The sequence below is a fragment of the Pseudomonas putida genome (genome assembly GCF_022627325.1).
Taxonomy (GTDB): domain Bacteria; phylum Pseudomonadota; class Gammaproteobacteria; order Pseudomonadales; family Pseudomonadaceae; genus Aquipseudomonas; species Aquipseudomonas putida_X.
Window position 1 is genome coordinate 115,042 of the sequence record NZ_JAETZZ010000004.1, and the last position, 55,352, is coordinate 170,393.

The 55,352-nt window shown below is 62.8% G+C and carries 57 protein-coding genes (1 of these 57 running past the window's edge); 35 read left to right on the top strand and 22 right to left on the bottom strand.

Annotation, left to right across the window (positions count from 1 at the left end; translation table 11 throughout):
• The 4 genes from JNA92_RS08125 to JNA92_RS08140 all read left to right on the top strand — a co-directional run.
• Window positions 1-1,036 carry the 3' portion of an ATP-binding protein gene (locus JNA92_RS08125; RefSeq protein WP_241804215.1) on the top strand. 221 nt of this gene lie to the left of the window's left edge, so the window shows 1,036 of its 1,257 coding nt (coding positions 222-1,257); its start codon lies beyond the left edge, outside the window; it ends in the stop codon at window positions 1,034-1,036.
• Window positions 1,036-1,596, top strand: coding sequence for a response regulator transcription factor (locus tag JNA92_RS08130; protein WP_241804216.1), 561 nt, complete (start codon window positions 1,036-1,038; stop codon window positions 1,594-1,596). The genes JNA92_RS08125 and JNA92_RS08130 overlap by 1 nt, the downstream gene beginning before the upstream one ends.
• A gap of 255 nt (window positions 1,597-1,851) precedes the next feature.
• A complete protein-coding gene (locus JNA92_RS08135) occupies window positions 1,852-2,793 on the top strand; it encodes an AEC family transporter (protein WP_241804217.1) in 942 nt (313 codons plus the stop codon).
• Window positions 2,794-2,848: 55 nt separating this feature from the next.
• Window positions 2,849-4,204, top strand: a complete 1,356-nt coding sequence (locus JNA92_RS08140) for an amino acid permease (protein WP_241804218.1) — start codon at window positions 2,849-2,851, stop codon at window positions 4,202-4,204.
• A 75-nt stretch (window positions 4,205-4,279) separates the two neighbouring features.
• Here the strand turns inward: JNA92_RS08140 and JNA92_RS08145 are convergent, their stop codons facing one another.
• The 5 genes from JNA92_RS08145 to gatC form a co-directional block, all read right to left on the bottom strand.
• Window positions 4,280-5,323, bottom strand: coding sequence for a calcium/sodium antiporter (locus tag JNA92_RS08145; RefSeq protein ID WP_241804435.1), 1,044 nt, complete (start codon window positions 5,321-5,323; stop codon window positions 4,280-4,282).
• Window positions 5,324-5,383: 60 nt separating this feature from the next.
• Window positions 5,384-5,758: a septal ring lytic transglycosylase RlpA family protein gene (locus tag JNA92_RS08150; RefSeq protein WP_241804219.1), complete on the bottom strand. Its 375-nt coding sequence runs from the start codon at window positions 5,756-5,758 to the stop codon at window positions 5,384-5,386.
• 155 nt (window positions 5,759-5,913) lie between these two features.
• Window positions 5,914-7,359, bottom strand: a complete 1,446-nt coding sequence (gene gatB, locus JNA92_RS08155; protein ID WP_241804220.1) for an Asp-tRNA(Asn)/Glu-tRNA(Gln) amidotransferase subunit GatB — start codon at window positions 7,357-7,359, stop codon at window positions 5,914-5,916.
• An 11-nt stretch (window positions 7,360-7,370) separates the two neighbouring features.
• Window positions 7,371-8,822, bottom strand: a complete 1,452-nt coding sequence (gene gatA / locus JNA92_RS08160) for an Asp-tRNA(Asn)/Glu-tRNA(Gln) amidotransferase subunit GatA (RefSeq protein ID WP_241804221.1) — start codon at window positions 8,820-8,822, stop codon at window positions 7,371-7,373.
• Window positions 8,823-8,837: 15 nt separating this feature from the next.
• Window positions 8,838-9,125 carry an Asp-tRNA(Asn)/Glu-tRNA(Gln) amidotransferase subunit GatC gene (gene gatC / locus JNA92_RS08165; protein WP_241804222.1) on the bottom strand — a complete coding sequence of 96 codons (288 nt, stop codon included), beginning with the start codon at window positions 9,123-9,125 and terminating at the stop codon, window positions 8,838-8,840.
• 204 nt (window positions 9,126-9,329) lie between these two features.
• On the opposite strand from gatC, the gene mreB reads away from it, so the two are divergent.
• The 8 genes from mreB (at window position 9,330) to tldD (ending at window position 20,442) form a co-directional block, all read left to right on the top strand.
• Window positions 9,330-10,367: a rod shape-determining protein MreB gene (gene mreB, locus JNA92_RS08170; protein ID WP_003255163.1), complete on the top strand. Its 1,038-nt coding sequence runs from the start codon at window positions 9,330-9,332 to the stop codon at window positions 10,365-10,367.
• Window positions 10,368-10,565: 198 nt separating this feature from the next.
• Complete coding sequence (gene mreC, locus JNA92_RS08175; protein ID WP_241804223.1) at window positions 10,566-11,591, top strand: rod shape-determining protein MreC; 1,026 nt, start codon at window positions 10,566-10,568, stop codon at window positions 11,589-11,591.
• Window positions 11,591-12,079, top strand: coding sequence for a rod shape-determining protein MreD (mreD, locus tag JNA92_RS08180; protein WP_241804224.1), 489 nt, complete (start codon window positions 11,591-11,593; stop codon window positions 12,077-12,079). Before mreC ends, mreD begins: the two co-directional genes overlap by 1 nt.
• 33 nt (window positions 12,080-12,112) lie before the next feature.
• A complete protein-coding gene (locus JNA92_RS08185; protein WP_241804225.1) occupies window positions 12,113-12,724 on the top strand; it encodes a Maf family protein in 612 nt (203 codons plus the stop codon).
• Between the two features lie 54 nt (window positions 12,725-12,778).
• Window positions 12,779-14,236 (top strand): ribonuclease G, encoded by a 1,458-nt coding sequence (gene rng, locus JNA92_RS08190; RefSeq protein WP_241804226.1) that lies wholly within the window; start codon window positions 12,779-12,781, stop codon window positions 14,234-14,236.
• A gap of 82 nt (window positions 14,237-14,318) precedes the next feature.
• Entirely contained in the window at window positions 14,319-18,134 is a 3,816-nt protein-coding gene (locus JNA92_RS08195; RefSeq protein ID WP_241804227.1) for a YhdP family protein, read from the top strand.
• Between the two features lie 14 nt (window positions 18,135-18,148).
• Window positions 18,149-19,000 (top strand): carbon-nitrogen hydrolase family protein, encoded by an 852-nt coding sequence (locus JNA92_RS08200; RefSeq protein WP_241804228.1) that lies wholly within the window; start codon window positions 18,149-18,151, stop codon window positions 18,998-19,000.
• A 2-nt stretch (window positions 19,001-19,002) separates the two neighbouring features.
• A complete protein-coding gene (tldD, locus tag JNA92_RS08205; protein WP_241804229.1) occupies window positions 19,003-20,442 on the top strand; it encodes a metalloprotease TldD in 1,440 nt (479 codons plus the stop codon).
• A gap of 41 nt (window positions 20,443-20,483) precedes the next feature.
• Here the strand turns inward: tldD and yjgA are convergent, their stop codons facing one another.
• Complete coding sequence (gene yjgA, locus JNA92_RS08210) at window positions 20,484-21,005, bottom strand: ribosome biogenesis factor YjgA (protein ID WP_012316086.1); 522 nt, start codon at window positions 21,003-21,005, stop codon at window positions 20,484-20,486.
• Between the two features lie 156 nt (window positions 21,006-21,161).
• On the opposite strand from yjgA, the gene pmbA reads away from it, so the two are divergent.
• The 6 genes from pmbA (at window position 21,162) to JNA92_RS08240 (ending at window position 26,414) form a co-directional block, all read left to right on the top strand.
• Window positions 21,162-22,508 carry a metalloprotease PmbA gene (gene pmbA / locus JNA92_RS08215; protein WP_241804230.1) on the top strand — a complete coding sequence of 449 codons (1,347 nt, stop codon included), beginning with the start codon at window positions 21,162-21,164 and terminating at the stop codon, window positions 22,506-22,508.
• 128 nt (window positions 22,509-22,636) lie between these two features.
• The gene (locus JNA92_RS08220; RefSeq protein ID WP_241804231.1) at window positions 22,637-23,038 is read left to right on the top strand and encodes a FagA protein; all 402 of its coding nucleotides are present in this window, start codon (window positions 22,637-22,639) and stop codon (window positions 23,036-23,038) included.
• Window positions 23,031-24,407, top strand: coding sequence for a class II fumarate hydratase (locus JNA92_RS08225; RefSeq protein ID WP_241804232.1), 1,377 nt, complete (start codon window positions 23,031-23,033; stop codon window positions 24,405-24,407). The genes JNA92_RS08220 and JNA92_RS08225 overlap by 8 nt, the downstream gene beginning before the upstream one ends.
• A 27-nt stretch (window positions 24,408-24,434) precedes the next feature.
• A complete protein-coding gene (locus JNA92_RS08230) occupies window positions 24,435-24,896 on the top strand; it encodes a hypothetical protein (protein WP_241804233.1) in 462 nt (153 codons plus the stop codon).
• A 1-nt stretch (window position 24,897) separates the two neighbouring features.
• Window positions 24,898-25,509, top strand: coding sequence for a superoxide dismutase (locus JNA92_RS08235; protein WP_241804234.1), 612 nt, complete (start codon window positions 24,898-24,900; stop codon window positions 25,507-25,509).
• Window positions 25,510-25,520: 11 nt separating this feature from the next.
• A complete protein-coding gene (locus JNA92_RS08240) occupies window positions 25,521-26,414 on the top strand; it encodes a ZIP family metal transporter (RefSeq protein WP_241804235.1) in 894 nt (297 codons plus the stop codon).
• Between the two features lie 104 nt (window positions 26,415-26,518).
• Here the strand turns inward: JNA92_RS08240 and JNA92_RS08245 are convergent, their stop codons facing one another.
• From JNA92_RS08245 to JNA92_RS08290, 10 genes are all read right to left on the bottom strand, one after another.
• A complete protein-coding gene (locus JNA92_RS08245) occupies window positions 26,519-26,791 on the bottom strand; it encodes an HPr family phosphocarrier protein (protein WP_046784446.1) in 273 nt (90 codons plus the stop codon).
• A gap of 20 nt (window positions 26,792-26,811) precedes the next feature.
• Entirely contained in the window at window positions 26,812-27,666 is an 855-nt protein-coding gene (rapZ, locus tag JNA92_RS08250) for an RNase adapter RapZ (RefSeq protein WP_241804236.1), read from the bottom strand.
• Between the two features lie 2 nt (window positions 27,667-27,668).
• The gene (gene ptsN, locus JNA92_RS08255; protein ID WP_039602459.1) at window positions 27,669-28,133 is read right to left on the bottom strand and encodes a PTS IIA-like nitrogen regulatory protein PtsN; all 465 of its coding nucleotides are present in this window, start codon (window positions 28,131-28,133) and stop codon (window positions 27,669-27,671) included.
• 11 nt (window positions 28,134-28,144) lie between these two features.
• Window positions 28,145-28,453 (bottom strand): ribosome hibernation-promoting factor, HPF/YfiA family, encoded by a 309-nt coding sequence (gene hpf / locus JNA92_RS08260; protein ID WP_241804237.1) that lies wholly within the window; start codon window positions 28,451-28,453, stop codon window positions 28,145-28,147.
• Window positions 28,454-28,532: 79 nt separating this feature from the next.
• Window positions 28,533-30,026: an RNA polymerase factor sigma-54 gene (locus JNA92_RS08265; RefSeq protein ID WP_241804238.1), complete on the bottom strand. Its 1,494-nt coding sequence runs from the start codon at window positions 30,024-30,026 to the stop codon at window positions 28,533-28,535.
• Window positions 30,027-30,198: 172 nt separating this feature from the next.
• Complete coding sequence (lptB, locus tag JNA92_RS08270; protein ID WP_046784445.1) at window positions 30,199-30,924, bottom strand: LPS export ABC transporter ATP-binding protein; 726 nt, start codon at window positions 30,922-30,924, stop codon at window positions 30,199-30,201.
• Window positions 30,925-31,449 carry a lipopolysaccharide transport periplasmic protein LptA gene (gene lptA / locus JNA92_RS08275; protein ID WP_012316073.1) on the bottom strand — a complete coding sequence of 175 codons (525 nt, stop codon included), beginning with the start codon at window positions 31,447-31,449 and terminating at the stop codon, window positions 30,925-30,927.
• A complete protein-coding gene (gene lptC / locus JNA92_RS08280) occupies window positions 31,436-32,008 on the bottom strand; it encodes an LPS export ABC transporter periplasmic protein LptC (protein ID WP_039604820.1) in 573 nt (190 codons plus the stop codon). The genes lptA and lptC overlap by 14 nt, the downstream gene beginning before the upstream one ends.
• Before the next feature lie 7 nt (window positions 32,009-32,015).
• The gene (locus tag JNA92_RS08285) at window positions 32,016-32,540 is read right to left on the bottom strand and encodes a KdsC family phosphatase (protein WP_039604821.1); all 525 of its coding nucleotides are present in this window, start codon (window positions 32,538-32,540) and stop codon (window positions 32,016-32,018) included.
• 15 nt (window positions 32,541-32,555) lie between these two features.
• A complete protein-coding gene (locus JNA92_RS08290; RefSeq protein ID WP_241804239.1) occupies window positions 32,556-33,530 on the bottom strand; it encodes a KpsF/GutQ family sugar-phosphate isomerase in 975 nt (324 codons plus the stop codon).
• 247 nt (window positions 33,531-33,777) lie between these two features.
• On the opposite strand from JNA92_RS08290, the gene JNA92_RS08295 reads away from it, so the two are divergent.
• From JNA92_RS08295 to JNA92_RS08360, 14 genes are all read left to right on the top strand, one after another.
• A complete protein-coding gene (locus JNA92_RS08295) occupies window positions 33,778-34,587 on the top strand; it encodes an ATP-binding cassette domain-containing protein (RefSeq protein ID WP_241804240.1) in 810 nt (269 codons plus the stop codon).
• Complete coding sequence (mlaE, locus tag JNA92_RS08300) at window positions 34,587-35,384, top strand: lipid asymmetry maintenance ABC transporter permease subunit MlaE (protein WP_012316068.1); 798 nt, start codon at window positions 34,587-34,589, stop codon at window positions 35,382-35,384. Before JNA92_RS08295 ends, mlaE begins: the two co-directional genes overlap by 1 nt.
• Window positions 35,384-35,869 (top strand): outer membrane lipid asymmetry maintenance protein MlaD, encoded by a 486-nt coding sequence (gene mlaD / locus JNA92_RS08305; protein ID WP_241804241.1) that lies wholly within the window; start codon window positions 35,384-35,386, stop codon window positions 35,867-35,869. The genes mlaE and mlaD overlap by 1 nt, the downstream gene beginning before the upstream one ends.
• A gap of 9 nt (window positions 35,870-35,878) precedes the next feature.
• Complete coding sequence (locus JNA92_RS08310; protein ID WP_241804242.1) at window positions 35,879-36,532, top strand: MlaC/ttg2D family ABC transporter substrate-binding protein; 654 nt, start codon at window positions 35,879-35,881, stop codon at window positions 36,530-36,532.
• Window positions 36,529-36,831, top strand: coding sequence for an STAS domain-containing protein (locus JNA92_RS08315; RefSeq protein ID WP_241804243.1), 303 nt, complete (start codon window positions 36,529-36,531; stop codon window positions 36,829-36,831). The genes JNA92_RS08310 and JNA92_RS08315 overlap by 4 nt, the downstream gene beginning before the upstream one ends.
• A gap of 119 nt (window positions 36,832-36,950) precedes the next feature.
• Window positions 36,951-37,190: a BolA family protein gene (locus JNA92_RS08320; protein ID WP_003255121.1), complete on the top strand. Its 240-nt coding sequence runs from the start codon at window positions 36,951-36,953 to the stop codon at window positions 37,188-37,190.
• Window positions 37,191-37,213: 23 nt separating this feature from the next.
• A complete protein-coding gene (gene murA, locus JNA92_RS08325) occupies window positions 37,214-38,479 on the top strand; it encodes a UDP-N-acetylglucosamine 1-carboxyvinyltransferase (RefSeq protein WP_241804244.1) in 1,266 nt (421 codons plus the stop codon).
• A 91-nt stretch (window positions 38,480-38,570) separates the two neighbouring features.
• Window positions 38,571-39,206 (top strand): ATP phosphoribosyltransferase, encoded by a 636-nt coding sequence (gene hisG, locus JNA92_RS08330; protein ID WP_012316063.1) that lies wholly within the window; start codon window positions 38,571-38,573, stop codon window positions 39,204-39,206.
• Window positions 39,207-39,332: 126 nt separating this feature from the next.
• Window positions 39,333-40,658: a histidinol dehydrogenase gene (gene hisD, locus JNA92_RS08335; protein ID WP_241804245.1), complete on the top strand. Its 1,326-nt coding sequence runs from the start codon at window positions 39,333-39,335 to the stop codon at window positions 40,656-40,658.
• A gap of 2 nt (window positions 40,659-40,660) precedes the next feature.
• Window positions 40,661-41,707: a histidinol-phosphate transaminase gene (gene hisC / locus JNA92_RS08340; protein WP_241804246.1), complete on the top strand. Its 1,047-nt coding sequence runs from the start codon at window positions 40,661-40,663 to the stop codon at window positions 41,705-41,707.
• Between the two features lie 112 nt (window positions 41,708-41,819).
• Window positions 41,820-42,470, top strand: a complete 651-nt coding sequence (locus JNA92_RS08345; RefSeq protein ID WP_241804247.1) for a FadR/GntR family transcriptional regulator — start codon at window positions 41,820-41,822, stop codon at window positions 42,468-42,470.
• A 13-nt stretch (window positions 42,471-42,483) separates the two neighbouring features.
• Window positions 42,484-43,764 carry a CynX/NimT family MFS transporter gene (locus JNA92_RS08350; protein WP_241804248.1) on the top strand — a complete coding sequence of 427 codons (1,281 nt, stop codon included), beginning with the start codon at window positions 42,484-42,486 and terminating at the stop codon, window positions 43,762-43,764.
• Between the two features lie 102 nt (window positions 43,765-43,866).
• Entirely contained in the window at window positions 43,867-44,337 is a 471-nt protein-coding gene (locus tag JNA92_RS08355) for a nuclear transport factor 2 family protein (protein ID WP_241804249.1), read from the top strand.
• A gap of 36 nt (window positions 44,338-44,373) precedes the next feature.
• The gene (locus tag JNA92_RS08360) at window positions 44,374-44,661 is read left to right on the top strand and encodes a GIY-YIG nuclease family protein (protein ID WP_372490506.1); all 288 of its coding nucleotides are present in this window, start codon (window positions 44,374-44,376) and stop codon (window positions 44,659-44,661) included.
• Here JNA92_RS08360 and yejK read toward each other — a convergent pair whose 3' ends face one another.
• Entirely contained in the window at window positions 44,662-45,669 is a 1,008-nt protein-coding gene (yejK, locus tag JNA92_RS08365) for a nucleoid-associated protein YejK (protein ID WP_241804251.1), read from the bottom strand.
• Window positions 45,670-46,062: 393 nt separating this feature from the next.
• On the opposite strand from yejK, the gene JNA92_RS08370 reads away from it, so the two are divergent.
• Window positions 46,063-46,344, top strand: coding sequence for an HU family DNA-binding protein (locus JNA92_RS08370; RefSeq protein ID WP_012316055.1), 282 nt, complete (start codon window positions 46,063-46,065; stop codon window positions 46,342-46,344).
• Between the two features lie 51 nt (window positions 46,345-46,395).
• Here JNA92_RS08370 and rlmF read toward each other — a convergent pair whose 3' ends face one another.
• From rlmF to JNA92_RS08395, 5 genes are all read right to left on the bottom strand, one after another.
• The gene (gene rlmF, locus JNA92_RS08375) at window positions 46,396-47,346 is read right to left on the bottom strand and encodes a 23S rRNA (adenine(1618)-N(6))-methyltransferase RlmF (RefSeq protein WP_241804252.1); all 951 of its coding nucleotides are present in this window, start codon (window positions 47,344-47,346) and stop codon (window positions 46,396-46,398) included.
• 121 nt (window positions 47,347-47,467) lie between these two features.
• The gene (locus tag JNA92_RS08380) at window positions 47,468-50,314 is read right to left on the bottom strand and encodes a valine--tRNA ligase (RefSeq protein WP_241804253.1); all 2,847 of its coding nucleotides are present in this window, start codon (window positions 50,312-50,314) and stop codon (window positions 47,468-47,470) included.
• A gap of 138 nt (window positions 50,315-50,452) precedes the next feature.
• On the bottom strand, window positions 50,453-50,830 hold the full coding sequence (locus tag JNA92_RS08385; RefSeq protein ID WP_241804254.1) for a DNA polymerase III subunit chi: 378 nt from the start codon (window positions 50,828-50,830) through the stop codon (window positions 50,453-50,455).
• Between the two features lie 5 nt (window positions 50,831-50,835).
• Window positions 50,836-51,264 (bottom strand): DNA polymerase III subunit chi, encoded by a 429-nt coding sequence (locus JNA92_RS08390; protein ID WP_241804255.1) that lies wholly within the window; start codon window positions 51,262-51,264, stop codon window positions 50,836-50,838.
• A 51-nt stretch (window positions 51,265-51,315) separates the two neighbouring features.
• On the bottom strand, window positions 51,316-52,809 hold the full coding sequence (locus JNA92_RS08395) for a leucyl aminopeptidase (protein ID WP_241804256.1): 1,494 nt from the start codon (window positions 52,807-52,809) through the stop codon (window positions 51,316-51,318).
• A 289-nt stretch (window positions 52,810-53,098) separates the two neighbouring features.
• Between JNA92_RS08395 and lptF the strand changes: the two genes are divergently transcribed.
• Both lptF and lptG read left to right on the top strand, forming a co-directional pair.
• On the top strand, window positions 53,099-54,214 hold the full coding sequence (gene lptF / locus JNA92_RS08400; RefSeq protein WP_241804257.1) for an LPS export ABC transporter permease LptF: 1,116 nt from the start codon (window positions 53,099-53,101) through the stop codon (window positions 54,212-54,214).
• The gene (gene lptG, locus JNA92_RS08405; RefSeq protein ID WP_241804258.1) at window positions 54,207-55,268 is read left to right on the top strand and encodes an LPS export ABC transporter permease LptG; all 1,062 of its coding nucleotides are present in this window, start codon (window positions 54,207-54,209) and stop codon (window positions 55,266-55,268) included. Before lptF ends, lptG begins: the two co-directional genes overlap by 8 nt.
• Window positions 55,269-55,352: the final 84 nt, after the last annotated feature.

Consider the following 55,352-nt stretch of genomic DNA (forward strand, 5'->3'; position numbering starts at 1 on the left):
CGAACTGGAATACGCGCTGCAGCTGGCCTGCGACCTGCTGATCCACAGCGCGTTGCTGTATTACTCGGGCGGCTCGACCAACCCTTTCGTTTCCTATTACCTGGTGCCGCTGGCCATCGCCGCCGTGACCTTGCCCTGGCTCTACTCGCTGATTCTTTCGGGTATCGCCCTGACCGCCTACAGCCTGTTGCTGGTCCAGTTCTACCCGCTCGAGGGGCTGCCGATGGCGCGGGACAAGATGCAGGTCTACGGCATGTGGTTGAGCATCGCGCTGGCGGCTGCGGTGATCACCTTCTTTGCCGCGCGCATGGCCGAAGAGCTGCGCCGCCAGGAAAAACTGCGGTCTGAACGGCGCGAAGAAAGCCTGCGCGACGAACAACTGTTGGCCGTGGCCACCCAGGCCGCCGGTGCGGCCCACGAGCTGGGCACGCCGCTTGCGACCATGAGCGTGTTGCTCAACGAAATGCGCCAGGACCACGCCGACCCATTGTTGCAGGAGGACCTGCAGATCCTTCAGGACCAGGTCAAGCTGTGCAAGGAAACCCTGCAGCAGCTGGTGCGTGCCGCCGAAGCCAACCGCCGCCTTGCGGTGGTGGAGCAGGACGTGACCGAATGGCTGGATGAGGCGCTGAACCGTTGGCACCTGATGCGCCCCGAAGCCAGCTACCGCTTCCAGCGTCTGCGCGATGGCCAGGTACCGCGCCTGACCCCGCCACCGGACCTGACCCAGGCACTGCTGAACTTGTTGAACAATGCCGCCGATGCGTGCCCTGACGATCTGGAGGTGCGCCTGGACTGGGACGCCCAGGATATCGTCATCAGCATCCGCGACCATGGCCCCGGCGTGCCGCCGGCCATTGCCGAAGCGATCGGCAAACCCTTCATTACCACCAAAGGCAAAGGCTTCGGCCTGGGCCTGTTCTTGAGCAAAGCCAGCGTGACCCGTGCGGGCGGTTCGGTGAAACTCTATAGTCATGAGCAGGGTGGCACCCTGACCGAACTGCGCCTGCCCCGTGGCAAGCGAGGAGATGAATGATGAGCGAAGAAAACCAGGTCGAAAGCGAAGAGCTGCCGCACCTGCTGCTGGTGGATGACGATGCCACCTTCACGCGGGTCATGGCCCGTGCCATGAGCCGTCGCGGTTTCCGTGTGAGCACTGCAGGCTCCGCCGAGGAAGGCCTGGCCCTGGCGCAGAACGACCTGCCGGACTACGCCACGCTGGACTTGAAGATGGAAGGCGACTCCGGCCTGGTACTGCTGCCAAAGCTGCTGGAACTGGACCCTGAAATGCGCGTGGTGATCCTCACCGGCTATTCGAGCATTGCCACGGCGGTCGAGGCGGTCAAGCGCGGGGCGTGCAACTACCTGTGCAAACCCGCCGATGCCGATGATGTGTTGGCCGCACTGCTTTCGGAGCATACGGACCTGGACACGTTGGTGCCGGAAAACCCCATGTCGGTGGACCGCTTGCAGTGGGAGCACATCCAGCGCGTGCTCAGCGAGCACGAGGGCAATATCTCCGCGACCGCGCGGGCGCTGGGCATGCACCGGCGCACATTGCAGCGCAAACTGCAGAAGCGGCCTGTGCGGCGCTGAGCTTATTCCTGGCAGTGCCGGCCCTATCGCCGGCAAGCCTGCTCCCACAGGTGCGGGCGTAGGATTGGACATAGTGGGCTGCCCCAAGCTAGTGGATTGGTGTTCAACTTCCTGCGGGCAGTCCATGGTGTGGGCCGGCTTGCCGGCGATAGGGCCTTGCAGAAATTTCTTTATATTGCAGCTGATCCCCGCAACTCCTGGCCTGTTGGCGTATCATTAGCCCCCTAACGGCAACCTCCTCAGGATCGCTAGCGCATGCTCGCCCTTCTTATCCAGACGCTGAACATCACGGCGCCCGTCTTCGCCATGCTGTTCCTGGGCGTGCTGCTCAAACGCATTCACCTGATCGACGACAATTTCAACCGTGTTGCCTCGCAACTGGTGTTCAACGTCTGCATGCCTGCGCTGCTATTCCTCGGCATCTACCATGCCGACCTGGCAGCGGCGGTCAAACCGGGGGTCATCCTCTATTTCGTCGCTGCCACCCTGGTCGGTTTCGCCTTGGCCTGGGGCTTGGCCATCTGGCGCAGCCCGCTGGCCGACCGCGGCATCTACACCCAGGGGGCGTTCCGCGGCAACAATGGCGTGATCGGCCTGGCCCTGGCCGCGAGCCTTTACGGGGACTACGGTATCTCCCTGGGGGCAGTGCTCGCCGGCCTGGTGATCCTGCTGTACAACTCACTTTCAGCCATCGTGCTGGCGGTATACAGCCCGGACCTGAAATCCGACCCGTGGAGCATCTGCAAGAGCATTATCAGCAACCCGCTGATCATCAGCGTGCTGCTGGCCACGCCCATGGCCTACGGCCAGGTACCCCTGCCCAACTGGTTGCTCACCTCGGGTGACTACCTCGCGCAGATGACCCTGCCGCTGGCGCTGATCTGTATCGGTGGCACCTTGTCGCTCAATGCCCTGCGCGACAGCGGCAAGCTGGCCATCGACGTCAGCCTGGTGAAGATGCTCTGGTTGCCGCTGTTCGGCACGCTCGGTGCCTGGCTCTGCGGTTTTCGCGGGGCCGAGCTGGGCATTCTGTTCTTGTACATCGGCAGCCCAACGGCGGCGGCCAGTTATGTCATGGCACGGGCAGCCAACGGCAACCACGAACTGGCGGCCTCGATCATCGTGATTACTACGCTAATGGCGGCGATCACCACCAATATTGGTATTTTCATCTTGCAGTGGGGCGGATGGATCTAGATCCTTGACTGCATACATCACAAAAACACTGCCTCACTGAGCTTAAGGACACTTCATGCAAGACCAGAGCACGCCCGAGCGGTTGCAGCGCGGGCTGAAGAATCGCCATATCCAGCTGATCGCGCTGGGGGGTGCCATCGGTACCGGGTTGTTCCTGGGCATCGCCCAGACCATCCAGCTGGCGGGCCCCTCCGTTTTGCTGGGCTATGCCATCGCTGGCCTGATGGCTTTCTTCATCATGCGCCAGTTGGGCGAAATGGTGGTCGAAGAGCCGGTCGCCGGCAGCTTCAGCCACTTCGCACACCAGTACTGGAGTGAGTTCGCAGGCTTCGTCTCGGGCTGGAACTACTGGGTGGTCTATGTGCTCGTGGGCATGGCCGAGCTTACCGCCGTGGGCATCTACGTGCAGTACTGGTGGCCGGAGTTTCCGACCTGGGCCACGGCGGCGATCTTCTTCGTGGTGATCAACCTCATCAACCTGACCCAGGTGAAGGTCTATGGCGAGATGGAGTTCTGGTTCGCGCTGGTCAAGGTAGTGGCCATCGTCAGCATGATCGGCTTCGGCGCCTGGCTGCTGAGCAGCGGTCACGGCGGCCCGGACGCCAGTGTGGCCAACCTGTGGCAATACGGTGGGTTCTTCCCCAATGGCGTCACCGGGCTGGTGATGGCCCTGGCGGTGATCATGTTCTCCTTTGGTGGCCTGGAGCTGGTGGGTATCACGGCCGCCGAAGCGGACAACCCGCGCCAGAGCATTCCCAAGGCTACCAACCAGGTGGTTTACCGCATCCTGATTTTCTACATCGGCGCGCTGGCCGTGCTGTTGTCGCTGTACCCGTGGCAGAAGGTCGTTCAGGGTGGCAGCCCGTTCGTGATGATCTTCCACGAACTGGACAGCGATCTGGTGGCGACCATCCTCAATATCGTGGTGCTCACGGCTGCGCTGTCGGTCTACAACAGTTGCGTGTACGCCAACAGCCGCATGTTATTCGGCCTGGCAAGCCAGGGCGATGCACCACGCCAGTTGCTCAAGGTCAGCCGCAGCGGCGTGCCATTGACGGCGTTGGGCGTGTCGGCATTCGCTACGGGCATGTGCGTGGTGATCAACTACCTGATGCCGGGTGAGGCATTCGGCCTGCTGATGGCGCTGGCGGTGTCGGCCCTGGTGATCAACTGGGCGAGCATCAGCATCACCCACCTGAAGTTCCGCAAGGCCAAGCTGGCGGCAGGTATTACCCCGTTCTATCAAAGCTGGGGGCACCCGTTCACCAACTACCTGTGCCTGGCATTCATCGTGCTGATTCTGGTGGTGATGTACCTGACCCCGCCGATCCGTATTTCAGTGATGCTGATCCCCGGGTGGATTGCGCTGCTGTGGGTGGCGTTCCGCTTGAAGAAAGCTCGGCAGGCTTGAGTCATGGGGCATGTCGCGGGTGGCCAGGCGCGCTACCCGCAACATGCCCTTCGCCGCGCCACGACCTTGCCGCCATTAGTGCTGTCGCTGCCATGCCCTCACCGTGGTGTACAGCAGCACCAGGCCAAGCACTGGCAATACATAGAACAGCATCAGCCGTTCCAGGCGGCCGGCCAGCGGCATGCCGGTGGTGAACGCCACCACGTGCAGCCCGTAGGCAAGGTACAGGCAAAGGAATACCAACCCTTCGGCGCGGGTAATCCGATACCCGGAGTAGAACACCGGCAGGCTCAGCGCCGCGACGCCGAGCATCACCGGAAGGTCGAAGCCCAGTGCGTTTGGCGATATGGTCAGCGGCTCGGGTGCGGTCAGTGCGGTCAGGCCGAGCACTGCCAGCAGGTTGAACAGGTTGCTGCCGATCACCGTGCCCACAGCGATCTCCCGTTCTCCTCGCAGGGCGGCAATCAGCGCCGCAGCCAGCTCGGGCAGGGACGTGCACACCGCGACAACGGTCAGGCCGATGATGCGTTCAGACAAACCGAGGTCCGTCGCGACTTCGACCGCCGCTTCCAGCAGCAAGTGGCCGGCCAGGCTGAGCAGGCCGAAGCCGAACGCCACTTGCAGCAGCGTACCGGTCCAGAAGCGCCCGGCGCTGCTGGCCAGCGCACGTGGTGCCGGGTAGGTGCGGGCATAGTGGCGCGACTGGTGCCAGAGCATGACCAGATAGCCCACCAGGCCCGAGAGCAGCACCAACCCTTCCACCCGCCCCAGGTGGCCGTTCGCGGCCAGCGCGTAGACCAGTGCGCTGGCGACGATCATCAGGGGGATGTCCAGGCGCACCAGTTGGCGCGAGACGCGGAGCGGGATGATCAAAGCCGCCAGGCCAAGAATCACCAGAACATTGAAGATATTACTGCCGATCACGCTGCCGACGGCGACATCGGGCGCGCCCTGATAGGCAGCCTGCAGGCTGACGGTCAGCTGTGGCGCGGTACTACCGAATGCCACCAGGCTCAGGCCGATGATCAGCGGGCGTACGTGCACGCGCTGGGCCAGGCGAAGGGCGGCACGCACCAGGAGTTCGGCGCCGGCCACCAGCAACAGCAAGGCTATGCCCAGTTGCAGGAGGCTGAAGGTGGGGAGGGTGGCCAGGTCGAAAATGGTTGTAACTCCGTTGCGTCAGTCGCTTAGACCTTGTACCCGCACGCGCGCCGTTCCGCTACGGATCATGCCGATTTTTTCTGCTGCAGCGCGCGACAGGTCGATGAGCCGGCCGCGTGTGTGCGGGCCGCGGTCATTGATGCGGACCACCACGCTGCGTTGGTTGGCGAGGTTGGTGACCAGGACCCGGCTGCCGAAGGGCAGGCTGCGATGCGCGGCGGTCAAGCCGTGCTGGTTGAAGGCTTCGCCGCTGGCGGTGCGTTTGCCGTGGTGGCGGGCGCCGTAATAGGAGGCGGTGCCGGTCTGGTTGTAGCCTCGGGGATCGATGTCGTGGCTGGCACAGCCGGCCAACAGGGAAAACAGGGCCAGGGTGCCGAGGGATCGTTTTAGCAAATCAGGAGCTCCGGTGCTGCGAGTGGGGCCGCTGTGCGGCCCGTCGCCGGCAAGCCGGCTTCCACAGGCAAGACGCCGTCCCATGGGGCGGCGTTGAACAGATGGGCGCCGGCTTGTCGGCGATCGAGGGCAAAGCCCTCGCCGCTGGTTTCAGCTCACCCTTCGAGCTTGGCCTTGAGCAATTGGTTCACTTGCCCCGGGTTGGCCTTGCCCTTGGAGGCCTTCATCGCCTGGCCGACGAAGAAGCCGAACATCTTGCCGCGCTTGGCTTCGTCGGCAGCGCGGTACTGTTCGACCTGCTCGGCGTTGGCGGCAAGCACTTCATCGAGCATCTTGTCGATCGCGCCGGTGTCGGTGACCTGTTTCAGCCCTTTGCTCTCGATGATGCTGTCGGCATCGCCTTCACCGGCGGCCATGGCCTCGAACACGGTCTTGGCGATCTTGCCGCTGATGGTGTTGTCGCGGATACGCAGCAGCATGCCACCGAGTTGCTCGGCGCTGACCGGTGCCTGGTCGATCTCGATGCCCAGCTTGTTCAGCAGGCTGCCCAGTTCGACCATGACCCAGTTGGCTGCCAGCTTGGCGTCACCGCCAATCTTCACCACCTGCTCGAAGTAGTCTGCCTGTTCACGGCTGGAGGCCAGCACGTTGGCGTCGTAGGCCGACAGGCCATACTGGCTCTGGAAGCGCTCGACCTTCTGCGGTGGCAGCTCCGGCAAGCCGGCACGGATGGTCTCGAGGAAGCTGTCCTCGATCACCACCGGCAGCAGGTCCGGGTCGGGGAAGTAACGGTAGTCGTTGGCTTCCTCCTTGCTGCGCATGGAGCGAGTCTCGTCCTTGTTCGGGTCGTACAGGCGGGTTTCCTGAACCACCTTGCCGCCATCTTCGATCAGGTCGATCTGGCGCTGGATCTCACTGTTGATCGCACGCTCGATGAAGCGGAACGAGTTGACGTTCTTGATCTCGCAGCGTGTGCCGAACTCGGCCTGGCCCTTGGGCCGGATCGAGACGTTGCAGTCGCAGCGCAGCGAACCTTCGGCCATGTTGCCGTCGCAGATGCCCAGGTAGCGCACCAGCGCGTGGATCGCCTTGACGTACGCTACGGCCTCCTTGGCGCTGCGCATGTCCGGTTCGGAGACGATTTCCAGCAGCGGCGTGCCGGCCCGGTTCAGGTCGATGCCGGTAAAGCCGCTGAAATCTTCGTGCAGGCTCTTGCCAGCGTCTTCTTCCAGGTGCGCGCGGGTTACGCCGATGCGCTTGATGGTGCCGTCTTCCAGGGCGATGTCCAGGTGGCCCTTGCCGACGATCGGCAGGTCCATCTGGCTGATCTGGTAGCCCTTGGGCAGGTCGGGGTAGAAGTAGTTCTTGCGCGCGAACACGTTGCGCTTGCCGATCTGGGCATCGATCGCCAGGCCGAACATGCAGGCCATGCGCACGGCTTCCTGGTTCAGTACCGGCAATACCCCAGGCATGCCAAGGTCAACCAGGCTCGCCTGGGTGTTCGGCTCGGAGCCGAAGGTGGTGGCGCTGCCGGAAAAGATCTTCGACTGGGTGGCCAGCTGGGTGTGGATTTCCAGCCCGATCACAACTTCCCATTGCATGTGTGAATTCCTCAGAAGCCGTTGGGGGCGCGGGTGTGCCAGTCGGTGACCTGCTGGTAGCGGTGCGCGACATTGAGCAGGCGGCCTTCCTGGAAGTACGGAGCCAGCAGCTGCACGCCGACCGGCAGGCCATCGACGAAGCCGGCTGGCATCGACAGGCCCGGCAGGCCCGCCAGGTTGGCGGTGATGGTGTAGACGTCTTCAAGGTATGCCGCGACCGGGTCGCTGCTCTTGGCGCCGAGCTTCCAGGCCGGGTTCGGCGTGGTCGGGCCAAGGATCAGGTCGACGCCTTCGAAGGCGGTCATGAAGTCGTTCTTGATCAGGCGACGGATCTGCTGCGCCTTGACGTAGTAGGCGTCGTAGTAGCCTGCCGACAGGGCGTAGGTGCCGACCATGATGCGGCGCTGGACTTCGGCACCGAAGCCTTCGCCACGGGAACGCTTGTACAGGTCGGTCAGGTCTTTGGGCGCGTCGCAGCGGTAGCCGAAGCGCACGCCGTCGAAGCGTGACAGGTTGGAAGAGGCTTCGGCCGGCGCGATCACGTAGTACGCAGGGATTGCGTGCTGCATGTTCGGCAGGCTGATTTCCTTGACCACTGCGCCGAGCTTTTCCAGCTCCTTGACGCTGGCTTGTACCAATTCGGCGATGCGCGGGTCGAGGCCGGCGCCGAAGTATTCTTTTGGCAGGCCGATGCGCAGGCCTTGCAGCGAGGCATTGAGGTTGGCGCTGTAGTCCGGCACCGGCTCGTCGATGCTGGTGGAGTCCTTGGCGTCGAAACCGGCCATGCCCTGCAGCAGCAGCGCGCAGTCTTCAGCGGTGCGGGCCAGCGGGCCACCCTGGTCGAGGCTGGAGGCATAGGCGATCATGCCCCAGCGCGAAACACGACCGTACGTCGGTTTGAGGCCTGTGAGGTTGGTCAGTGCTGCCGGCTGTCGGATCGAACCGCCGGTATCGGTGCCGGTGGTCGCCGGCAGCAGGCGGGCGGCCACGGCCGCAGCGGAGCCACCGGACGAGCCGCCAGGCACGTGTTCGAGGTTCCAGGGGTTCTTCACCGCGCCGTAGTGGCTGGATTCGTTGGCAGACCCCATGGCGAATTCGTCCATGTTGGTCTTGCCCAGGGTGACCATGCCGGCCTCGGCCAGCTTGGCGACCACGGTGGCGTCGTACGGCGCTTTGAAGTTGTCGAGCATCTTCGAGCCGCAGCTGGTACGTACGCCGTGGGTGCAGAACAGGTCCTTGTGGGCGATGGGGGCGCCCAGCAGTGCGCCGGTCTCACCGGCGGCGCGACGGGCGTCGGCGGCACGGGCCTGGCCCAGGGCCAGCTCCTCGGTGACGCTGATGAAACTGTTGAGTTGCGGGTCGAGTTGCTGAATGCGCGCCAGCAGGGCGCCGGTCAGCTCTTCGGAAGAAAACGACTTGTCGGCGAGCCCGCGGGCGATCTCGGCCAGGGTCAATTGATGCATGGCAGGCACTATCCCTTACTCGATGACTTTGGGAACCAGGTACAGACCGCTTTCGGTCTTCGGTGCGATGGCTTGGTAGGCATCGCGCTGGTTGCTTTCGGTGACCTGGTCGGGACGCAGGCGCTGGCTGGCCTCCAGGGGGTGGGCCAGGGGTTCGATGCCGGTGGTGTCGACCGCTTGCATCTGGTCGACCAGCCCGAGAATGCTGTTCAGTGCATCGGTAGTGCGTGGCAGTTCGCCTTCATTCAGGCCCAGACGGGCCAGATGGGCGATCTTTTCCACGTCGCAGCGTTCAAGCGCCATGGGTATCTCCAGGGGAAACAAAGAACGGAATAAGGTCCGTGATGAGGAACATGTCGGCATTCTGGCGGTCATACGGCCGCGATCATCTGCTGGCGTGCTCGGAAAAACGACCAATTTAACATATTGGCTCCTTGCCCAAAATCCCTGCCATTGTTAGAGTTTGCCGCACTTTTTTACCCACGCTTTCCCCAGGGTCCCTTTCCCATGTTCAAGAAACTGCGTGGCATGTTTTCCAGCGATCTCTCCATCGACCTGGGTACTGCCAACACCCTTATCTACGTGCGTGAGCGCGGTATCGTCCTGAATGAGCCCTCGGTAGTTGCCATCCGTACCCACGGCAACCAGAAAAGCGTCGTCGCCGTCGGTACCGAAGCCAAGCGCATGCTGGGCCGTACGCCCGGCAACATTGCTGCCATTCGTCCGATGAAGGACGGCGTCATTGCCGACTTCAGCGTTTGTGAAAAAATGTTGCAGTACTTCATCAACAAGGTTCACGAGAACAGCTTCCTGCAGCCAAGCCCTCGTGTGCTGATCTGCGTGCCGTGCAAGTCGACCCAGGTAGAGCGCCGCGCCATTCGCGAGTCGGCGCTGGGTGCCGGTGCCCGTGAAGTGTTTCTGATCGAAGAACCCATGGCCGCGGCCATCGGTGCCGGCCTGCCGGTCGAAGAAGCCCGTGGTTCGATGGTCGTCGATATCGGGGGTGGTACCACTGAAATCGCCCTGATTTCGCTCAATGGCGTGGTCTACGCCGAGTCTGTCCGCGTTGGCGGCGACCGCTTCGACGAGGCCATCGTCACCTATGTGCGCCGCAACTACGGCAGCCTGATCGGCGAATCCACTGCCGAACGCATCAAGCAGGAAATCGGTACCGCCTACCCGGGCGGCGAAGTGCGTGAAGTCGACGTGCGCGGCCGCAACCTGGCCGAAGGCGTGCCACGTGCCTTCACCCTGAACTCCAATGAAGTGCTCGAAGCCCTGCAGGAGTCGCTGGCGACCATCGTTCAGGCCGTCAAGAGCGCCCTGGAGCAGTCTCCGCCGGAGCTGGCCTCTGACATCGCCGAGCGTGGCCTGGTGCTGACCGGTGGTGGCGCGCTGCTGCGTGACCTCGACAAGCTGCTGGCCCAGGAAACCGGCTTGCCGGTGATCGTTGCCGAGGACCCGCTGACCTGCGTGGCCCGTGGCGGCGGTCGCGCCCTGGAGATGATGGACAAGCACGCGATGGACCTGCTCTCCAGCGAGTGATCGAGCGCCCGGTTTACAGGTGGCGCGCGCAGTGCTACCTGTATGCGTTGGGCTGGCGTCCGTTGCGGCGCCGCTTCTGTCAACCCGCAACCAGGCTGGTGCGTTGTCCCATGTCCAATGACCTCCTGAGTCGTCCACGAGGAACGGCCCATTAAACCGCTTTTCTCCAAGGGCCCTTCGCTGGGCGTTCGCCTGCTCGTGTTAGTGGTGCTTTCGGTCGCGCTGATGGTGGTCGATGCACGCTTTGACCTGCTCAAGCCCGTGCGTAGTCAGATGGGCCTGGTTCTGATGGAATCGTACTGGATCACCGACTTGCCTCAGCGGATGTGGCAAGGTGTGGCGGGCCAGTTCGGCAGCCGTAACGAACTGATCGCGGAAAACGAGAAGCTCAAGACCGAAGCCCTGCTGTTGCAGGGGCGCTTGCAGAAGCTGGCGGCCCTGACCGAGCAGAACGTGCGCCTGCGCGAGTTGCTCAACTCCTCCGCACTGGTCAACGAGAAGGTCGAGGTGGCCGAGCTGATCGGTGTCGACCCCAACCCGTTCACCCACCGTATCCTGATCAACAAAGGCGAGCGCGATGGGGTGTTCCTTGGCCAGCCGGTACTCGACGCCCGCGGCCTGATGGGCCAGGTGGTCGAGCTGATGCCCTACACCTCACGGGTGCTGCTGCTGACCGATACCACCCATAGCATCCCGGTACAGGTCAATCGTAACGGCCTGCGCGCGATTGCCAGCGGTACAGGCAACCCTGAGCGCCTGGAGCTGCGCCATGTCGCCGACACGGCCGACATCAAGGAAGGCGACTTGCTGGTGAGCTCCGGCATGGGCCAGCGCTTCCCGGCCGGCTACCCGGTGGCCACGGTCAATGAAGTGATCCATGACTCCGGCCAGCCGTTCGCAATCGTTCGTGCCATTCCTACCGCCGCGCTCAACCGCAGCCGCTACATGCTGCTGGTGTTCAGCGACCGGCGTTCGCCGGAGCAGCGCGCCACCGATGCGGCGCTGGCCCAGGAAGAGGCAGACCGCAAGGGCGCAGCCGCCCCCGCAGAGGCTGGTGCCAATGGCGAACAGGCCACCCCCGGCACGCCTGCAACGGCAGCGCCTGCCCCGGCCGCGCCCGCCGCCCCAGCCGGTGCAGTACCGGCCCCGGCCGCTGCACCGGCTGCAGCCCCCGCCAGCCCTGCCGCAGCGCCTGCGGCACCTGCCCAGCCTCGGAGGCAATGATGGCCAAAACACGCCGTAACCACGGGTGGGTCATCTGGCTGACCTTCGCCATTGGCCTGCTACTCAGCGTCTCGCCCATGCCGCCGTTTCTCGAGGTGTTCCGGCCAATGTGGCTGGCGATGCTGGTATCGTTCTGGACGCTCATGGTCCCGAACAAGGTTGGCATGACCACTGCGTTCGTACTGGGCCTGGCCGAGGATGTGCTGTATGGCACGTTGCTCGGGCAGAACGCCCTGGTCCTGACCCTGATCACCTTCCTGGTGCTGTCGCTGCAGCAGCGTCTGCGCATGTTCCCGATGTGGCAGCAGAGCCTGGTAATCCTGGTGATCTTCGGTATCGCCCAACTGGTCCAGTTGTGGCTCAGCGCGCTCACCGGCAACCGGCTGCCCACGCTTGCGCTGGTCTGGTCGGCAGTCATCAGTGCCTTGCTCTGGCCGTGGATCAGCTTCGCCTTGCGTGATCTGCGCCGGCGTTTGCATATCAACTGACGGCACCGCCGTCACCGACAGGGAGATGTCTGCATGAAACCACTTTACCTGGCCTCAGGCTCGCCCCGTCGTCGTGAACTGCTGGCCCAGATCGGTGTGCCGTTCACCGTTATCAGCGCCCCCATCGATGAAAGCGCGCTGCCAGATGAAAGCGCTGTGGCTTATGTCGAACGCCTGGCCAGGAGCAAGGCTGAGGCTGGCCTTGCCAGTCTTGCCGGCCCGGCCGTAGTCCTTGGCGCAGACACTGCGGTGGTGCTCGACGGGCGAATTCTCGGCAAGCCGGAAAACCGTGAAGATGCCTTGGCCATGCTGGCGGACCTGGCAGGGCGCGAACATCAGGTGTTGACGGCAGTGGCACTGAGCGATGGCCAGTGCTGCCTGAGCGTCTGTGTCACCAGCACTGTGCGTTTTCGTGCCATCGGCCCGGAAGAAGCACAGCGCTATTGGGCCAGTGGCGAGCCGGTGGATAAAGCAGGCGGTTATGCCATCCAGGGCTTGGGGGCGGTATTCGTGACCGGCCTTCAGGGCAGCTATTCGGCGGTGGTCGGCCTGCCCCTGAGCGAGACGGCCGAACTGCTCGCCCAATTCGGTATCGCCTGCTGGCAGGTGCCGGCGCTTTCTCCAGAGGTAACAAAGCAGCAGTAGCCAGCCCGGCGCCCGCGATCCATGATGACCGAAGACCTTTGACGAGAGCCTGCCATGAGTGAAGAGATCCTGATCAACATCACCCCGATGGAGTCGCGTGTGGCGGTGGTGGAAAACGGGGTGCTGCAGGAAGTGCACGTCGAGCGCACCCAGCGTCGCGGCATCGTCGGTAATATCTACAAGGGCAAAGTCGTGCGGGTGCTGCCCGGCATGCAGGCCGCGTTCGTCGATATCGGCCTGGAGCGCGCCGCGTTCATTCATGCCTCGGAGATTTCCCAGCGCGAAGGTTCTGCCGTGGAGACCATCACCGCACTGGTACACGAGGGCCAGGCCCTGGTGGTGCAGGTGACCAAAGACCCCATCGGCAGCAAAGGCGCACGGCTGACCACTCAGCTGTCGATACCGTCGCGTTACCTGGTGTACATGCCGCGTAGCAGCCATGTCGGCATTTCGCTGAAGATCGAGGACGAAGCCGAACGTGATCGCCTCAAGCAGGTGGTCAGTGACTGCATGGACAGCGAAGACATCAAGAACGCCGGCGGTTTCATCCTGCGCACGGCCGCCGAGGGCGCGCGGGCCGAAGAGATCCTGCAGGACATCCGCTACCTGCGCCGCCTGTGGGAGCAGATTGGCAGCCAGATCCAGACCTGCGGTGCCCCGACGGTCATCTACGAGGATCTTGGCCTGGCCTTGCGCACACTGCGCGACCTGGTCAACCCGAAGATCGAGAAGATCCGCATCGACTCCCGGGAAACCTTCCAGAAGACCACACAGTTCGTTGCCGAACTGATGCCGGAGATCGCCGACCGCCTGGAGCACTACCCGGGCGAGCGGCCGATTTTCGACCTGTATGGCGTAGAGGACGAAATCCAGCGCGCACTCGATCGCAAGGTGCCGCTCAAGTCCGGCGGCTATCTTGTGGTCGACCCGGCCGAGGCAATGACTACCATCGATGTGAACACCGGCGCCTTCGTCGGCCACCGCAACCTTGAAGAAACCATCTTCAAGACCAACTTGGAAGCAGCCACGGCAATCGCCCGGCAACTGCGCCTGCGCAACATTGGCGGGATCATCATCATCGACTTCATCGACATGGAGGATGAGGACCATCAACGCCAGGTGCTGCGTACCCTGGAAAAGCAACTCGAACGGGATCATGCCAAGACCAACATCATCGGCATCACCGAGCTGGGCCTGGTACAGATGACCCGCAAGCGCACGCGCGAGAGCCTGGAGCAGGTGCTGTGCGAACCCTGCTCCGCCTGCCAGGGGCGTGGCAAGCTGAAAACCCCGGAAACTATCTGTTACGAAATTTTCCGCGAGATCCTTCGTGAAGCCCGCGCCTATCAGGCAGAAGGCTATCGGGTATTGGCCAATCAGAAAGTGGTCGACCGCCTGCTCGACGAAGAATCCGGCAACGTGGCCGAGCTGGAAACCTTCATCGGTCGAACCATTCGCTTCCAGGTCGAGTCGATGTACTCGCAGGAACAATACGATGTGGTGCTGCTCTGAGGCGTTCTGATACCCAGTCCAGGGTGCCCGGGCTGGCAAAACCGCTGCTTCGAGCCATCATGGATAAACGACCTGGAGGGCCATGGCCATGGGACGTCTGACCCGCGTTCTTGTCGTCTTGACCCGTTGGGGGCTGGGCATCTGCGCCCTGCTGGCGGTGTTGGTGGCGCTCTACGTCAGCCTCGGCCGGTACCTGGTGCCATTGGTGGCCGAATACCGCGCCGACCTCGAAAGCAAGGTCGAGCAGGCGTTGGGAATGCCGGTGCATGTGGGCAGCCTGGAAGGGCGCTGGAGTGGCCTGGCGCCGGTGCTGCAAGTGCGCGACCTGCAGTTGGGCGAGGGGGCTTCGGCGTTGCGCCTGGATGACGTCAAGCTGGTGCCCGACCTGTGGGCCAGCCTCACTGCACGCGAAGTACGCCTGGCACGTGTTCAGCTGGCGGGCCTGCAACTGATCCTGCGTGAGAACGAGCAGGGCGTTTGGGCGCTTGAAGGCTTACCGAAAAAGGATGATGCGCCGCTGGACCCGGCCGAAGTGTTGCAGCGTTTGCAGCAGTTGGGCCGTATCGATGCATTCGACAGTCAAGTCACCCTGCAGCCCTGGCAGCGTGACCCGTTGACGCTTACCTATGTCAGCCTTGGCCTGCAGGCCGGCGCTTCACGCCAGGCGCTGGACCTGCGTGCGACCCTGCCTGACGGCCAGCCGTTGGCACTGAACCTTCGCAGCCGGGTGAATGCCAAGGCCTGGCGCGACGGTAAGGCAGAGGCTTACCTGAGCCTGCCGCAGAGCGACTGGGCGCGTTGGCTGCCGCCACGCCTGCTCGGCCAGTGGCAAGCCCAGGCCCTGCGCGCCGGTGGTGAGTTCTGGGTTGACTGGGGTGAGGGCCGGTTGCAGCAGGCAGTGGTCCGGCTCAATGCCCCTCAGTTGCGCGGTGGCTATGCCGAGCGCCAGGCGGTGACACTGGATAACCTGGCGGTGTCGGCCTGGTTCCAGCGCAACGCGCAGGGTTTCGATGTGGTGGTCGATTCACTGGCAGCCGACCTCGGCAAGACCCGCTGGGAGTCGAAGCTGCAGCTGCGTCAGCGGGCAGGCGAGGAGCCTGCCGGAGAAACCTGGCAGGTGCAGGCGGACCGCCTTGATCTTACGCCGCTGACGCCTTTGATAGATGCACTGGCGCCGCTGCCGGAAAAGCTCATGACGGTGGTCGATGGGCTTAAAGTGACCGGTGCCGTGCGCAATCTGCGCCTGGACGTGCGGCCCAAGGCCGACGGTGATCGACGGCTTCAATTCGCTGCCAATCTGGAAAAAGTGGGCTTTGACGCCTACCACGGCGCACCGGCTGCCGGTAACGTCAGCGGGAGCATCAGTGGAGACCTTGGCCATGGCGAGCTACGCCTGGATACCGAGGCCTTCATGTTGCATCTTTATCCGATCTTCGCCAAACCTTGGCATTATCAGAAAGCCAACGCCCGCCTGACCTACACCCTCGACAAAGCAGGATTCACCCTGGCTGCGCCCTACCTGAAAGTGCTGGGTGAGGAGGGCAAGATCGCTGGGGATTTCCTGATTCGCCTGCTGTTTGAAGAAGGCAGCGAGAGCTATATGGACCTGCGCGTTGGCCTGACCGAAGGCGATGGGCGCTACACTGCCAAATACCTGCCTGAGGTGCTCAGCCCGGCGCTCGATGAATGGCTGCGCAGTGCCATCGTCAAGGGCAACGTCGATGAAGGCTACTTCCAGTACCAAGGTTCGCTGAACCACGGTGCCAGCCCCGAATCGCGCAGCATCAGCCTGTTCTTCAAGGTGCACGACGCTGCGCTGGACTTCCAGCCTGGCTGGCCACAGGTGCAGAACGTCGCTGGCGATGTGCTGATCGAGGACAGTGGCGTGCGCATCAAGGCTAATGAAGGCCTGTTGCTGGGCACCCAGGTAAGCGACGTCAGTGTCAACATTCCCCATGTCGAGGGCGACGAGCAAAGCCACCTGTACCTTGATGGCAAGTTCGACGGTAGCCTCGGCGATGGTTTGAGGATTCTCAAAGAGGCGCCTATTGGCACCGGCGAAATTTTCGCAGGATGGGAGGGCGAGGGGCCGCTCAAGGGCAAGCTCAAACTCGACATCCCCTTGGCCCACGGGCAACGCCCGAAAGTACAGGTCGACTTTGCCACCGCCGATGCACGCCTGAAGGTTGCGCCGCCGACCCTGGAGCTGAGCCGACTCAAGGGCGACTTCAGTTTCGACCTCGATAAGGGCCTGAGTGGGAAGAGCATCGCCCTGCAGGCTTTTGGCAAACCGGTGACCGCGCAGATCACCGCCGAGGGCCAGCCTGGGCAGATGCAGACGCGTATCAGCGCGAATGGCCAGGTGGCGCTTGCGGCCTTGACCGACTGGCTGCAGTTCAAGCAGCCCTTGCCGGCGTCTGGTGAGCTGCCCTACCAGTTGCAACTCAACCTTGGCAGCCGCGACAACAGCCTGAGCGTGAATTCGTCGCTCAAAGGCCTGGTGATCGATTTGCCGGCACCGTTCGGCAAGGCCGCAGCAGAGACTCGTGATAGCCGATTCAGCATGAGCCTGCAAGGGCCGGAGCGGCGCCTGGATGCGGCCTATGCCGACCTTGCCCGCTTTGCCTATGCAGCGCCCAGCGACAACCTTGGGCAAGGCCGCGGCGAGCTGCTGCTGGGGGCAGGGCAGGCGCAGGTACCAGCTGAGCAGGGCCTGCGCGTACGGGGGCGCCTCGAGAGCCTGGACCTGGCGCCCTGGCAGGCCAAGATGACGCAGATCAGTGGCGACGACCCAGGCGCCAGTGCCCGCCAGACGCTTCAGAGCGTAGACCTGAGCATCGGCCAGTTGAAGGCCCTGGGCATGGAGCTGAACCAGGCCGTCGTGCGTCTGGCCAGGGGTGGCCCTGCGTGGGATCTGCGCCTGGATAGCAAGGAAGTCATCGGCAATGCACGGTTACCCGATGCCAAGGGCGCACCGATGACCGTGCGCCTGCAGACCTTGCGCCTGCCAGCAGCGGACCCGGTCCAAGCACAGGCCGAGGAAGGCCCGGATCCGCTGGCCTCGTTCGATCCACGCAAGGTACCGGCATTGGACCTGACCATCGACAAGCTGTACCGCGGCGATGACCTGTATGGCAACCTGGCGTTGAAGCTGCGCCCGACCGCCCGAGGCGTATCCGCTCAGGATATCGACCTGGTCTTCAAAGGCCTGCACATCGACGGCCGCGGCGGCTGGGAAGGTGACAGCGGTGCCACCAGCAGCTGGTACAAGGGCCGCCTGGATGGCAAGAACCTGGCCGACGTGCTCAAGGCCTGGGGCTTCGCGCCTACCGTGACCAGTCGCGACTTTCGTCTGGATGTGGATGGCCGCTGGCCCGGCTCGCCAGCCTGGGTTGGCCTCAAGCGCTTCTCGGGCAGCATGGATGCGGCATTGCGCACAGGGCAGTTCGTGGAAGTCGAGGGCGGCGCTCAAGCCTTGCGGGTGTTTGGCCTGCTCAACTTCAACTCCATCGGCCGGCGTCTGCGCCTGGACTTCTCCGACCTGTTCGACAAGGGCCTGGCCTATGATCGGGTAAAAGGCTTGCTGGTAGCCAGTGACGGCGTCTACGTGACCCGCGAGCCGATCAGCGTGACCGGGCCTTCGAGCAACTTCGAGCTCGACGGTACGCTGGACCTCGTCCGCGACCGGGTGGACGCCAACCTTCAGGTCTCCCTGCCAGTGACCAACAACCTGCCCCTGGCCGCGCTGATCGTAGGCGCACCGGCGGTCGGTGGGGCGCTGTTCCTGGTCGACCGGCTGATCGGTGATCGCGTATCGCGCTTCGCCAGCGTGCACTATCGCATCGAAGGGCCGTGGAAAGAGCCTAGAATCACCTTTGTGAAACCGTTCAACAAGTAGTGCCAGGAGTGCCGATGAAAGTAGCGGTCATCCAGATGGTCAGCCAGGACGATGTGTTGGCCAACTTGCAGCGTGCGGGTGCCTTGCTGGAACAGGCGGCATTCGGCGGCGCGAGGCTGGCGGTGCTGCCGGAAAATTTTGCCGCCATGGGCCGCAGGGATGCTGCTGCGATCGGGCGGGCCGAGGCTTTGGGTGAGGGGCCGATACTGCCCTGGTTGAAACGCACCGCCCGCGACCTCAGATTATGGATTGTTGCCGGCACCTTGCCGCTGCCACCTGCCGATCAGCCTGATGCCAAGGCGCATGCCTGCTCACTTTTGGTCGACGAGCACGGCGAGGTGGTGGCGCGCTACGACAAGCTGCACCTGTTCGACGTGGACGTGGCCGATAACCGTGGCCGTTACCGTGAGTCCGACGACTACGCCCATGGCGCGCACGTGGTGGTGGCCGACACGCCGGTAGGGCGCCTGGGCTTGAGCGTCTGCTACGACCTTCGTTTTCCGGAACTGTACAGCGCGCTGCGCAGTGCCGGCGCGCAACTGATTACGGCACCTGCGGCGTTCACGGCGGTCACAGGCGCGGCGCACTGGGAAGTGCTGATTCGTGCCCGGGCCATCGAAACACAGTGCTATGTGCTGGCCGCAGCACAGGGCGGTACCCATCCAGGCCCGCGGGAGACCCATGGGCACGCGGCGATCGTCGACCCCTGGGGGCGGATCGTCGCCGAACAGGCGCAAGGCGAAGCGGTATTGCTTGCCGAGCGCGACGGTGATGAACAAGCGTCCATTCGGGCGCGTATGCCGGTCGCTTTGCACCGGCGCTTTTTTTCGCAGGACGCCTTGCGGCCTGCGCACACCTCGGAGTGACTATGAGCCAGATGTTATCCACCGTCAGCGAGCAGCTCCTGGCCCCAGGCGGATTGACCCTGGACAGCCTGCAGGCTGTACTGGGCGAGTTGGCCGGGCCGGGCATCGACGCCGCCGACCTGTACTTCCAGGGCCAGATCTCGGAAACCTGGGCGCTGGAGGACGGCATTGTCAAAGAGGGCAGCTTCAACCTTGACCAAGGCGTGGGCGTGCGTGCCCAGTCGGGTGAGAAAACCGGTTTCGCCTACAGCAACGCGATCAACCTCGAGGCTCTGACTTCGGCAGCCCGGGCGGCGCGGTCGATTTCCCGCGCCGGGCAGAACGGCACCGTTCAGGCGTTCCGCAGCCAGGACGTGACGGCCCTGTATGCCCCGGATAACCCGCTGGACGTGCTTAGCCGTGCTGAAAAGGTCGAGCTGCTCAAGCGTGTCGATGCCGCCACACGGGCGCTCGACCCGCGTATCCAGCAGGTCAGCGTGAGCATGGCCGGGGTGTGGGAGCGCATTCTGATCGCTGCGGCCGACGGCAGCCTGGCCGCTGACGTGCGGCCGCTGGTGCGCTTCAACGTCAGTGTCATCGTCGAGCACAATGGTCGGCGTGAACGGGGCGGGCAGGGCGGCGGCGGGCGTACCGACTACCGCTTCTTCACCGAGGAGCGGGTCATGGGTTATGCCCGTGAGGCGCTGCGCCAGGCCTTGGTGAACCTGGAGGCCATTCCTGCCCCAGCGGGCACCTTGCCGGTGGTGTTGGGTTCCGGCTGGTCGGGTGTGCTGTTGCATGAAGCGGTCGGCCACGGCCTGGAAGGCGATTTCAACCGTAAGGGCAGCTCGGCGTTCAGTGGCCGGATCGGCGAGAAGGTGGCTTCGAGCCTGTGCACTATCGTGGACGATGGCACCCTCGAGGGCCGTCGCGGCTCGCTGAGCGTCGACGACGAGGGCACGCCGACCGAATGCACGACGCTGATCGAGAACGGCGTGCTCAAGGGCTACATGCAAGACAAACTCAATGCACGCCTGATGGGGATGGCCGTGACCGGTAACGGCCGCCGCGAATCCTATGCCCACCTGCCGATGCCGCGCATGACCAACACCTACATGCGTGCCGGCGAAAGCGACCCGCAGGAAATCATCGCTTCGGTGAAGAAAGGGATCTATTGCGCCAACCTGGGCGGTGGCCAGGTGGACATCACCAGCGGCAAGTTCGTGTTCTCGACCAGCGAAGCCTATCTGATCGAAGACGGCAAGATCACCGCACCGGTCAAAGGCGCGACACTGATCGGCAACGGGCCCGAGGCCATGAGCCGAGTGTCGATGGTCGGTAACGATCTTGCGTTGGACAGCGGCGTGGGGACGTGCGGCAAGGATGGGCAATCGGTGCCGGTAGGGGTAGGCCAGCCAACCTTGAAGCTGGACGCGATCACCGTCGGTGGTACCGGCGCGTGATGCATGCCCCGGGGCTGCAGGGCAGCCCCAGGTGGCGGGGGTCAGCGCAGGCCGCGCTGCAGTTCGTCGAGGTCGCGGATGTACTTGAAGACCTTGCGCGCAGCGGCAGGCGGCTTGTTCCGCGCCTTCTCGTGCTGGGCATGACGGATAAGCGAACGCAGCTGCTGACGGTCGGTGTCGGGGTATTCGTTGACGAAGCGTTCAAGGTCCTCGTCATTACCGTCGATCAGGCGGTCCCGCCAGCGCTCCAGGTTGTGGAAGCGTTCGTTGTACTGGCGGCTGGAGCTGTCGATCTGCTCGAGCACCGCGTGGATGGCGTCCAGGTCCTGGTCGCGCATCAGTTTGCCGACGAACGACATATGCCGTTTGCGTGCGCCATGGGCGGTGTGCTTGCAGGCTTCGGCCAAGGCTTTGCGCAGCTCATCGGTCAACGGCAGGCGCGCCAGGGTATCGGCCTTGACCGTAGTCAGGCGTTCGCCGAGTTCGACCAGCGCATGCAACTCGCGCTTGATCTGGGTTTTGCTTTTTTCGCCGTCGAAGGCGTCGTCGTATGAATCAACCATGGTGCGCAGTCCGCTTGAGTTGTATGAAAAGTCGCCGCGCAGGCACTTTTCGTAGAAGGCATAGAAATTGCCGCCATGATAACCACCCGGGGGCCGCTTGTCCGGCCCGGTCGTAGAATGACCCTCGCCGAATGCAGAATTTGAGTGGAGAAAACCATGAGTGCAGTCCAGAGCGTAGGCCCCAAGGACCTGCCAGCATTGCAGGAGCAGGTCGAAGCGATCATCGCCGAGGCGCGCCGGCAGGGTGCCAGCGCCTGCGAAGTGGCGGTGTCGCTGGAGCAGGGCTTGTCCACCACGGTGCGTCAGCGTGAGGTCGAGACGGTAGAGTTCAACCGCGACCAGGGCTTTGGCATCACCCTCTATGTCGGCCAGCGCAAGGGCTCGGCCAGTACCTCGGCCAGTGGCCCTGAGGCCATTCGCGAAACCGTTGCCGCCGCCCTGGCCATTGCCAGGCACACCTCCGAAGACGATTGCTCGGGGCTGGCTGATGCGGCACTGATGGCGCGCGAGATTCCGGACCTGGACCTTTACCATGACTGGGATCTGGAGCCCGAGAAAGCCATCGAGATGGCCCTGGCCTGCGAGGCGGCGGCATTCGACGCTGACCCGCGCATTCTCAACGCCGATGGCACCACCCTCAATACCCACCAGGGCTGCCGTGTCTATGGCAACAGCCATGGCTTCATCGGCGGTTACGCCTCGACCCGGCACAGCCTGAGCTGCGTGATGATCGCTGAAGGTGAAGGCCAGATGCAGCGTGATTACTGGTATGACGTCAACCGCCAGGGCCACCTATTGGCCGACCCGCGCAGCATTGGCCAGCGCGCTGCACAGCGCGCAGCCAGCCGGCTCGGTGCGCGTCCGGTCAAGACATGCGAAGTGCCGGTGCTGTTCTCCGCCGAGCTGGCCGGTGGCCTGTTCGGCAGCTTTCTGTCGGCCATCTCGGGTGGCAACCTGTACCGCAAGTCGTCGTTCCTCGAGGGTGCCCTTGGCCAGCGGCTGTTCCCCAGCTGGCTGACGCTGGATGAGCGCCCGCATATTCCGCGTGCCCTTGGCAGCGCGGCGTTCGACGGTGATGGCCTGGCGACCTATGCCAAGCCGTTCGTCGACAAAGGGGAGCTGGTCTCTTACCTGCTGGGTACCTATTCCGGTCGCAAGCTCGGCTTGCCAAGTACGGCCAACTCCGGGGGTGTGCACAACCTGTACGTCACCCATGGCATCGAAGACCAGGCGGCCCTGATCCGCCGCATGGGGCGCGGTTTGCTGGTGACCGAGCTGATGGGCCATGGCCTGAACATGGTCACAGGCGACTACTCGCGGGGTGCTGCAGGTTTCTGGGTCGAGAATGGCGAGATTCAGCATGCGGTGCAGGAAGTGACGATTGCCGGCAACATGAAGGACATGTTCCAGCAGATTGTCGCGATTGGCAGTGATCTTGAAACCCGCAGCAATATCCACACGGGCTCGGTGTTGATCGAGCGGATGACCGTTGCAGGTAGCTGAAACCCTGAAGCGTTGAGCGAAAACCTCGAAACCCGGCCCTGTGCCGGGTTTTTTATTTGCTCAATCCGCGCTTGAAGTGATTACATTTATCATTTAATAATGAATATCATTACCCAAAAGCACCGGTGATGATGTTCATGAAACCCGTCCTGCGCGAACTGCCTTACCTGGAAAACTGGCGCTGGCTCAGCCGGCGCATCCGCTGCGCGCTCGAGCCCGACGAGCCGCGCCTGATCGAGCACTATCTGGCCGAAGGCCGCTACCTGGCGTGCTGCACGGATACCTCGCCATGGACCGTGGCGCTCACCTCGTTCCGCCTGCTGCTGGATACCGCCTGCGATCGCATGTTGCCATGGCATTGGCGTTGCCAGTGCCTGGATCAGGCCTGGCGCCCCCTGCTTGAGCTGCGCAAGCTCGACCGCCGCGAACAGAACCAGCGCTGGCAACCCTACGCCCTGCAACTGGCCAACTGCCGGTTGCTGCCGTCCATTTCCCCCGATGAACTGATGCAAGGATTTGATGATGAGTGATACCCGTATCGAGCGTGACAGCATGGGTGAATTGCAGGTGCCGGCTCAGGCCCTGTATGGCGCCCAGACCCAGCGCGCGGTCGACAACTTCCCGATCAGCGGCCAGCGTATGCCGGCCCAGTTCATTCGTGCCCTGCTGTTGGCCAAGGCGGCTGCCGCCAAGGCCAACATCGAGCTGGAGCAGATTTCTGCCGCCCAGGGCCAAGCCATCGTCAAGGCGGTCGAGCAACTGCTCGCCGAAGACTTCATCCAGCACTTCCCGGTGGACGTGTACCAGACCGGCTCCGGCACCAGCTCGAACATGAATGCCAACGAGGTGATCGCCACGCTGGCCAGCCGCCTGCTCGGTGAGCCGGTCAATGCCAACGACCACGTCAACTGCGGCCAGAGCAGCAACGACATCATCCCGACTACCATTCACGTCAGCGCTGCACTGGCGCTGCATGAGCAGTTGCTGCCCGCCCTGGCTCACCTGGTTCAGGTGATCGAGGCCAAGTCGGTGCAAGTGCATCAGTACGTGAAGACTGGCCGTACCCACCTGATGGATGCCATGCCGGTGCGCATGAGCCAGGTGCTCGATGGCTGGGCGGCACAGATCAATGGCGCCAAGGCGCATATCGAAGCGACCCTGCCGAGCCTGCAGGCCCTGGCCCAAGGTGGCACTGCCGTGGGCACCGGGATCAACGCCCACCCGCAATTCGCCGTAGGCTTCGCTCGCCAGCTGAGCGGCCTCACCCAGGTCGAGTTCACCCCCGGCCAGAACCTGTTCGCCCTGATCGGCTCCCAGGACACCGCCGTGGCGCTGTCCGGCCAGCTCAAAACCACTGCCGTGGCACTGATGAAAATCGCCAACGACCTGCGCTGGATGAATTCCGGGCCGCTCGCAGGCCTCGGTGAGATCGAACTTCAAGCCCTGCAGCCTGGCTCCTCGATCATGCCGGGCAAGGTCAACCCGGTTATCCCGGAAGCCACCGCCATGGTCGCCGCCCAGGTGATCGGCAACGACGCGACCATCGCCGTTGCCGGGCAGTCGGGCAACTTCGAGCTGAACGTGATGCTGCCGGTGATAGCCCGCAACCTGCTGGAGAGCATCGAGCTGATGGCCAACGCCAGCCGCCTGCTGGCCGACCAGGCCATCGCCAGCTTCAAGGTCAATGAGGGCAAGCTCAAGGAAGCCCTGGCGCGCAACCCGATCCTGGTCACCGCGCTGAACCCGATCATCGGCTACCTCAAGGCCGCCGAGATCGCCAAGACCGCGTACAAGCAGGGCCGGCCGATCATCGACGTGGCGCTGGAGCATACCGACCTGTCGCGCGATCAGCTCGAAGCGCTGCTGGACCCGGAAAAACTCACCGCTGGGGGCATCTGACCCGCGTCAGCGCCCAGGAGGCCTGTCATGCAGCACTGGAAACGCACCACCGAGGCCGCCAACCGGCTGTTCGACCAGGGCGAGCTGGTCGATGCCCGGGAACTGTACCTGCAAGCCCTGGCGCTGGCCCAGGTGCTGTTCGAGCGCTGGCATGACGTCGACGAAGCAGTGGCCGCTTTGGTCATTGCCCACCACAACCTGGCCGACCTGCACCTGCGCCTGAACCAGCCGCATGAGAGCGCCGACTACCTGTGCGCCATTCATCAGCGCCTGCTCCAGGCCAGCCAGGAAGCGCGCCTGCCGCAGGCGCTGCGTGATGCCGCGCTGCGCCACAGCGGGCGCACCTACACCCAATTGCTGAGCTTCATTGCCGAATACGGGCAGTATCCGCGCGCCGAGCGCCTGCTCTATCGTCGTGCGCCCTTGGCCAGTGGACTGGCTGCCCAGACGGACCTGCCGCCCCCAACCCCCGCTTACGGAATCCATTGATATGTCTCATACCTTGCCTGCTTTGCCCTATGCCTACGATGCGCTGGAACCGCATATCGATACCCAGACCATGGAGATACACCACACCAAGCACCACCAGACTTACGTCAACGGCCTCAATGCTGCAGTCGAAGGTACCCAGTGGGCTGACTGGCCGGTTGAGAAGCTGGTTGCTGCGGTCAAACAGTTGCCAGAAAACCTGCGAGGGGCGGTGACCAACCACGGCGGTGGTCACGCCAACCATTCGCTGTTCTGGAAAGTCATGTCGCCCAAAGGTGGCGGCCAGCCACAGGACTTGGTGGCCAAGGCCATCGCGGCTGAGCTGGGTGGTTTCGAGGCGTTCAAGGAGGCCTTCACCAAAGCCGCGCTGACCCGCTTCGGCAGCGGCTGGGCCTGGCTCAGCGTGAACGGTGAGCAGAAGCTCGTGGTGGAGAGCAGCGGCAACCAGGACAGCCCGCTGATGCACGGCAACACACCGATCCTCGGCCTGGATGTGTGGGAGCATGCCTACTACTTGAAGTACCAGAACCGTCGCCCGGAATACATTGGGGCTTTCTACAACGTAATTGACTGGGCCGAAGTGGAACGCCGTTATATCGAAGCCAGCCAATGAGTCGGACCGGTATGCGTTCAGAGGTGATGTCTGTCAGTAGTGTGCGCCTGTTCCGGCTGGCACTGGGTACTGTGCTGCTCTTGGTAGGCACGGCCCTGCTGGTGGTCCGGGGCATCGCCTGGCTGGACCTGGATCCGCGCATGTTGCGTGCCCTCGAGGGCGGCGCATTGTGCGCGCTGGGAACAGCGCTGGGCGCAGTACCGGTGCTGGTGATTCGGAATATGCCGGTGGCCCTGGCCGATACCTTGTTGGGTTTCGGTGCCGGTGTGATGCTGGCGGCGACGGCGTTCTCGCTGATCATTCCTGGCCTGGATGCCGCTCAGTCCATCGGATTCAGCCCCTGGGGGGCGGGTGGCCTGGTCAGCTTCGGCCTGTTGTTCGGTGCGATGTGCCTGTTCGTCGTCGATCTGAAAGTGTCCGGTGCTTCGCCCGAGGCCTTGGTCGGCACCGGGAACCAACCGGTGATTGCAGCGCGGATCTGGCTGTTCGTGATCGCGATCATCGCCCACAACATCCCCGAAGGCATGGCCATCGGCGTGTCGGCCGGGGGCGGCATGACCGATGCTGACAGCCTCGCCATGGGCATTGCCTTGCAGGATGTTCCCGAAGGATTGGTCATTGCGCTGGTGCTGGCGGGGGCGGGGATGCCTCGGTTCAAGGCGTTTCTGATCGGTGCGGCGTCGGGGTTGGTAGAACCACTGGCAGCGGTGGTCTGTGCCTGGCTGGTGAATGTCGCCGAACTGCTGTTACCGCTGGGCCTGGCCTGTGCAGCCGGGGCCATGCTGCTGGTGGTGACCCAGGAAATCATCCCCGAGTCGCGCAGCAATGGGCATCACCGTCTGGCCAGCCTCGGCCTGTGCGTCGGTTTTTGCTTGATGATGGTGATGGACACGGCGATGTCTTGAGTTGGCATCAACTGCCCTGTCACCGGTAAGCCGGCCCCCCGAATCGGCAGTCCACGATGAGGGCGTCGGCTTGCCAGCGATGAGACCAGCCTGGAGTTAGGGGCTTATTCGCCTTCGTCGAAGTAGTTGTTGATCAGGGCTACCAGCGCTTCCAGTGCGTCGTTGTCCTGCTCGCCTTCAGTGTGCAGGTGCACCTGGGTGCCTTTGCCTGCCGCCAACATCATCACGGCCATGATGCTCTTGCCGTCCACCAGCTTGTCTGGTGCGCGGCCCACCCGCACCTGGCAGGGGAAGCGCCCGGCCACGCCGACGAACTTGGCGGCCGCCCGGGCATGCAGGCCCAGCTTGTTGATGATGGTGATTTCGCGGGCGGGCATCGGGGTGCTGATCCTGTGGGCTAGAGGTCGCGGTGGCGGACCTGGACGTTTTTCAGGGACTGTTGCAACAGTTGGCCGAGGCGCTCGGTGAGGTACACCGAGCGGTGGTGGCCGCCTGTGCAGCCAATGGCGATGGTGACATAGGCGCGGTTACTGGCAGCGAAGCGGGGCAGCCACTTGAGCAGGTAAGTCGAGATGTCGGTAAACATCTCTTCGACATCCGGCTGCGCGGCAAGGTAATCGATAACCGGCTGGTCCAGGCCGGAATGCTCACGCAGTTCGGGCTTCCAGTACGGGTTCGGCAGGCAGCGCACATCGAAAACCAGGTCTGCATCGACCGGCATGCCACGCTTGAAGCCGAATGATTCGACCAGGAATGCGGTGCCCGGCTCAGGCTGATTGAGCAGGCGCAACTTGATCGAGTCGCGCAGCTGGTAAAGGTTGAGGCTGGTGGTGTCGATCTTCAGGTCGGCAAGATCGGAGATTGGCCCCAGCAATTCGCTTTCCACGCGGATCGCTTCGGCCAGTGAGCGATCCGCATTCGTCAGCGGATGGCGCCGGCGTGTTTCGGAGAAGCGCTTGAGCAGCGTGTCCTCGTCGGCGTCGAGAAACAGCACATCGCACTGGATATGCCGGCCACGGGCTTCGGCGAGCAGTTCGGGGAAGCGTGACAGGTGGCTTGGCAGGTTGCGGGCATCGATGGACACTGCCACTTTCGGCTGCAGCAACTCTGTATGGATCAGCGCGTTTTCCGCCAACTGCGGCAGCAAGCCGGCAGGGAGGTTATCGATACAGTAAAAGCCGTTGTCTTCCAGCACATCGAGGGCGGTACTCTTGCCGGAGCCGGACCGGCCGCTGACGATGATCAGGCGCATGTTCAGTGCTCGTTCTGTGCGTCCAGGACTACCTGGTACAGGGCCTCGCTGCTGTTGGCGGCACGCAGGCGCTCGCGAACTTCCTTGCGATCCAGCATGCTGGCGATCTGGCGCAGCAGTTCCAGATGGGCGTCGGTGGCAGCCTCCGGCACCAGCAGGATGAACAGCAGGTCGACAGGCGCGCCATCGATGGCGTCATAGTCGATCGGAGCATCCAGGTGCAGCAGTGCACTGACGGGAGAAGTGCAGCCTTCGAGGCGGCAGTGAGGTATGGCGATCCCATTGCCGAAGCCTGTGGAGCCGAGCTTTTCACGAGCGATCAGCTTTTCGAAGACGTCTTGCATCTCCAGCTCGGGGATTTGATCGGCAATCAGGTTGGCGACCTTTTCCAAGGCGCGCTTCTTACTGCCACCCGGCACGTTCACCAAGGAACGGCCGGGGGTCAGGATGGTTTCAAGTCGGATCATGGATGAGGGGATCAGCGGGCAGCTGCACCTTGCAGCAGACTTTGCTGTTTTTCCTTGTGTTTTTTCAGTTGGCGGTCGAGCTTGTCGGCCAAGGCATCGATCGCTGCATACATGTCTTCGTGTTCGGCGTTGGCAACCACTTCCGAGCCAGGAATCTGCAGGGTCGCTTCGACCTTCTGCTGCAGCTTCTCGACCTTCATGATGACCTGCACGTTAGTGATCTTGTCGAAGTGGCTTTCCACGCGGGCGAGCTTTTCAAGCACGTAATCGCGCAGTGGCTGGGTGACTTCTACATGCTGTCCACTGATATTGACTTGCATACAGCTTCTCCTTTGTTGCCCGTGCATAAAGAGGCAGGTCTTGCACCTGCCCCACAAACGCTGTGGCATATCTCAGGGGCTACATCAGTCGCTTGCGCTCACTCGACGGTGCGATGCCGAGGGACTCGCGGTACTTGGCGACGGTGCGACGGGCTACCTGGATGCCTTGTGCCTCCAGTAAACCAGCGATCTTGCTGTCACTCAATGGCTTTTTCTGATTTTCCGCCGCAACCAGTTTCTTGATGATCGCGCGGATTGCCGTGGACGAGCATTCTCCGCCTTCGGAGGTGCTGACGTGGCTGGAGAAAAAGTATTTCAGTTCGTAGATGCCGCGTGGGGTGTGCATGAACTTCTGGGTGGTCACCCGCGAGATGGTCGACTCGTGCATGCCCACGGCTTCGGCGATGTCATGCAACACCAACGGTTTCATGGCCTCGTCACCGTGGTCGAGGAAGCCGCGCTGATGCTCGACGATCTGCGTGGCGACTTTCATCAGCGTTTCGTTGCGGCTTTGCAGGCTCTTGATGAACCAGCGTGCTTCCTGCAACTGATTGCGCATGAAGGTGTTGTCGGCGCTGGTGTCGGCCCGGCGGACGAAGCCGGCGTATTGCGGATTGACCCGCAGGCGCGGGATCGCTTCCTGGTTCAGTTCGACCAGCCAGCGATCACTGTCCTTGCGGACGATGACATCGGGCACCACGTATTCCGGCTCACTGGACTCGATTTGCGAACCTGGGCGCGGGTTGAGGCTCTGAACCAGCTCGATCACCTGGCGCAGTTCGTCTTCCTTGAGCTTCATGCGGCGCATCAGCTGGCTGTAGTCGCGCCCGCCCAACAGGTCGATGAACTCGCTGACCAGGCGTTTGGCCTCGGCCATCCACGGTGTGTTGGCCGGGAGTTGGCGCAGTTGCAGCAACAGGCACTCGCCCAGGTTGCGCGCGCCGACACCTGCTGGCTCGAACTGCTGGATACGGTGCAGCACCGCTTCGACTTCGTCCAGTTCGATGTCCAGCTCCGGATCGAAACCGGCGCAGATCTCTTCGATCGTGTCTTCCAGGTAACCCTGGCCGTTGATGCTGTCGATAAGGGTGACGGCGATCAGGCGGTCGGTATCGGACATCGGTGCCAGGTTCAATTGCCACAGCAGGTGGCTTTGCAGGCTTTCGCCGGCGGATGTGCGCGTGGTGAAGTCCCACTCGTCGTCATCGTTGCTCGGCAGGCTGCTCGCGCTGGTCTGGTAGATGTCTTCCCAGGCCGTATCGACCGGAAGCTCATTGGGGATGCGCTCGTTCCACTCACCGTCCTCCAGGTTCTCGGCACTGGCGGTGCTTTCCTGAAAGCTGTTGTCCTGGACTTCGGCGGCCGGTTTGCTCTCGGCGTTGTCCGCCATCGGGTCGCTGTTGTCGAAGTCTTCGCCGTCTTCCTGACGTTCGAGCATCGGATTGGACTCCAGCGCTTCCTGGATTTCCTGCTGAAGGTCCAGGGTAGAGAGCTGGAGTAGGCGGATGGCCTGTTGCAACTGCGGGGTCATCGTCAGTTGCTGGCCCATTTTTAGGACGAGCGATGGTTTCATGGCAGGGGCTAATACCTTGTTCGCCGGCGCGCATGCGCCATCCACTACACGAGGGCGCCGGAGCGCCAATTTCAAGCAAGTTTTATGCCTTAAATTGTAGCGTTTGCCTAGAGCACTGTAACAACTTAAGCCCATTCAAGGCGCTAAATCAGTGCTCCAGGCGCGTCCTGAGTCAGAGCCGGAACTCGTGACCCAGGTAAACTTCCTTGACCAGTTCGTTGGCCAGGATGGTCTGCGCGTCGCCCTCGGCGATCAGTTGCCCGTCGTTGACGATGTAGGCGGTTTCGCAGATATCCAGGGTTTCACGCACGTTGTGGTCGGTGATCAGTACACCGATACCCTTGGCCTTGAGGTGGTGGATGATCTGCTTGATGTCACCGACCGAAATCGGGTCGACGCCAGCGAAGGGTTCGTCCAGCAGGATGAACTTGGGGGCTGTCGCCAGGGCGCGTGCGATCTCGACACGACGACGTTCGCCGCCGGACAGGCTCATGCCGAGGTTGTCGCGGATGTGGCTGATGTGGAACTCCTGCAGCAGGCTCTCCAGCTCCTTGCGACGGCCCTCGCGGTCGAGTTCCTTGCGGGTTTCGAGGATGGCCATGATGTTGTCGGCCACCGACAGCTTGCGGAAGATCGAGGCTTCTTGCGGCAGGTAGCCGATGCCGGCGCGTGCACGCCCATGCATGGGCTGGTGGCTGACATCCAGGTTGTCGATGAGGACGCGCCCCTGGTCGGCCTGTACCAGGCCGACGATCATGTAGAAGCAGGTGGTCTTGCCGGCGCCGTTGGGGCCTAGCAGGCCGACGATCTGACCGCTGTCGATAGACAGGCTGACGTCACGCACGACTTGACGCCCTTTGTAGCTCTTGGCCAGGTGCTGGGCTTTGAGGGTTGCCATTTACTCGGCCTTCTTCTTCGGCTGGATCACCATGTCGATGCGCTGACGTGGCTGAGTCACGTTGCCGCCGCGACCGGCGGTCGCAACCTGGGACTTGGTGTTGTAGACGATCTTTTCGCCTTCGGTGGTGTTGCCTTCGTTTTCGACCTTGGCGCGGTCGGTCAGAATCACTGTGTCCTTCTGCGCCTGATACTGGATGGTCACGGCCCAGCCTTTCATCTTGTCAGGCTTCGCAGCGCTCTGTTGCTGCTCGAAATAAGCCAGGTTGCCCACCGAAGTGACCACGTCGATGTCACCGTTGGCGGCGCGAGTCATGGTCACGGTATTGCCTTTGATCATCATCGAGCCCTGAGTGATGATCACGTCACCGGTGTAGGTGGCTACGCCTTGCTTGTCGTCCAGGTGCGCGTTGTCGGCCTGGATGCGGATAGGCTGGTCACGGTCGGTCGGCAGGGCGAAGGCGCTCGCGCTTCCCAGTGCTGCGCTCAGGCTGAGCAAAAGGGGGAGGGTTTTAACGAGCCTCATACTGTCCTCTTACGTTAGAGAGCAGGTCCATCCTGCCTTCTTTCAAATACGCTTTCATTCCTTTGCCCGTAGTTGTGCCACCGGCGCCGTCGATTCTAACGGCTTGCTCGGTCTGCGCATATTGCTTCTGCGGGAACACGGTCATGCGTGAGCTGGTAATGATCGTTTCACGCTGCTTCTCATCGGTGCGGGCCACGCGCACCTTGTCGATCAGCTCGACCTCGGTGCCGTCCGGGTTGACCTCGGCGCGCACGCTCTGGATGTGCCAGGGGTATTCGGTGCCCCGGTACATGTGCAGGTCGGGCGTGGTCACCAGTGTGACCTCGGTGGCCTTGAGGTGTTCGACCTTGTCGGCGGTCATTTCGTACTGCAGCTTGCCATCTGGCAAGAACTGCACGCTGTGGGCGTTGATCGCATAATAGTCGATCGCGCTTTCGTCGACCTGAGCTACCGGCTTGTCGAGGAAGCTCTCGGGGCTGACATTCCAGTAGCCTATTGCCGCCAGCAGGGCGGCGATCACCGCGAGCAGCGCAATATTGCGGGCTTTCTTGCTGAACATGGGCAACCTACAGGTAGTTGGCGTTGGCAGCGTCCAGGGTGCCCTGGGCCTGCATGATAAGCTCGCAGAACTCGCGAGCGGCACCCTCGCCACCGCGTGCCTGGGTCACGCCGTCGGCGTGCTGGCGGACGAAGGGTGCGGCGTTGGCCACGGCGATACCCAGGCCGACCTTGCGAATGACTGGCAGGTCTGGCAGGTCATCGCCCAGGTACGCGACCTGCTCATAGCTTAGGCCCAGTTCGGCGAGCAGGCCGTCGAGTACCACCAGTTTGTCCTCGCGGCCCTGGAACAGGTGGGGAATGCCGAGGTTTTTCGCGCGACGCTCGACCACCGGGGTCTTGCGCCCGCTGATGATCGCCGTGGTCACCCCCGATGCCATCAGCATCTTGATGCCTTGGCCGTCGAGCGTGTTGAACGTCTTGAATTCGCTGCCATCTTCGAGGAAATAAAGGCGGCCATCGGTGAGCACGCCGTCCACATCGAACACGGCAAGCTTGATGGCCTTGCCGCGCTGCATCAGGTTCTGGGTCATTTGCGTCGTTCTCATTTACATCACGCCTGCGCGCAGCAGGTCGTGCATGTTCAGGGCACCGACCGGGCGGTCGTCCTTGTCCACCACCACCAGGGCGCTGATCTTGTGGTCTTCCATGATCTTCAGTGCTTCGGCGGCGAGCATCTCGGCGCGGGCTGTCTTGCCGTGCACGGTCATGACCTGGTCGATCAGGGTGGTGTGCACGTCGATGTTGCGGTCCAGGCTGCGGCGCAGGTCACCGTCGGTGAAGATGCCGGCCAGCTGGCCGTTCGCTTCGGCGACCACGGTCATGCCCAGGCCTTTGCGGGACATTTCGAGGAGGGCGTCCTTGAGCAGCGTGCCGCGTTGTACCTGAGGCAGGTCGGCACCCGCGTGCATGACGTTCTCGACCTTGAGCAGCAGGCGGCGGCCCAGCGCGCCACCGGGGTGCGAGAAGGCGAAATCTTCTGCGGTAAACCCGCGCGCTTCGAGCAGGGCGATGGCCAGGGCGTCGCCCAGCACCAGTGCTGCGGTGGTCGATGAGGTGGGCGCCAGGTTCAGCGGGCACGCCTCATGGGCGACACGCGCGTCGAGGTTGACCTCGGCGGCCTGGGCCAGTGGCGAGTCGGGGTTGCCGGTCATGCTGATGAGCTGGATGCCCAGGCGCTTGATCAGCGGCAGCAAGGTGACGATTTCGGCGGTGCTGCCGGAGTTGGACAGGGCCAGGATGACGTCGCCACGGGTGATCATGCCCATGTCGCCATGGCTGGCTTCGGCCGGATGCACGAAAAACGCCGGCGTGCCGGTGCTGGCCAGGGTCGCGGCGATCTTGTTGCCGATGTGCCCAGACTTGCCCATGCCGACCACAACGACGCGGCCCTTGCTCGCCAGGATCAGCTCGCAGGCCTTGACGAAGTTGGCATCGATGCTGGCCGTCAAACCTTGTACGGCCTCGATTTCCAGGCGCAGGGTGCGCTGGGCGGACTGGATCAGCTCACTGGATTGGCTCATGTCGAAAAGCAATGCCTGATGAAAAGGCGGCGATTATAGCCGCAATGGAAGAAAGCCTCACCCTTTCGATTGTGCAATGAAAAGACGTCGTAGCCTGTCGCTGGCCTGAACGACTCGCGCCATGGCCTTGGGGCCACCCTGTCAGCGGTGCTATAGTTCGCCGCTATTCGGCCCGCCGGGGGCGCGTGTGTCTTCACGATGAGGGCCGGCGTCCATTAGGACATGGCTGTACTAGCAAGGAGTCTAGATGAGTGTGGATAGCGCCTACGCGGTCGAGTTGAAGGGCGTCACCTTCAAGCGCGGTTCGCGCAGCATTTTCAGCAATGTCGACATACGCATTCCGCGTGGCAAGGTCACCGGCATCATGGGGCCGTCCGGGTGCGGCAAGACCACGCTGCTGCGCCTGATGGGCGCGCAGTTGCGTCCGTCCGTTGGTGAAGTCTGGGTCGCCGGGCAGAACCTGCCGAGCCTGTCGCGCAGCGACCTGTTCGATGCGCGCAAGCAGATGGGCGTACTGTTCCAGAGCGGTGCGCTGTTCACCGACCTCGATGTGTTCGAGAACGTCGCTTTCCCGCTGCGCGTGCACACCCAGTTGTCGGACGAGATGATCCGCGACATCGTGTTGATGAAACTGCAGGCCGTGGGTTTGCGCGGTGCCATCGATCTGATGCCCGACGAACTGTCCGGTGGCATGAAGCGACGTGTGGCGCTGGCCCGGGCGATTGCGCTCGATCCGCAGATACTGATGTATGACGAGCCGTTCGTCGGCCAGGACCCGATCGCCATGGGGGTACTGGTGCGCCTGATCCGATTGCTCAATGACGCGCTGGGTATCACCAGCATCGTGGTATCCCACGACCTGGCCGAAACCGCCAGCATCGCCGACTACATCTACGTGGTCGGTGACGGCCAGGTGCTGGGCCAGGGTACGCCCGATGAGCTGATGGGCTCGGACAATCCGCGCATTCGCCAGTTCATGAAGGGCGATCCGGACGGCCCTGTGCCATTCCATTTCCCTGCGCCAGACTACCGCGCCGATTTGTTGGGGGCGCGTTGATGCGCAGAAAATCCTTGCTTGAACGTATCCGCCTGTTCGGCCGCTCGGCGATCGACGTGTTGGCCGTGCTCGGGCGTTCCTGCCTGTTCCTGTTCCATGCACTGGTCGGTCGTGGCGGCATCGGCGGCGGCTTCCAGCTGCTGACCAAGCAGCTGTACTCGGTGGGCGTGCTGTCGCTGGCGATCGTCGCGGTGTCCGGTGTGTTCATCGGCATGGTGCTGGCACTGCAGGGTTACAGCATTCTGACCAAGTACGGTTCGGAGCAGGCGGTGGGGCAGATGGTCGCCCTGACCCTGCTGCGCGAGCTGGGGCCGGTGGTCACTGCCTTGCTGTTCGCCGGCCGGGCAGGTTCGGCGCTGACCGCCGAAATCGGCAACATGAAGTCCACCGAGCAGCTGTCGAGCCTCGAAATGATCGGTGTCGACCCGCTCAAGTACATCGTTGCGCCGCGCCTTTGGGCCGGTTTCATTTCGTTGCCGCTGCTGGCGCTGATCTTCAGCGTGGTCGGCATCTGGGGCGGCTCGTGGGTCGCCGTGGACTGGCTGGGCGTCTACGAAGGCTCGTTCTGGGCCAACATGCAGAACAGCGTTTCCTTTACCGATGACGTGCTCAACGGGCTGGTCAAGAGCCTGGTGTTCGCCTTCGTCACGACCTGGATCGCCGTATTCCAAGGGTATGACTGCGAGCCCACCTCAGAAGGGATCAGCCGTGCCACCACCAAGACCGTGGTTTATGCCTCGTTGGCTGTCCTGGGTCTGGACTTTATTCTGACCGCCTTGATGTTTGGAGATTTCTGATGCAAAACCGCACCCTGGAAATCGGTGTCGGCCTGTTCCTTTTGGCCGGGATCCTGGCGTTGCTGCTGCTGGCCCTGCGTGTCAGCGGGCTATCGGCCAGCCCGAGCAGCGATACCTACAAAGTTTACGCCTACTTCGACAATATCGCCGGTTTGACGGTCAGAGCTAAAGTGACCATGGCGGGTGTGACGATCGGCAAGGTCACCGCCATCGATCTGGACCGTGATTCCTACACTGGCCGGGTGACCCTGCAGTTGGACAGCAAAGTCGACAACCTGCCGACAGACTCCACTGCTTCGATCCTGACCGCCGGTCTGCTTGGCGAGAAATACATCGGTATCAGTGTCGGCGGCGAGGAAGAGGTGCTCAAGGATGGCGCAACCATCCATGACACCCAGTCGGCGCTGGTACTGGAAGATCTGATTGGCAAGTTCCTGCTCAACACCGTGAGCAAGGAACCGAAAGAAGCACAACCGGCTAATTAAGGAGTTTCCATGATTTCGATCCTGCGACGTGGCCTGCTGGTCCTGCTGGCGGCCTTCCCTCTGCTGGCATTGGCAGCGCCCGGGCAGTCTCCGCACGAGGTGGTGCAGGGCACGACCAACGAATTGCTGGGTGACCTCAAATCCAACAAGGAGCAGTACAAGTCCAACCCGAAGGCCTTCTACGATGCGCTCAATCGCATCCTGGGCCCGGTGGTCGATGCCGACGGCATCTCGAAAAGCATCATGACCGTGAAGTACTCGCGCAAGGCCACGCCTGAGCAGATGCAGCGCTTTCAGGAAAACTTCAAGCGCAGCCTGATGCAGTTCTATGGCAACGCCCTGCTGGAGTACAACAACCAGGGCATTACCGTCGACCCGGCCCAGGCCGATAACGGCAAGCGTGCCAGCGTTGGCATGAAGGTGACTGGCAACAATGGCGCCGTCTACCCGGTGCAGTACACCCTGGAAAACCACGGTGGCGAGTGGAAGGTACGTAACGTCATCGTCAACGGTATCAACGTCGGCAAGCTGTTCCGCGACCAGTTCGCCGACGCCATGCAGCGCAACGGCAACGACCTGGACAAGACCATCGACGGCTGGGCCGGCGAAGTGGCCAAGGCCAAGGAAGCTGCCGACTCTTCGACCGAAAAGGCCGTTAAATGAGTGAGGGTGGCGTGAGCATGGCCGAGCCGGGCGTGTTGCGCCTGGTCGGTGTACTGGATTACCGCAGCGGCCCCGCCTTGCGCAAGCAAGGCAAGGCGTTGATCGAGGCATCCCGCGAGCCACGCCTTGTCATCGACTGCACCGCGGTGGAAAAATCTTCCAGTGTCGGCCTGTCGCTGCTCCTGGCGTTCATCCGCGATGGCCAAGCCGGCGGCAAGGCCTGTGAGGTACGCGGGATGCCCGACGACATGCGGGAAATCGCCGAGGTGTATGACCTCGATGAAGTGCTGGCGAGCTGATGGCTTGCCACTGATTGGAGGCCCCTCGGTCAGCGCACGCCCTCGGTGGGCTTCGCAGGCGAGGGGCTTTTTTGTATGATGGCCGACCCGTGCGCATCGGGCGCCGATTGAGGTTGAGCATGCAGGCCGTAGAAGTTAAGAGCTTCCTTGAAGAAAAATTGCCGGGATCCCGGGTCGAAGTTGAAGGCGAAGGCTGCAACTTCCAGTTGAACGTGATCAGCGACGAGTTGGCTGGCCTGAGCCCGGTCAAGCGTCAGCAGGCGATCTATGCTCACCTTAATCCCTGGATCGCCAACGGTAGCATCCATGCAGTAACCATGAAATTTTTCAGCAGCGCAGCCTGGGCTGAGCGCACCTGAGCCAACTTGGCGGCGAGACTCCAATGGACAAACTGATTATTACTGGCGGCGCTCGCCTTGACGGCGAGATCCGCATTTCGGGCGCGAAGAACGCGGCCCTGCCGATTCTGGCGGCGACCCTGCTGGCTGACGGCCCGGTCACCGTGGGCAACCTGCCACACCTGCACGACATCACCACCATGATCGAGCTGTTCGGCCGCATGGGCATCGAGCCTGTGATCGACGAAAAGCTGGCGGTGGAAATCGACCCACGTACCATCAAGACCCTGGTCGCGCCGTACGAGCTGGTCAAGACCATGCGCGCTTCGATCCTGGTGCTTGGCCCGATGGTTGCCCGGTTCGGCGAGGCCGAAGTAGCCCTGCCAGGCGGTTGCGCCATTGGTTCGCGGCCGGTCGACCTGCACATTCGCGGCCTGGAGGCCATGGGTGCCAAGATCGAAGTCGAAGGCGGCTACATCAAGGCCAAGGCACCTGAGGGTGGCCTGCGCGGCGCGCACTTCTTCTTCGATACCGTCAGCGTGACCGGTACCGAAAACATCATGATGGCTGCTGCCCTGGCCAAGGGCCGCAGTGTGCTGCAGAACGCCGCACGCGAGCCGGAGGTGGTCGACCTGGCCAACTTCATCAACGCCATGGGCGGCAAAGTGCAAGGCGCTGGCACCGACACCATCACAATCGATGGCGTCGAGCGTTTGCATTCGGCCAACTACCGCGTGATGCCCGACCGTATCGAGACTGGTACTTACCTGGTCGCTGCGGCCGTCACCGGTGGCCGTGTCAAGGTCAAGGACACCGACCCGACCATCCTTGAAGCCGTACTGGAAAAGCTCAAGGAAGCCGGTGCCGACCTGACCACCGGTGAGGACTGGATCGAGCTGAATATGCATGGCAAGCGGCCCAAAGCCGTCAACCTGCGTACCGCCCCGTACCCGGCGTTCCCGACCGACATGCAGGCGCAGTTCATCTCGCTCAACGCCATCGCCGAAGGCACCGGCGCGGTCATCGAGACGATCTTCGAGAACCGCTTCATGCACGTGTACGAAATGCACCGCATGGGCGCGCAGATTCAGGTCGAGGGCAATACCGCCATCGTGACCGGCGTGCCGGCACTCAAGGGTGCCCCGGTCATGGCCACCGACCTGCGTGCTTCTGCCAGCCTGGTGCTGTCAGCGCTGGTCGCCGAAGGCGATACCCTGATCGATCGCATTTATCACATCGACCGTGGTTACGAGTGCATCGAAGAGAAACTGCAGATGCTGGGTGCGAAGATCCGTCGCGTACCGGGCTAATGCCTCGTCGGCGCAAGGATGCGCCCATTGAATTGAACACGGCCGGGTCGATGACCGGGCCGGTTGTAGCCGCTTAAGGACCGACGTTCCAATGTTGACCATCGCGCTTTCCAAAGGCCGCATCCTCGACGATACCCTGCCGTTGCTGGCCGAGGCCGGTATCGTGCCGACCGAGAATCCGGACAAGAGCCGCAAGCTGATCATTCCCACCACCCAGGACGACGTACGGCTGCTGATCGTGCGCGCCACCGACGTGCCGACTTACGTCGAGCATGGTGCCGCCGACCTCGGTGTGGCAGGCAAGGACGTGCTGATGGAGTACGGCGGCCAGGGCTTGTATGAGCCGCTGGACCTGCAGATCGCCCGCTGCAAGCTGATGACCGCAGGCGTGGTCGGTGCGCCCGAGCCCAAGGGCCGCCTGCGCGTTGCCACCAAGTTCGTCAACGTAGCCAAGCGCTATTACGCCGAGCAAGGTCGCCAGGTCGACATCATCAAGCTGTACGGTTCGATGGAACTGGCGCCGCTGATCAACCTCGCCGACAAGATCATCGACGTCGTCGACACCGGCAACACGCTGCGCGCCAACGGCCTGGAGCCCCAGGACCTGATCGCCACGATCAGCTCGCGCCTGGTGGTCAACAAGGCGTCCATGAAGATGCAGCACGCCCGCATCCAGAGCCTGATCGACACCCTGCGTCAAGCTGTCGAATCGCGACACCGCGGCTGACTCGAACGCGCGACCTCTGCTGTCGCGCCCGTCTATCCGCGTCATAGCCACTTTTCTCGGGTGCCCGCGCGGATGGACTGGTAGCCTAGGGCGCCTGAGCATTCGCTAATAATCGAGGCCCTCGCCATGACCGTGTCCACTGCAATTGCCCGTCTCAACGCCGCTGATCCGGATTTCGCCCGACATCTGGATCATCTGCTGAGCTGGGAAAGTGTGTCCGATGACGCGGTCAACCAGCGCGTGCTCGACATCATCAAGGCCGTGCGTGAGCGCGGCGATGCGGCGCTGGTGGAGTTTACCCAGCGTTTCGACGGCGTTGCCGCCAACAGCATCGATGACCTGATCCTGGGTCGCGAGCGCCTGGAACTGGCCCTGACCCGCATCACCGACGCCCAGCGTACAGCCCTTGAGAAAGCCGCCGAGCGCGTGCGTATCTACCACGAGCGGCAGAAGCAGGACTCCTGGCAGTACACCGAGGCCGACGGTACCGTATTGGGTCAGAAGGTGACCCCGCTCGATCGCGCCGGCTTGTATGTACCTGGCGGTAAAGCGTCCTACCCGTCGTCGGTACTGATGAACGCCATCCCGGCCAAGGTCGCGGGTGTGGCTGAAGTGGTCATGGTGGTGCCGACGCCGCGCGGTGAAGTCAACGAGCTGGTACTGGCTGCTGCCTGCATTGCAGGTGTCGACCGCGTGTTCACCGTGGGTGGTGCTCAAGCAGTTGCGGCCCTGGCCTATGGCACCGAGAGCGTGCCCCAGGTGGACAAGATCGTCGGCCCAGGCAACATCTACGTGGCCACCGCCAAGCGTCACGTATTTGGCCAGGTTGGTATCGACATGATCGCCGGCCCTTCGGAAATCCTCGTGGTGTGCGACGGCCAGACGGACCCCGACTGGATCGCCATGGACCTGTTCTCCCAGGCCGAACACGACGAAGACGCCCAGGCCATCCTGGTCAGCCCGGATGCTGAGTTCCTCGACCGTGTGGCCGCCAGTATCGACAAGCTGATGCCAACCATGGAGCGCGCCGAGATCATCGAGAAATCGATCAATGGCCGGGGCGCGTTGATCCAGGTGCGCGACATGCAGCAAGCCATCGAGGTGGCCAATCGTATCGCCCCTGAACACCTGGAACTGTCGGTCGCCAATCCGCAGGCCTGGCTGGGGCAGATCCGGCACGCCGGCGCTATCTTCATGGGCCGTCACACCAGCGAGGCGCTCGGCGACTACTGCGCCGGCCCCAACCATGTGCTGCCGACGTCCGGTACCGCGCGTTTCTCGTCGCCGCTGGGTGTTTATGACTTCCAGAAGCGTTCGTCGATCATCTTCTGCTCCGAGCAGGGTGCTTCCGAGCTGGGCCACACCGCCTCGGTCCTGGCCCGTGGCGAGTCCCTGACCGCCCACGCCCGCAGCGCCGAATACCGTATCCTGACCCAAGACAAGGGGAACTGAGCATGAGTCGATTCTGGAGCCCCTTCGTCAAGGACCTGGTGCCTTACGTCCCCGGTGAACAGCCCAAGCTGGCCCGGCTGGTCAAGCTCAACACCAACGAAAACCCCTATGGCCCGTCGCCCAAGGCCCTGGAAGCCATGCGCGGCGAGCTGAACGACAACCTGCGCTTGTACCCGGACCCCAATGGTGACCGGCTCAAGCAGGCGGTGGCCGAGTATTACGGCGTTACCACTGGGCAGGTGTTCGTGGGCAACGGCTCGGACGAGGTGCTGGCGCACATTTTCCACGGCCTGTTCCAGCACGGCGGCCCGCTGTTGTTCCCGGACATCAGCTACAGCTTTTACCCCGTGTACTGCGGCCTGTATGGCATCCCGTTCGAGCCTGTGGCGCTGGATGACCAGTTCCAGATCCGTGTCGAGGACTACCAAAAGCCCAATGCCGGGATCATCTTCCCCAACCCGAATGCGCCGACTGGTTGCCTGTTGCCGCTGCAGGCAATCGAGCAGTTGTTGCAGGCCAACCGCGACTCGGTGGTGGTGGTGGATGAAGCCTATATCGACTTTGGTGGCCAGACGGCGATCAGCCTGGTTAACCGCTACGACAACCTGCTGGTGACCCAGACCTTGTCCAAGTCGCGCTCGCTGGCCGGCCTGCGGGTCGGCCTGGCGGTAGGGCACCCGGACCTCATCGAGGCGCTGGAGCGGATCAAGAACAGCTTCAACTCCTACCCGCTGGACCGCATGGCGATCGTCGGCGCTGCTGCAGCGTTCGAGGACCAGGCGTACTTCGAAGACACCTGTCGCAAGGTGATCGAAAGCCGTGAGGCACTGGTTGAACAGTTGACTGCCAAGGGCTTCGAGGTGCTGCCATCGGCGGCTAATTTCATCTTCGCCCGCCACCCGCAGGAGGATGCGGCGCAGCTGGCGGCGCGCCTGCGTGAGCAAGGTGTGATTGTGCGCCACTTCAAGCAACAGCGGATTGCTCAGTTCCTGCGTATCACCATCGGTACGCCAGACATGAACCAGGCGCTGATCGACGCGTTGAGCTGATACCCAAAGGGGCCGCACTGCGGCCCCTTTGGTTTGGCCGGCACGCTGATTTGATCTGCTATCCACGCTGGCTTAACATACGCAAATTCGTCGGATGATTGGTTGAATAGGCATGGGCAATGAATTGGCCAAGCGATCCTTGGTCGAGCTCGCGGTGGAGCGCATGCGTGAGCGCATTCTCCAAGGTGACTGGCGGGTAGGGCAGCGTTTGCCGACCGAGCCGGAGCTGGCCCTGGAATTGGGCATCAGCCGCAATACCGTGCGTGAGGCCATGCGCGTGCTGGCCTTCAGTGGCCTGGTGGAAATCCGCCAGGGCGACGGCAGTTACCTGCGTACTTGCCTGGACCCATTGCAGGCGGTTCAGGCAATGTCGCGCTGCACGCTGGAGCAGGCGAGGGAAACGCGGCACATTCTGGAAACCGAGGCGATAGGCTTGGCAGCACTGCGCCGTACCGACGACGACTTGCGTGCCCTGCGCATCGCGTTGCAGGGCAGCGCCGAACATTTTCATGGTGATGTGGATGCTTACGTCAGTTGCGACCTGGCGTTTCACCAACGCCTTATCGACGCTGCACACAACCCGGCGCTAAGCGAGCTGTACCGCTATTTCTCGGGTGTCGTGGCTGCCGCGTTGCAGCACAACATGGCCACTGTCCCGCGCTGCCAGGCCACCTTCGATCTGCATGGTCAGATCCTCGACGCCATCGAACAACGCGATCCGGAGCGGGCCAAGTGCCTGAGCCGGACCCTCATCGAATCCTGACCACGAGAAGGCCATGGCTGAACCAATGACCCGTGACACACCTGCCCGCGAGCGCGAGCTGGATGAACTGCTGATCGATGCCGAAGCCGATGATGCGCAAGTGCAGGGCCAGCCTGTGGTACTGCAGCGGCCCTGGTTGCTGTTGTTGGGCCTGGTACTGGTTGCCTTGAACCTGCGCCCGGCGCTGTCCAGCATGGCCCCGGTACTTGGCCTGGTCAGTGAAAGCCTTGGCCTCAGTGCCTCTGAAGCGGGGCTGCTGACGACCTTGCCAGTGCTCTGCCTGGGGCTATTCGCGCCCCTTGCACCGCTGCTTGCGCGGCGTTGGGGCAGCGAGCGGGTGATCCTCGGCATCTTGCTGACGCTGGCGCTGGGCATCGTGCTGCGCAGTGCGTTGGGGACCACCGGGGTATTTCTTGGCAGCATCATGGCCGGCGCCAGCATTGGCATCATCGGCGTGCTGTTGCCTGGTATCGTCAAGCGTGATTTTCCCAGCCACGCCGGCACCTTGACGGGGGTCTACACCATGGCCCTTTGCCTGGGCGCAGCCATGGCAGCAGGCGCCACGGTACCGCTGACCGAGCATTTGCATGGCAGTTGGGCCTTGGGCCTGGGTTTCTGGATGATCCCGGCATTGCTGGCCATGCTGGTCTGGTTGCCCCAGGCGCGCCAAGGGCACGGCATGCACAAGGTGGCTTACCGGGTGAAAGGGCTATGGCGTGATCCGCTGGCCTGGCAGGTAACCCTGTACATGGGCCTGCAGTCATCGCTGGCGTACATCGTGTTCGGCTGGTTGCCGTCTATCCTCATCGGCCGTGGCCTGAGCCCGACCGAGGCGGGCCTGGTGCTCTCCGGTTCGGTGATCGTGCAACTGGTCAGCTCGCTGAGTGCGCCCTGGCTGGCCACACGGGGCAAAGACCAGCGGTTGGCAATCGTACTGGTCATGCTCATCACCCTCGCCGGCCTGTTCGGTTGCCTGTATGCGCCGTTGTCTGGCCTGTGGGGCTGGGCGGTGCTGCTGGGGCTGGGGCAGGGCGGTACATTTGCCTTGGCGCTGACGCTGATCGTGCTGCGCTCCAAAGACGCCCATGTGGCGGCCAACCTGTCGAGCATGGCCCAGGGCGTGGGCTACACCCTTGCCTCGATGGGCCCCTTTGCCGTGGGGTTGGTGCATGACATGACGGGCGGCTGGGCCGCCGTGGGCTGGATCTTTGCCGTGCTGGGCGTGGGTGCCATCGTGTTCGGCCTCGGGGCGGGGCGGGCGCGGCATGTCAACGTGAGTAGCGAAAGGCTTTGAGGCGTGCAGTGATCCAGCCTGCATTCACGTTGCAAATGGGCATGGCATTGCCGCTGCCCACAGATTATCGTGCAGCTTTCCATTCCCAGGACGGGCCTGCCCATGAGCGATGCCAACCGTGACCTGATCACCCGTTTCTATCAAGCTTTCCAGCGCCTGGACGCTGAAGCGATGGTGGCTTGCTACAGCGATGACATCGTCTTCAGTGACCCGGTTTTCGGTACCCTGCGCGGCCGTGATGCCGGTGACATGTGGCGGATGCTCACCACACGGGCCAAGGATTTCTCTCTGACATTCGACCATGTCCGCGCAGACGAGCGCAGCGCCTGCGCACATTGGGTGGCGACATACCTGTTCAGCCAGACTGGCCGTACCGTGGTCAACGATATTCAGGCGCGCTTCGTCATCCGCGACGGGTTGATCTGCCAGCACGACGACAGCTTCGACCTGTGGCGCTGGTCGCGTCAGGCGTTGGGTGCCCCGGGTGTGTTGCTGGGGTGGTCGCCCATGCTGCAGAACAAAGTGCGCCAGCAGGCATTCAAAGGGCTGCGTGCGTTTCAGCAGGCGAACTGAGCGGTTAAGCTGTGCGCTTCGCAGCCAGGCACAAGCATCGTGAGCGACGTATCGGAAAAACCCATCTGCAAACCTTGGTATGTCTACCTGGTGCGCGCTGCCAATGGTTCGCTGTACTGCGGCATCAGTGATGATCCGCAGCGGCGTTTCGTGGCGCATCAGAAGGGGCAGGGGGCGCGGTATTTCAAGACCAGCCCGGCACAGGCGCTGGTCTACGTCGAGCAATGGCCGGACAAGGGCGAGGCATTGCGCCAGGAGCGCCTGGTGAAGAAGTTGCGCAAGGCAGCCAAGGAGGCTTTGGTCGCCTCCTATGCCAACGGTTGATCAGTCCTTGCGGCGCTTGAGCTGGTCCACCAGCTGCGTCGGCAGGCCTTTGATGATCAGTGTACCCGCCGCCTCGTCATACTCCACCTTGTCCCCCAGCAGATGCGCTTCGAAGCTGATCGACAGGCCTTCGGCACGCCCGGTGAAGCGGCGAAACTGGTTGAGGGTACGTTTGTCCGCCGGGATCTCTGGCGACAGGCCGTAGTCCTTGTTGCGAATATGGTCGTAGAAGGCCTTGGGGCGGTCTTCGTCGATCAGGCTGGACAGCTCTTCCAAGGTTACCGGCTCGCCCAGTTTGGTCTGGGTGGTGGCGTAGTCGACCAGGGTCTGGGTCTTTTCGCGTGCGGCTTCTTCCGGCAGGTCCTCGCTTTCAACGAAGTCGCTGAACGCCTTGAGCAGGGTACGGGTTTCGCCTGGGCCGTCGACGCCTTCCTGGCAGCCGATGAAGTCACGGAAGTAATCCGAAACCTTCTTGCCATTCTTGCCCTTGATGAACGAGATGTACTGCTTGGAGTTCTGGTTGTTCTTCCACTCCGACAAGTTGATACGTGCCGCCAGGTGCAATTGGCCCAGGTCCAGGTGCCGCGAAGGCGTCACATCCAGCTCGGCATTCACCGCCACGCCTTCGCTGTGGTGCAGCAGCGCGATGGCCAGGTAGTCGGTCATGCCTTGCTGGTAGTGGGCGAACAGGATGTGGCCGCCAGTGGACAGGTTGGATTCTTCCATCAGTTTTTGCAGATGCTCAACGGCAACGCGGCTAAAGGCGGCAAAGTCCTTTTCATCTTCCAGGTACTGCTTGAGCCAGCCGCTCAGCGGGTAGGCGCCGGATTCACCGTGGAAGAAGCCCCAGGCTTTGCCCTGCTTGGCGTTGTAGCTGTCGTTGAGGTCGGCCAGCAGGTTTTCGATAGCGTCCGATGCACCCAGCTCGGTATCCCGTGCGTGGAGCACGGCGGGGCTGCCATCGGGCTTCTTGTCGATCAGGTGAACGATGCAATGACGGATTGGCATGGAATTCTCGGTCAGTCGTGGGCGGCCAGGCGCCGCGCTGCAAAAGTGGGGAAGTTTACCGCAGACGGCAGGTGATGCAGTGGCCGGATGTTGGCAGAAATGCCGGTTGTTGTTTTTTTGTTCAATTTTTAGCGAATTTGGCTAAAACCCCCGAAAAACCTGCACTAAATTGAAGCGAGCAGCGGATATTTATCCATTCCTGTGGTAGCTTTGCGCGGTCTTGCGCACCTCGGGTGGCGCATTGCTGGCAGCGCACTTGCGCCGTGTCGAACCAAACGCCGATTTGTGCATCTACATGCCCGATTGGCGCGGCCCTCCAGACTTCAGGGGCTGGCCCGATAACGTCGTAGAGCGCTGCATAACCACTGAATTTGATAGGGAAGGAACACCACCATGGCATTGACCAAAGACCAACTGATTGCCGATATCGCCGAGTCGATCGCTCAGCCGAAAGCCACCGCCAAAAACGCTCTGGAGCAACTGGGCCAGATCGTTGCCGACCAGCTGGAAAACGGCGCTGAAATCACTCTGCCAGGCATCGGCAAGCTGAAAGTCTCCGAGCGTCCTGCCCGTACCGGCCGCAACCCTTCGACTGGCGCCGCCATCGAAATCGCTGCCAAGAAAGTCGTCAAGTTCGTGCCGGCCAAGTCGCTGACCGACGCTATCAACAAGTAATTCGTTGATGCATTGACGAAACCGCGCCCGGCTTGCCCGGGCGCGGTTTTTTCATGCCTGTGATTTACGTCGGGCGTTCCAGGCCTGGCGTTGGCCATGGTCGTGGAAGCTCCACGCAACCATACGGCTTTGTTTCTGCCCCTGGCCCATCTCAACGATGCGTATGGCCTTGGCCCCGGCTTTTTTCAGCGCCGCTTCGATGCCCGGCAGGTTGCTGGCCTTGGACACCAGGCTGGTGAACCACAATACCTGCAAGGCGTACTGCACGCTTTCGCCAACCAGCTGGCTGACGAAACGGATCTCGCCACCTTCACACCACAGCTCGTTGTTCTGCCCGCCGAAGTTGAGCACGGGCAGCTTGCGCTTGGGGTCCTGTTTACCGAGGTTCTTCCACTTGCGCTGGCTACCGCGGGTGGCTTCATCGCGGGAGGCATGGAAGGGCGGGTTGCACAAGGTCAGGTCGAAGCGTTCGCCTTCCTCCAGCAGGCCGCCGAGAATGAGCTTGGGATCGTTCTGTTGGCGCAGTGCGATGGCCTTGCTCAGCGTGTTGGCCTGAACGATGGCCTTGGCCGAGGCCAGTGCCACTGGGTCGATGTCCGAGCCAAGGAAGCGCCAGCGGTAATCGCTGTGGCCGAGCAGCGGGTAGATGCAGTTGGCACCCACGCCAATGTCCAGGGCGCGCACCTGAGCGCCTTTGGGCACTTCACCTGCGTTGTCCTCGGCCAGCAGGTCGGCGGCGACGTGAATGTAGTCGGCGCGGCCCGGTATCGGCGGGCACAGGTAATCGGCGGGAATGTCCCAGTGCTGGATGCCGTACTGGGCCTTGAGCAAGGCGCGGTTGAACACCCGCACGGCTTCGGGGTTGGCGAAGTCGATGCTGGGTTTACCGTGAGGGTTGGTGATGGTGAAACGAGCCAGGTCCGGGTGGGCCTTGATCAGGCTGGGGAAGTCGTAGCGCCCCTGATGGCGGTTGCGCGGGTGCAGGGTGGGTTTCTGGGTCATGGTGGGTGTCCTGAAAAAGCATCGCCGGCAAGCCGGCTCCCCCAGGTACACCACTGTACGTGTTGGAGCCGGCATGCCGGCGATGGGCTGCCAAAGCAGCCCGCGATGGCTTCACTTTAGGTTACAGCGCAGCGATCCGCGCATGCTGTTCGGTGAAGTTGGCCAGGGCCTGCTCGGCCTCTGCCAGCTTGGCGCGCTCCTTCTCGATCACCGCAGGCGGTGCCTTGTCGACGAAGGCAGCATTCGACAGCTTGCCGCCGACGCGTTGCACTTCACCTTGCAGGCGCTGGATTTCCTTGTTCAGGCGAGCCAGCTCGGCGTCTTTGTCGATCAGGCCTGCCATCGGTACCAGCACCTGCAGATCGCCCACCAGTGCGGTGGCCGACAGCGGCGCTTCTTCGGCCTCGCCGAGCACGGTGAACGACTCGACCTTGGCCAGCTTCTTGAGCAGGGCTTCGTTTTCCTGCAGGCGGCGCTGGTCGTCGGCGTTGGCGTTCTTCAGGAACAGTGGCAGGGGCTTGCCCGGGCCGATGTTCATTTCGGCGCGGATGTTACGCAGGCCGACCATCAGTTCCTTGAGCCATTCGATATCGCCTTCGGCGGCGGCATCGATGCGGCTTTCGTTGGCCACTGGCCACGGCTGCAGCATGATGGTCTTGCCGTTGATGCCTGCCAGCGGCGCGATGCGCTGCCAGATTTCTTCGGTGATGAACGGCATGAACGGATGAGCCAGGCGCAGCGCCACTTCCAGCACGCGCACCAAGGTGCGACGGGTGCCGCGGGCGCGCTCTACCGGAGCGTTTTCGTCCCACAGTACCGGCTTGGACAGTTCCAGGTACCAGTCGCAGTACTGGTTCCAGATGAACTCGTACAGGGCTTGGCTGGCCAGGTCGAAACGGAACTGCTCGAGCTGGCGGGTCACTTCGGCTTCGGTGCGTTGCAGCTGCGAGATGATCCAGCGGTCGGCAAGCGACAGCTCGCAGGCTTCGCCGTTCTGCCCGCAGTCCTCGCCTTTGTCCAGCACATAGCGGGCGGCGTTCCAGATCTTGTTGCAGAAGTTGCGATAGCCTTCGACGCGGCCCATGTCGAACTTGATGTCGCGGCCAGTGGAGGCCAGCGAGCAGAAGGTGAAGCGCAGGGCGTCGGTGCCGTAGCTGGCGATGCCTTCGGGGAACTCGGCTTTGGTCTGCTTGGCGATCTTCTCGGCCAGCTTGGGCTGCATCATGCCGCTGGTGCGTTTTTCCAGCAGGGCGTCCAGGGTGATGCCGTCAACGATGTCCAGTGGGTCGAGCACGTTGCCCTTGGACTTGGACATCTTCTGGCCCTGGCCGTCACGTACCAGGCCGTGCACATACACGGTCTTGAACGGGACCTGCGGGGTGCCATCCTCGTTCTTGATCAGGTGCATGGTCAGCATGATCATCCGGGCAACCCAGAAGAAGATGATGTCAAAGCCAGTGACCAGCACGTCGGTGGAGTGGAATTTCTTGAGGAACTCGGTCTGTTCCGGCCAGCCCAGGGTGGAGAAGGTCCACAGGCCCGAGCTGAACCAAGTGTCGAGCACGTCGTCGTCCTGGCGCAGTGCCACGTCGGCGCCCAGGTTGTGCTTGGTGCGCACTTCGGCCTCGTTGCGGCCGACATAGACCTGGCCGGCCTCGTCGTACCACGCCGGGATCCGGTGGCCCCACCACAGCTGACGACTGATGCACCAATCCTGGATGTCGCGCATCCAGGAGAAATACATGTTTTCGTACTGCTTGGGCACGAACTGGATGCGGCCATCTTCAACGGCGGCAATCGCAGGTTCGGCCAGCGGCTTGGTGGAAACGTACCACTGGTCGGTCAGCCACGGCTCGATGATGGTGCCGGAGCGGTCGCCTTTCGGTACTTTCAGTGCATGGTCGTCGATGCTGACCAGCAGGCCCTGAGCGTCCAGGTCGGCGACGATCTGCTTGCGCGCGACGAACCGGTCCAGGCCTGCGTACTGGGCGGGCAGGCGGGGGTCCGCCTGCTCATTGACGCTGCCATCGAGGTTGAAGGCCTGGGCGGCGGGCAGCACCAGGGCGTTCTTGTCGAAGATGTTGAGCAGCGGCAGGTTGTGGCGCTTGCCGACTTCATAGTCATTGAAGTCGTGGGCCGGGGTGATCTTCACGCAGCCAGTGCCGAACTCGGGGTCGCAGTAGTCATCGGCGATGATCGGGATGCGGCGGCCGACCAGCGGCAATTCGACGAACTTGCCGATCAGGGCCTGGTAGCGCTCATCGTTCGGGTTGACCGCTACCGCCGCATCGCCCAGCAGGGTTTCCGGGCGAGTGGTGGCAACCACCAGGTACTCCTGGCCATCGGCAGTCCTGGCGCCGTCGGCCAGCGGGTAACGCAGGTTCCACAGGTGGCCTTTCTCGTCATGGTTTTCCACTTCGAGGTCGGAGATGGCCGTGTGCAGCTTGGTGTCCCAGTTGACCAGGCGCTTGCCACGGTAGATCAGGCCGTCTTCATGCAGGCGTACGAAGGCTTCCTTGACCGCTTCGGACAGGCCGTCATCCATGGTGAAGCGTTCGCGGCTCCAGTCCACCGACGAGCCCAGGCGACGGATCTGCCGGCTGATATTGCCGCCGGACTGCTCTTTCCATTCCCAGACCTTGTCCAGGAAGGCTTCACGGCCGAGGTCGTGACGGTTCTGGCCCTTGGCTTCGAGCTGGCGCTCGACCAGCATCTGGGTGGCGATACCGGCGTGGTCGGTACCTGGCTGCCACAGGGTGTCGCGGCCTTGCATGCGACGGAAACGGATCAGAGCGTCCATGATCGCGTTGTTGAAACCGTGGCCCATGTGCAGGCTGCCCGTCACGTTCGGTGGCGGGATCATGATGGTGTAGGACTCACCTGCACCTTGTGGAGCGAAATAGTTCTCGGACTCCCAGGTGTTGTACCAGGAAGTTTCGATGGCGTGCGGCTGGTAGGTCTTATCCATGCGCGGCGGGACCCTGTGCATTAATTCGGGAAAGCCGGGAAGTATAACGGAGCTGCGAGCTTCAAGCGACAAGCTGCAAGACCTATGGGCACTCTTCACGGGGTAAACCCGCGAAGAATCCGCCGCGTTTGGTAGGGCTTACTCAGAGCGCTTGATCAGCCGCTCGATACGCGCATCGAGCCGGCGCTTGATCTCGGTTTCGATATGCGGGGTGAAGTCGTTGATCACGTCCTGCATGATCAATTGCGCTGCGGCGCGCAGCTCGGCTTCCAGGTGCAGCAGGGTGTCCTGGCGGCGGGTCTGCGGGTTTTCTTCGGGGTCCGCTTCGGCCGGTGCGGCAGCCGCCTCAGGTGCTGGCAGGGTGTTGCCGGTCGGGGTATCGAGCAGCAGCGGAATCTGCTCCACCGTCTCGGTGAGCAGCGGTGGTTGCAGGTCGGCGTCGCCCAGCAGCTGGCGGATCGACTCGAGGTCGTCAAGCAGATGGGCGGAATCGGGTAGGGCGGAAGGCTTGTCCATCGTCGTCAAAGTCGCTGTAAGCGGTGGTCTTGCAGAGCATAGCCCTGTTCGCGGTAGAAACGGAATCGTTCGCGGGCCGATTGGCGGATATCCGCTTGCTCGACGACGATTTCGGCAACCCGCTCGAATTGCCCGACAAAGCCGGGCACAGCAGCGCCCAGGTTTATCAGCAGATCCCGGTGCTCGCCGGCGTTGTCGGCCAAACCCAAGGCCACGGTGGCGTCAGCGTGGGCCTCTGCCAGGTCGTGGGGTACGAACGCTTCGCCTTTGAACTGCCACAGGCGTTGGTCCAGCTCGCTGCGCTGTTCGGCATCCTGGCAATGCAGGTAGACCCGGTGCCCGAGGCGCCATGCCTTCTCGCACAGCTTGCAGGCGAAATCCAGCCGTGCCGACAGCGAGTCGGTGGGCAGGATGTAGAAATCGACTTTACTCATGGTTCGCTCCGTCGGCCGGTGACGCCTTGGGGCATCACCGGCCTCACGGCATCAGGCGCTGGCGCGGTCGAGCAGGTACTGGGTCAGCAGCGGCACCGGCCGGCCAGTGGCGCCCTTGTCCTTGCCCCCGCTGACCCAGGCGGTGCCGGCGATGTCCAGGTGCGCCCAGTTGTAGGCCTTGGCGAAGCGCGACAGGAAGCAGGCGGCGGTGATGGTGCCGGCCTTCGGCCCACCGATGTTGGCGATGTCGGCGAACGGGCTGTCCAGTTGCTCCTGGTACTCATCGAACAGCGGCAGCTGCCAGGCGCGGTCGTCGGCACGCTTGCCGGCATCGAGCAACTGGCCGATCAGCTCGTCGTTGTTGCCCAGCAGGCCCGCAGTGTGGCTGCCGAGGGCCACGATGCACGCGCCGGTCAGGGTCGCGATGTCGATCACCGCTTGTGGCTTGAAGCGTTCGGCGTAGGTCAGTGCATCGCACAGCACCAGGCGGCCTTCAGCGTCGGTGTTGAGGATTTCAACGGTCTGCCCGCTCATGGTGGTGACGATGTCGCCAGGCCGGGTGGCGTTGCCGCTCGGCATGTTCTCGGCGCAGGCCAGGATGCACACCAGGTTGATCGGTAGCTTCAGTTCGAGCACGGCGCGCAAGGTGCCGAACACGCTGGCGGCGCCACACATGTCGTATTTCATTTCGTCCATGCCGGCGCCGGGCTTGAGGCTGATGCCGCCGGTGTCGAAGGTGATGCCTTTACCGACCAGCACGAAGGGTTTGTCGCTCTTCTTGGCGCCCTGGTATTGCAGGACGATCAGGCGTGGCGGCTGCTCGCTGCCCTGGCCGACCGCGTAGAACGCGCCCATGCCCAGGTCCTTGATCTTCTTTTCGTCGAAGATTTCGACCTTGAGGCCTTTGTGAGCCTTGCCCAGCTCCTTGGCCTGCTCGGCCAGGTAGCTTGGGTGGCAGAGGTTTGGCGGCAGGTTGCCCAGGTCGCGGGTGAAGGCCATGCCGGTGGCGATGGCGGTGGCGTGGCTTGCCGCCCGCTCCACTTCGGCCAGGCCGGCCTTGTCGGTCAGCAGGGTGACCTTTTTCAGCGCGCGTGGCTCGGCTTTCTGGCTCTTGAAGCGGTCGAACACGTACTCGCCATCGAGCAGGGTTTCGGCCAGCAGGCGATATTTGCCGTAGTGGGCATCACGGTTGCTGACGACGATGTCGTCCAGTGCCAGCACCGCGTCGCTGCCGTTGAGGCCTTTCAGCACACCGGCAACGCTGGTGACCAGTTTGCGCCAGGCGCGGTCACCGAGGGCGTCGTCCTTGCCGCTGCCCACCAGCAGCACACGCTCGGCCTTCAGGCCAGGCAGGCTTTGCAGCAGCAGCGTCTGGCCAGGCTTGCCTGCCAGGTCGCCACGCTTGAGCATGGCACTGATGGCGCCGTCGGTGGCCAGGTCTACAGCTTTGGCAACGGCGCCGAGCTTGCGCCCTTCGCCGACCGGTACGACCAGGGTGGCAGTTTTTACGGATGCAGCAGCTACGCTTTTTACAACCAGTTCCATGTCAGGGTCCCCGAATGATCTGTGCAGTTGGCGCTTTGTGTACTTGCGCTCTGGGCGGGCCTGGCCGCGTGGTCGCGCGCCAGTGGAAAAGCTGCCAGTTTGAGCCTGCGGCAAGCGTGCTGACAACCCCGTTGTCAGCCTTGATGCGCGGCCAAGTGACAGGCGCGGTCAATCACAGGATAATGCGCGCACTTTACAAGGAGGTTCGCCCCTGGCGAACCGGCATTGGTCTTGGCTGTCGTAAGCCTTTGTTTGGCAGTCCGCCCCTGACAACCCAGGAGTGTCTGGTTTGATCGTCTTTCGTTATCTCTCCCGCGAGGTCCTGGTGACCTTGAGCGCCGTCAGCGCAGTGCTGCTGGTGATCATCATGAGCGGGCGTTTCATCAAGTACCTGGCCCAGGCGGCCCAGGGCGTGCTCGACCCGAGCGTGCTGTTCCTGATCATGGGCTTCCGCCTGCCCGGTTTCTTGCAACTGATCCTGCCATTGGGGCTGTTCCTCGGCATCCTACTGGCCTATGGCCGGCTGTATCTGGAAAGCGAGATGACCGTGCTGTCGGCCACTGGCATGAGCCAGCAACGCCTGCTCGGCCTTACCCTGGCACCCGCGGCGCTGGTCGCCTTGGTAGTCGCCTGGCTGAGCCTGAGCCTGGCGCCACTGGGCGTTGCCCAGGTGCAGCAGATCATCGGCGAGCAGGATGCCCTGACCGAATTCGATACCTTGGTGCCGGGCCGCTTCCAGACCCTGCGCGACGGTTCGCGGGTGACCTACACCGAGCAGTTGACCGATGATCGCAGCAACCTCACCGGTGTGTTCATCTCCGAGAAGCGCTTCAGCCAGGACAAGACCAAGGACCGTGCACCGTCGGTGCTGGTAGCCGAGAAGGGCCACCAGGAAGTACAGGCCGACGGCAATCGCTATCTGGTGCTGCAGAATGGCTACCGCTATGACGGCAACCCTGGCCAGGCCAATTACCGGGCGATCAAGTACGACACCTATGGCGTGCTGTTGCCCAAGCCTGAAGTCAGCGAGGAAGTGACCGAGCGTGAAGCCATTCCGACCTCCCAACTGATCGGCAGTGCCGGGCTGCGGGAACGTGCCGAGCTGCAATGGCGCATCTCGTTGCCGATCCTGGTATTCATCGTGACCCTGCTGGCAGTGCCGCTGTCCCGGGTCAATCCACGCCAGGGCCGCTTCCTCAAGCTGCTGCCGGCGATCCTTCTGTACATGGCCTACCTGACGATGCTGATTTCCGTACGTGGCGCTCTGGAGAAAGGCAAGCTGCCGATCGCCCTGGGCATGTGGTGGGTGCATGCCCTGTTCCTGCTCATCGGTCTGGGGCTGATGTACTGGGAGCCGCTGCGCCTCAAGCGTGCCGCCCGTCGTGCGGAGGTGGCGCATGGTTAAGCTCGACCGCTACATCGGCCAGAGCGTGTTGCTGGCCATCCTGGCTGTGCTGGGCATCATTCTGGGCCTGGCTTCGTTGTTCGCATTCATCGATGAGATGAGCGACCTGAGCGATACCTATACCGTCATGGATGCGGGCTGGTTCACACTGCTCACGGCGCCCCGCCGGCTGTATGACATGTTGCCGATGGCGGCATTGATCGGCTGCCTGATCGGCCTGGGCAGCCTGGCCAGCAGCAGCGAACTGACCATCATGCGTGCCGCCGGGGTTTCCATCGGGCGTATCGTATGGGCGGTGATGAAGCCCATGCTGGTGCTGATGCTGGTCGGCCTGCTGATTGGTGAGTACGTGGCGCCGATCAGCGAGAACAAGGCCCAGGCCGACCGTTCCCTGGCCCAGGGCGGCGGTGAGGCGCAGAGCTCCAAGCGTGGTATGTGGCACCGTCAGGGTGATGAGTTCGTGCATATCAACTCGGTGCAGCCCAATGGCCTGCTGCTGGGCGTGACCCGCTACCGCTTCGACGAAGCGCGCAAGATCGTCACCTCGAGTTTCGCGCGCCGGGCACGTTACGAGAGCGATCATTGGGTACTCAGCGATGTCAGCACCACCTACTTCCGTGGCGATCACACCGAAGTGGTGAAGAGCCCGGAAGAACGCTGGGATGTCTCAGTGACCCCACAGTTGCTCAATACTGTGGTGCTGGCCCCGGAGTCGCTGTCGATCACCGGGCTTTGGGATTACATCCACTACCTGTCCGAGCAAGGCCTGAACAATGCCCGTTACTGGCTGGCGTTCTGGACCAAGGTGCTGCAGCCGGCGGTGACAGCGGCGTTGGTGTTGATGGCGATTTCGTTCATCTTCGGGCCGCTGCGTTCGGTGACCCTCGGCCAACGCGTGTTCACTGGCGTACTGGTGGGGTTCGTGTTCCGCATTGCCGGCGACCTGCTTGGCCCTTCGAGCCAGGTGTTCGGCTTCCCGCCGCTGTTGGCGGTGGTGATCCCGGCCGGTGTGTGTGCGCTGGCCGGCGTATGGTTGCTGCGCCGGGCGGGATGATGGCCTGGTGAGGTGAGAAAGCCGACCTTGAGGTTGATGCCGGTCAGGTAGCGTTAGCAGGGCTGCTATGCAGCCCATCGCCGG

What these genes read in the sequence shown, in the direction of transcription:
- JNA92_RS08130 (WP_241804216.1), top strand. Translation starts at nt 1,036, where the DNA reads ATGAGCGAAGAAAACCAGGTCGAAAGCGAAGAGCTGCCGCACCTGCTG.
- JNA92_RS08135 (WP_241804217.1), top strand. Translation starts at nt 1,852, where the DNA reads ATGCTCGCCCTTCTTATCCAGACGCTGAACATCACGGCGCCCGTCTTC.
- JNA92_RS08140 (WP_241804218.1), top strand. Translation starts at nt 2,849, where the DNA reads ATGCAAGACCAGAGCACGCCCGAGCGGTTGCAGCGCGGGCTGAAGAAT.
- gatB (WP_241804220.1), bottom strand. Translation starts at nt 7,359, where the DNA reads ATGCAATGGGAAGTTGTGATCGGGCTGGAAATCCACACCCAGCTGGCC.
- gatA (WP_241804221.1), bottom strand. Translation starts at nt 8,822, where the DNA reads ATGCATCAATTGACCCTGGCCGAGATCGCCCGCGGGCTCGCCGACAAG.
- gatC (WP_241804222.1), bottom strand. Translation starts at nt 9,125, where the DNA reads ATGGCGCTTGAACGCTGCGACGTGGAAAAGATCGCCCATCTGGCCCGT.
- mreB (WP_003255163.1), top strand. Translation starts at nt 9,330, where the DNA reads ATGTTCAAGAAACTGCGTGGCATGTTTTCCAGCGATCTCTCCATCGAC.
- mreD (WP_241804224.1), top strand. Translation starts at nt 11,591, where the DNA reads ATGGCCAAAACACGCCGTAACCACGGGTGGGTCATCTGGCTGACCTTC.
- JNA92_RS08185 (WP_241804225.1), top strand. Translation starts at nt 12,113, where the DNA reads ATGAAACCACTTTACCTGGCCTCAGGCTCGCCCCGTCGTCGTGAACTG.
- rng (WP_241804226.1), top strand. Translation starts at nt 12,779, where the DNA reads ATGAGTGAAGAGATCCTGATCAACATCACCCCGATGGAGTCGCGTGTG.
- JNA92_RS08195 (WP_241804227.1), top strand. Translation starts at nt 14,319, where the DNA reads ATGGCCATGGGACGTCTGACCCGCGTTCTTGTCGTCTTGACCCGTTGG.
- JNA92_RS08200 (WP_241804228.1), top strand. Translation starts at nt 18,149, where the DNA reads ATGAAAGTAGCGGTCATCCAGATGGTCAGCCAGGACGATGTGTTGGCC.
- tldD (WP_241804229.1), top strand. Translation starts at nt 19,003, where the DNA reads ATGAGCCAGATGTTATCCACCGTCAGCGAGCAGCTCCTGGCCCCAGGC.
- yjgA (WP_012316086.1), bottom strand. Translation starts at nt 21,005, where the DNA reads ATGGTTGATTCATACGACGACGCCTTCGACGGCGAAAAAAGCAAAACC.
- pmbA (WP_241804230.1), top strand. Translation starts at nt 21,162, where the DNA reads ATGAGTGCAGTCCAGAGCGTAGGCCCCAAGGACCTGCCAGCATTGCAG.
- JNA92_RS08220 (WP_241804231.1), top strand. Translation starts at nt 22,637, where the DNA reads ATGATGTTCATGAAACCCGTCCTGCGCGAACTGCCTTACCTGGAAAAC.
- JNA92_RS08225 (WP_241804232.1), top strand. Translation starts at nt 23,031, where the DNA reads ATGAGTGATACCCGTATCGAGCGTGACAGCATGGGTGAATTGCAGGTG.
- JNA92_RS08230 (WP_241804233.1), top strand. Translation starts at nt 24,435, where the DNA reads ATGCAGCACTGGAAACGCACCACCGAGGCCGCCAACCGGCTGTTCGAC.
- JNA92_RS08235 (WP_241804234.1), top strand. Translation starts at nt 24,898, where the DNA reads ATGTCTCATACCTTGCCTGCTTTGCCCTATGCCTACGATGCGCTGGAA.
- JNA92_RS08240 (WP_241804235.1), top strand. Translation starts at nt 25,521, where the DNA reads ATGCGTTCAGAGGTGATGTCTGTCAGTAGTGTGCGCCTGTTCCGGCTG.
- JNA92_RS08245 (WP_046784446.1), bottom strand. Translation starts at nt 26,791, where the DNA reads ATGCCCGCCCGCGAAATCACCATCATCAACAAGCTGGGCCTGCATGCC.
- rapZ (WP_241804236.1), bottom strand. Translation starts at nt 27,666, where the DNA reads ATGCGCCTGATCATCGTCAGCGGCCGGTCCGGCTCCGGCAAGAGTACC.
- ptsN (WP_039602459.1), bottom strand. Translation starts at nt 28,133, where the DNA reads ATGATCCGACTTGAAACCATCCTGACCCCCGGCCGTTCCTTGGTGAAC.
- hpf (WP_241804237.1), bottom strand. Translation starts at nt 28,453, where the DNA reads ATGCAAGTCAATATCAGTGGACAGCATGTAGAAGTCACCCAGCCACTG.
- JNA92_RS08265 (WP_241804238.1), bottom strand. Translation starts at nt 30,026, where the DNA reads ATGAAACCATCGCTCGTCCTAAAAATGGGCCAGCAACTGACGATGACC.
- lptB (WP_046784445.1), bottom strand. Translation starts at nt 30,924, where the DNA reads ATGGCAACCCTCAAAGCCCAGCACCTGGCCAAGAGCTACAAAGGGCGT.
- lptA (WP_012316073.1), bottom strand. Translation starts at nt 31,449, where the DNA reads ATGAGGCTCGTTAAAACCCTCCCCCTTTTGCTCAGCCTGAGCGCAGCA.
- lptC (WP_039604820.1), bottom strand. Translation starts at nt 32,008, where the DNA reads ATGTTCAGCAAGAAAGCCCGCAATATTGCGCTGCTCGCGGTGATCGCC.
- JNA92_RS08285 (WP_039604821.1), bottom strand. Translation starts at nt 32,540, where the DNA reads ATGACCCAGAACCTGATGCAGCGCGGCAAGGCCATCAAGCTTGCCGTG.
- JNA92_RS08290 (WP_241804239.1), bottom strand. Translation starts at nt 33,530, where the DNA reads ATGAGCCAATCCAGTGAGCTGATCCAGTCCGCCCAGCGCACCCTGCGC.
- JNA92_RS08295 (WP_241804240.1), top strand. Translation starts at nt 33,778, where the DNA reads ATGAGTGTGGATAGCGCCTACGCGGTCGAGTTGAAGGGCGTCACCTTC.
- mlaE (WP_012316068.1), top strand. Translation starts at nt 34,587, where the DNA reads ATGCGCAGAAAATCCTTGCTTGAACGTATCCGCCTGTTCGGCCGCTCG.
- mlaD (WP_241804241.1), top strand. Translation starts at nt 35,384, where the DNA reads ATGCAAAACCGCACCCTGGAAATCGGTGTCGGCCTGTTCCTTTTGGCC.
- JNA92_RS08310 (WP_241804242.1), top strand. Translation starts at nt 35,879, where the DNA reads ATGATTTCGATCCTGCGACGTGGCCTGCTGGTCCTGCTGGCGGCCTTC.
- JNA92_RS08315 (WP_241804243.1), top strand. Translation starts at nt 36,529, where the DNA reads ATGAGTGAGGGTGGCGTGAGCATGGCCGAGCCGGGCGTGTTGCGCCTG.
- JNA92_RS08320 (WP_003255121.1), top strand. Translation starts at nt 36,951, where the DNA reads ATGCAGGCCGTAGAAGTTAAGAGCTTCCTTGAAGAAAAATTGCCGGGA.
- murA (WP_241804244.1), top strand. Translation starts at nt 37,214, where the DNA reads ATGGACAAACTGATTATTACTGGCGGCGCTCGCCTTGACGGCGAGATC.
- hisG (WP_012316063.1), top strand. Translation starts at nt 38,571, where the DNA reads ATGTTGACCATCGCGCTTTCCAAAGGCCGCATCCTCGACGATACCCTG.
- hisD (WP_241804245.1), top strand. Translation starts at nt 39,333, where the DNA reads ATGACCGTGTCCACTGCAATTGCCCGTCTCAACGCCGCTGATCCGGAT.
- hisC (WP_241804246.1), top strand. Translation starts at nt 40,661, where the DNA reads ATGAGTCGATTCTGGAGCCCCTTCGTCAAGGACCTGGTGCCTTACGTC.
- JNA92_RS08345 (WP_241804247.1), top strand. Translation starts at nt 41,820, where the DNA reads ATGGGCAATGAATTGGCCAAGCGATCCTTGGTCGAGCTCGCGGTGGAG.
- JNA92_RS08350 (WP_241804248.1), top strand. Translation starts at nt 42,484, where the DNA reads ATGGCTGAACCAATGACCCGTGACACACCTGCCCGCGAGCGCGAGCTG.
- JNA92_RS08355 (WP_241804249.1), top strand. Translation starts at nt 43,867, where the DNA reads ATGAGCGATGCCAACCGTGACCTGATCACCCGTTTCTATCAAGCTTTC.
- yejK (WP_241804251.1), bottom strand. Translation starts at nt 45,669, where the DNA reads ATGCCAATCCGTCATTGCATCGTTCACCTGATCGACAAGAAGCCCGAT.
- JNA92_RS08370 (WP_012316055.1), top strand. Translation starts at nt 46,063, where the DNA reads ATGGCATTGACCAAAGACCAACTGATTGCCGATATCGCCGAGTCGATC.
- rlmF (WP_241804252.1), bottom strand. Translation starts at nt 47,346, where the DNA reads ATGACCCAGAAACCCACCCTGCACCCGCGCAACCGCCATCAGGGGCGC.
- JNA92_RS08380 (WP_241804253.1), bottom strand. Translation starts at nt 50,314, where the DNA reads ATGGATAAGACCTACCAGCCGCACGCCATCGAAACTTCCTGGTACAAC.
- JNA92_RS08385 (WP_241804254.1), bottom strand. Translation starts at nt 50,830, where the DNA reads ATGGACAAGCCTTCCGCCCTACCCGATTCCGCCCATCTGCTTGACGAC.
- JNA92_RS08390 (WP_241804255.1), bottom strand. Translation starts at nt 51,264, where the DNA reads ATGAGTAAAGTCGATTTCTACATCCTGCCCACCGACTCGCTGTCGGCA.
- JNA92_RS08395 (WP_241804256.1), bottom strand. Translation starts at nt 52,809, where the DNA reads ATGGAACTGGTTGTAAAAAGCGTAGCTGCTGCATCCGTAAAAACTGCC.
- lptG (WP_241804258.1), top strand. Translation starts at nt 54,207, where the DNA reads ATGGTTAAGCTCGACCGCTACATCGGCCAGAGCGTGTTGCTGGCCATC.